The organism is Dyella acidisoli (genome assembly GCF_030160295.1).
Lineage (GTDB): Bacteria > Pseudomonadota > Gammaproteobacteria > Xanthomonadales > Rhodanobacteraceae > Dyella_B > Dyella_B acidisoli.
Genome location: NZ_BSOB01000057.1, coordinates 1 through 57,671 on the forward strand (window position 1 = coordinate 1; position 57,671 = coordinate 57,671).

Sequence of the window (57,671 nt, forward strand, 5' to 3'; positions counted from 1 at the left end):
CACACCTTGCCACCTTGGTGAGGCCTCATACATAGATGCAGCCGGCATTCGGGGATGAAAAAAGCGGTTGACGAAGGGGGCGAGTCCATACATAGGCTGGGATGGCAATCCCAGCATCCATAGAACAGGGAAAAGCTGAGATTTGTATCGAGCCAACAAAAACCTTCGACTAGCCTGCGGTTTCACGGCTTCATCACATCACGCGCCGCACTGCACAACAACAACTCGCGCGTTGTCATCTCACCGTCTCGCATTCGCAATCGCAGCACTGCACTGTCTCGCCCTTCTCACAACAACAAGGGTGGATGTATGCAACATGCACGTAGATCGATCTTATTGGGAATGCTTGGGGCAGTTTGTCTGAGCGGTGTGTGCAGCACGCCGGCATTTGCCGCCAACAGCGGCAACCTGCTGGTGAATGGCAATGGCGAAGCGGGCACCTGTACCAACGACTGGTCTGCCGTGAATACGGTGCCGGGCTGGACGGTGACGCAAGGCAATCCGTCGACCGTCTGTTATTCGATCAGCAGCTTCAGCACGCCCGGCAATGCATCGGGCGGCAATGCGTTTATCGCAGATGGCCCTTACGGTGATTCGGCGTTGCGCCAGAACGTGAATGTATCCAGCGCAGCCAGCACCATCGATGGCGGCAACGTCACATTCAACTTGTCGGGCTGGCTCGGTGGTTACACCGTGTACAACGGTCAAGCCGTGCTCACAGCCACCTTCCTCGATGGCAATGGCAATCCGCTCGGCAAACCGGCGCAACTGGCAGGCGTAAACGCATCCGCGCGCGGCGACAGCACCGGCTTCATTGCGAAATCCGCTACCGGCAACGTGCCGGCCGGCACGCGCACGATCTCGGTGCTGCTGCAATTCACCAACACCTCTGCGTCATACAACATCGGCTATGCGGACAATCTCTCGCTGACGCTGTCCACGCCGGTAACGACACCCACGCTGCAAGCGCCGGTATCGCAGGTGCCGTCGTTCGATCACGTGTTCGTGGTGATGATGGAAAACACCAACTACGACGAAGTGATCGGTGACACGACCGATGCCCCCTTCATCAACAGCCTGACCAGCCAGGGCACGCTGCTTTACAACTACAGCGGCGTGTATCACCCCAGCGACGAAAACTATCTGTCGATCGCCGGTGGCGATACGTTTGTAAAAGGCGCGATTTACTTCCCGAACATCAAGGTGACCGCGCAGCATATCGGCGATGAACTCGAAGCCGCCGGCAAATCCTGGAAGGCGTACGAGCAAGGCATGGGCACACCGTGCAACACCAGCAACAACTACGACAGCTACTATGAGCCGGACGACGCGCCGTTCATCAACTTCACCAATATCTCATCGAATCACACGCGCTGCGCGGCGCATCTGTTCGACACCACGCAACTGAATACCGACCTGCAGTCAGTCGGCACTACGCCGAACTTCGCCTGGGTCGCCGCAGACGATTATTACGACGGCGAAGCCTCCGGCGATGGTTCGTCCACCAGCCTGCAGGTGCAAAACGGTTGGTTGCAGCAGACCTTGCAACCGATCTTCAATTCACCCGCGTGGAAGCAGCAGCGTTCGCTGCTTGTGCTCACCTGGGACGAATCGGAATCGTCCGGCACCAACCACGTCGCCACCATCCTGCTTGGCTCGCCAGGTACGGTGCAGAACGGTTACGCCAGCAACGTCAGCTACAACCACTACAGTGTGGGCCGTACCATCGAAAACGCGCTCGGCATTGCACCGCTTACGCACAACGATCAGTACGCGCAGCCGATCAACGACGCCTTCGTTGCCACATCCGCGATCACTACGCCCAGCCTCGCCAGCAGCATGCCAACTGTCACGCAAGGCACTTATGTGCACTTTGATTACGCCACGCCGCTCAATCAGCTCAATAGCGAAAATTGGATCGGCATCTATGCCCAGGGCAGCAGCCCCGGCAATGGCTCGTCCACGAGCTGGCAATACACGCCGAGCGGCAGTGGCACGGCAACGTTCGATACCTCGGGTCTTGCGACGGGCACTTATAACGTTTGGTATTGCTATAACAACGGTTACACGGTGTTAGCCGGGCCGGTTACGCTGACGGTGACCAGTCCGTAATACCACCGCGAAATGCAACCCCTCTCCCGACGGGAGAGGGGTTCGCTCAGGAAATATATGGCGAACAGGATGGTCCTCGCCTCATCGCAAAATGATCTCGACACCGCTATAGCCACGCTATACATGAACGCGCTAGCGAAGGCATGCTGACACTCCACGGATCGGAACCGCCATGCCCACCATCTTCACGCACGCCGCCGTACCCGTTCTGCTCGGTGCAGCCGCAGGCAAGCAACGCATCAGCCGACGCCTGCTATGTGCAGGAGCTATCGCGGCCATGTTGCCGGACATCGATACGCTCGGCTTCAAATTCGGCATCGCCTACGCGGATGCATTCGGTCATCGCGGCGCCTTGCATTCACTGCTGTTTGCGCTCTGTACGGCAACACTCGCCGTGTTGCTGCATCGCCGCCTGCGTACCACCGCCGCACGCGCATTTGCGTTCGTTGGCCTGGCAGCCGTTTCTCATCCGCTGCTGGACATGCTGACCAACGGCGGCCTGGGCATCGCCATCGCCTGGCCACTGACCGCGCAGCGCTACTTCTTCCCCTGGCGGCCGATCCACGTGTCGCCGATCGGCATGCGTTTCTTCAGCATGCACAGCGTACCGCTGATCGCATCGGAACTGCTCTGGGTGTGGTTGCCTATGGGCCTGATATCCCTGGCCTTGTGGCGATGGCGGGTATCCCGCGACCGCCTTCAGTGATCACAGGAGGCGCGCAGGAGTCATGCCATAATGCGCAGCCTTTCAGCCAGCGCAGCCATCATGCCCCGCCGCCTACTCGTCACGCACGCCCTGCCCTATGCCAATGGTCCGCTGCACCTGGGCCATATGCTGGGCTACATCCAGACCGACATCTGGGTTCGCGCGCAGCGCATGATGGGCAACGAGGTCTACTTCGTGGCGGCAGACGATGCTCACGGCACGCCGATCATGCTGGCTGCCGAAAAGGCAGGCATGTCGCCGGAAGCGTTCATCGACGGCATCCGCGCCGGGCATGAAGCCGACTTCGCCGGCTTCCATTTCAGCTACGACAACTACTACACCACGCATTCGGAAGAGAACCGCGAGCTGGCTGAGCAGATTTACACGCGGCTGCGCGACGGCGGCTACATCGCCAAGCGCGACATCCAGCAGTTGTTCGATCCCGAGAAGCAGATGTTCCTGCCGGATCGCTACATCAAGGGCACCTGCCCCAACTGTGGCACGCCGGACCAGTACGGCGACAACTGCGAAAACTGCGGCGCCACCTATGCACCCACGGATCTGCTCAATCCGTATTCGGTGGTGTCGGGCGCCACGCCAGTGCTGCGCGATTCGGAGCACTACTTCTTCGCACTGAGCAAATTCGAATCGCTGCTGCGCAATTGGTTTGCCGGCGGCCTCACCGATGGCAAGCCGGTGGCCAATCCCGGCGTGGTCGCCAAGCTCAAGGAATGGCTGGACGGCGGCCTGAAGGATTGGGACATCTCGCGCGACGCGCCCTACTTCGGCTTTCCCATTCCCGATGCGCCGGGCAAGTTCTTCTACGTGTGGCTGGATGCGCCCGTCGGCTATCTCGCCAGCTTCAAGAATCTGTGCGATCGCACCGGTCTGAAGTTCGACGATTTCCTTAGCGCTGACAGCCACACGGAGATGCACCACTTCATCGGCAAGGACATCATCAACTTCCATGGCCTGTTCTGGCCGGCGATGCTACACGGCGCGCAGTTCCGCACGCCCACTGCGCTGCACGTCAACGGCTACCTCACGGTGAACGGCGCGAAGATGTCCAAATCGCGCGGCACCTTCATCCAGGCGCGCACGTATCTGGACGTCGGACTCAATCCGGAATTCCTGCGCTACTACTTTGCCACCATGCTCAACGATGCGCCGGTGGACGTCGACCTGGATCTGAAGGCCTTCGAGGAACGCGTCAATTCGCACCTGATCGGCAAGTGGGTGAATATCGCCAGCCGTACCGCCGGCTTCGTGCAGAAGTTCTTCAACGGCCGTCTCGCCGCCAGTTTCTCGGAAGAACAGAACGAACTGTGGCGTGCGCTGCTGTCGCACTACGACGACGTGCCCAAGCTGTACGAAAGCGGCGAATTCGCCGAAGTGATGCGCAAATTCGTGCTGATGGCGGATCTGGTCAACGGCCATATCGCCATCAAGGCGCCGTGGACGATGGCGAAGGACGAAGCGCAGCGCGAAGAGCTGCACCAAGTGTGCTCGTTCTCGCTGTCCGCGTTCCGCTTGCTCGGCGGTCTACTCAAGCCCGTGTTGCCCGCCACCGTGGAAGCGGCAGAGAAATTCCTGGCTGCGCCGATCGCCGATTTCGACGCTGCGTGCGCCACGCTGCACAATCACACCATCCACACCTTCGAGCCGTTGCTCTCGCGTATCGATCCCAAGCTGATCGAAGCGATGATCGAAGCCTCGAAGGAATCGCTCGGTTCCACGCCGGAACCCGCAAGCACCACCAAGAAGCCCGCCAAGAAAGACAGCAAACCCATGACCGAAGCCGCTCCCATCGCCACGCAAGAAGCCGCCACCATCAACATCGACGATTTCGCCAAGCTGGACCTGCGCGTCGGCAGGGTGCTGGCGTGCGAGTTTGTGGAAGGCTCGGACAAGCTGCTTCGTTTTGAACTGGATGCCGGCCCGCTCGGCAAGCGCCAGATCTTCTCCGGCATCCGCGCCGCCTATGGCGAGCCGGAGAAGCTGGTGGGGCGCAACGTGGTGTTTATCGCCAACCTTGCCCCGCGCAAGATGCGCTTTGGTTTGTCAGAAGGGATGGTTCTTTCCGCGGGTGATGGTGGTAGCGATCTGTTTTTGTTGGATGCGGATCAGGGCGCGAAGCCCGGCGCAACCGTGCGGTAGTTTTTACTCCCTCTCCCCCGGGGAGAGGGTTGGGGTGAGAGGCCAACCTCGCGACCAGTTTGAAAGATAGAGATCAGGTGTTCACTCACGCTTTGAAATTCATCGCACGCATGTCCCCTCACCCCGACCCTCTCCCCGGAGGGGAGAGGGAGGTTGGCGAATGACCACACTCGCCGACCGCATCGACGCCCTGCTGCCGCAAACGCAATGCGAACAATGCGGCTACCACGGCTGCCGTCCTTACGCGGAAGCGATTGCCAACGGTGAGGCGGAGATCAACCAATGCCCGCCCGGTGGCAGTGAAGGCATCGCCAAGCTGGCTGCCCTGCTCGGCCGCGCACCGCTGCCGTTGAATCCCGAAAATGGCGTGGAAAAACCACGCACATTGGCACGCATCGTCGAGGCCGATTGCATCGGCTGCACCAAATGCATTCAGGTGTGTCCTGTCGATGCCATCATCGGTGCGAACAAGCTGATGCACACAGTCGTTGCGGACGATTGCACCGGATGCGAACGTTGCGTACCAGCTTGTCCGGTCGACTGCATCGTGCTTGAGCCTATGCCATTGGCACAAGCCAATGATCCCGCCCACGCCAATGTGGCACGCGAACATTTTGAACGCCGTGAAGCACGCCTTTCTGCACAACAAGCACAACGCGAGGCGGAATTGATGGCACGCAAGGCACACGTGCACGACGCCAGCCAAAGCGTGCTCGACGCCCTTGCACGCGCAAAAGCCAGGAAACAGGAGCCCAAGCAGTGAAGAAAACGGATGTGGTCGAACTGTTCACTCGCCTGCGCGAACTCAATCCGCATCCCACCACAGAACTGGCCTACACCACGCCATTCGAATTGCTGGTGGCGGTGGTGCTATCTGCACAGGCCACCGACGTCGGCGTGAACAAGGCCACACGCAAGCTCTATCCCGTGGCCAATACGCCGCAGGCTATCCTCAAGCTGGGTGAGGAAAAGCTCAAGCGTTACATCAACACCATTGGCCTGTACAACGCCAAGGCGAAAAACGTCATCGCGCTCTGCCAAATCCTGGTTGATCAGTACGACAGCGAAGTGCCAGACAACCGCGAGGCACTGGAGGCGCTACCGGGCGTCGGACGCAAGACCGCCAACGTCGTGCTCAACACTGCATTTGGCCACGCCACCATCGCCGTCGACACACACATCTTCCGCGTCGCCAACCGTACCGGCCTCGCGCCTGGCAAGGACGTGCGCGCAGTCGAGGATAAGCTGGAAAAAGTAGTGCCGAAGGAGTTCAAGCAGGATGCGCATCACTGGCTGATCTTGCATGGGCGCTACGTGTGCAAAGCACGCAAGCCCGATTGCCCCCAGTGTGTAATCCGCGACTTGTGCGGGTACAAAGACAAGACGCCGACGTAGGTGGGGTGTAAACCTCAACATCGCGATGCTTGGATGGACAGCAATGCTGGGATTTCATCCCAGCCTACAGGGCCGCAAATTCAACATTCTGCCGCATGCATGGCAAGTTGGGGTTTGCACCCCAACCCACGCCGTACAACTAGCTCAGTATCGAATCACCGTTGATATGAGCAAGTCTTATGGACACCCATCCGGGGATCGCCAAAATCTGCATTGGTGCAACTGATCGATTCGCCCGCGCCGACTTCGCGATAGTGCCAGACACCGTCCGCACCGTAAGCCACCAATCCAGTTCCCTGCGAAACCCTACAAATTCCGCCCTCACTCGCACAGGTGGAAAATCCTGTCGGCACGTTGCCTTTACCCCTCGGCGCCAAAGTGCGGACGGAATCCTGCGTGAAGAGTAGCGTCCCGAAACCAACATTGTCGGCATAGGGTGTGCGCCCTTCCGGACGTATGCGCTCAGCAGCTTGCTGAGTGTGGGGTGCTGCCAGGTTCTCGCGGCGAGCATAGTGGTTGTAGACCATCTCGTAGATGGGGCGGAATTGTCCACGGTCAAAACTGGAGATGACGTAGTGCCGATATTTGCCCGTGGTATCGACCATGGGTGTGAATGGCACTTCGTTGCCAAGGTTGTACGATGCAACGTACTCAAAGCCGGCAAGCAGGCGGTTATCGTAGGCAGCGTACAGGTCGAATCCCTGAGCCCAGGCCACTTCGGCCACCTCAGCCAGATTGCCGATACCCAGCTGCGAGTGTGCCTGGTCCCGCCCGCTCTCCTGCGTTTCTCCGAACGCATTGATGACGTAGTGAATCAATGCTCCATCGGATGGGCCGTTGTAGTAGTAGTCGAGCGCGCGATTAAAGAGTTTCCAGTCGTTGGTGAAGACACCGATCGCCATGATGGTCTTCATGCAGCTGGAGTCCCAATTTCCATTGGCGTAAGGTGCGAAATCCTTAATCACCGGATAGAAGACATTGAGGAACATCGTCTCCGCCGCGGCAATGTCTCTGGATGACCAGCCAGCGTTGCTATAACGGAGAAGCTCTGCTGCGGACACGAACTTGAAGCCATTCAGTCCGGCCGCCAAGGGTGCATCGTGACCGCTGATCGATTTCAACGTACTCGACCAAGCGTTGAGAATCTCCATGGCGTTGGCGGCATAACGATGATCGCCGCTCAGCACCCACATAAGCGCCTGCTGATAAGCAGCATCGGCATCGTCGTTGAACTGACCCATGCAAACGGCGCGCGTATCGCGCACAACGTTCGGGCAACTTCCGCCCCGCGTTCTATAGGTTAGCGAAGAAAGAGGATCATTCTTCAACTTAAGGTACGCGCTTGACCACGGCTCTTCGCCTAGATGAGCTTTGATCCGCGCGAGATCGCTTGATGTATGCATCACGCCGGGGTGGACGAATTCGGCTGTGATTGTCGTGGCGGGAGTGAACTCCGAAGTCGCGGCCGAGACCTCGCTTGCGCCGCCACCGCAGGCGGCAAGCGAGACAATGAGCAGCATCCATCGCGATGAAAAGAATGTCTTCATAGGTGAGTAAGTCGTCATGCGTCAGCAGCTTGAATATGTCTGCGCATCAAACGTTTTTCGGTGCGCCAAATACAGGTCCTTAGGGGACATATGCGGGCAGCTGAGATGTGTGTCAGCAAAATCATATATTCCCCATAGCGAGAATTCTCCAATCTTGCGATCTCAGCCCTCCCCTATTTCCAGGGGAGGGCGCCACGCTTCACATTTGTGTAGAAGTGCGTTGTTACGCGGCTTGCCGAAGACCTTCCACGCGCAAGTGCAACGCGTTCCAGTGTGCGCGCAAGAGCAGGAATTTTGAGGAACATCGCCGATCCATCGAGCTGCAGCATCACCGCACCTGGTTCGTTGTGCGCTTCCAGGCCAACTTACAAGCGCGAGGATTGCAGCGCGAGCCGCACTATCGATAGACGAAACCCCATCAACACAGTGGTCAGCAGATCCGTCGCCACGATGGCCAGCGTGAGCGATTTCGCAAAAAGCAAAACGGCGGGACATGCCCGCCGTTTTTCCATCCTTGGGTGGAACTCCCTTCTGATAACTGATTAGAACGGGTAGTAGCGGATGCTCGTGAAGAACATGTTGTCCGACGCGGTCGGCGCATTGCCCTTGCTGTCGGTGAACAGCTGACGGGAGAGATGCGAGAACTGCGTACCGAACTGCACGCGGCCGAACTTACCCTGGTAGAACTTCCAGAAGAAGCCGAACGTTTGTTCCTTGACACTGCGGTTCTGGCCCGTGCAACCGGTGGCTGCACCGTAGATGCCGCAGCTGGCGTTGTTGTAGCCGAGGGCAGCAGCACCGTAACCGAGCGGCAGGCCATTCACGCCAACCGTCTGGTAGCTGTCTTGCTGCTCGCGGCCGCCTTCGACGTAGAAATCCAAGTCGTCGGAGGCATGCCACGTCAGCGTGCCGAGCGCCATGTTTTCCTTCAGCGGATGCGGAGCGCCGCTGGTCGTGTAGGTGATGTCGCTCAGACCGGATGTGCCGTAACGACCAATGCCCTTGCCGCTCATGCCCGAAACCTGGAGGTCCAGTACCTTTGGAACCAGCGGCAGCAGCATGCCGAAGCCAAAGCCGCCGCCGTGCGCGGTCTGGTTGCTGGTGCCGGCCGGACCGCCGTTGGCAGTCGTCGGCGTAACGCGGGTGGTGAACTCGCGCGAAATGCCGAACAGTTCGTAGTGGCCCCAACCCGGATCGGCCGCGAATTTCACGAGGATGTCCGGAATCTGGTTGAGCGACACCGAGTTGAGAGTGTCATACAACGAACCAGCGCCAACCGTGGCGGTCGTGGTCGCATAGCCCTTGGTGCCCGTGCCAGCCGTGGAGCCGATACCGGCCGTCTGCGGGTTTTCAACCGAGATACCCAACCACCACTTCTTGTCCCAATCCTTCACGAGGCGCAGCTGAGTCTGGCGAGCCCAGTTGAAGCCCGCGCCGTACTGTGCGTCGATGGTGGGCGGCAGCACTTCCTTGCCTGGGGTGATACCCACGCTGTCGAGGGTCATCAACGACCAGGCCTGACCGGCCAGCGCATGCAGACCGTAGTCGTTCCAATCGATGCTGGTCCACAACTGGCGGATACGCATGTTGAACGAATTGCTCTCGTTCATGTTCGCCGTCTGGGCGCCACCGAGGAAGTCCGTCTCGTAGTAGCCCGTCACGTGGGTCGAATCGTTGATGTCGCCTTCGGCCTTGATCGACAGGCGGCTCTGGCGCGCGCTGTATACGAACTGATTGTTCTTGGCGTTGGTGACCGGATAGGTGGTGGTGGCGCCGCTGCTCGTATTGATCGGCGCGGTGCTCGTACCACCCATGAACGGAATGGCGGTGAATTTGGTTGCGATGTCATCAGCGGTGTCACGCGAGCGGTACGCCGTTTCAGCCGCGAGGAAGCCGCCGAAGGTCCACTTCACGCCACCGGTGCCACCCAAGATGTCGCCCGTGTGCGTCTGTGCCGCTGCGACCTGCTTTTGCGTAGCCTGCACTTGAGCTTGCGTTGCCTGCACGGATTGCGCGGTTTCAACCTGCGCCTGCTGCGCGGCCTGCTGCTGCGATTCCAGGTCTTGAACCTTCTGCTCCAGAGCTGCGATCTCGGCCTTCATCTGCGCCAGTTCGGACGCACTGACAGACACTTTCTTGTTCGATGTCTGAGCCGACACAGTCGCTGTAACGCTGGTCAAGCCCAAACCGGCAGCGATAGCCACCGTGAGCATCTTGGAACGCATATTGTTGTCTCCGCTTTTATCTATAAGAAACCGCGTGGCACGTAAGTCCAATCCCCTGGAGCGGCCTGCGGGCTGGGCGCATGATCGAGCGGCAGCTTTACCGTTAGATGGATGTTATGTGACAAAACGAAGACAAACCGTACGGTTCGTCATTCAGGGCGGGCGAATTCTTCAGTATGAAACTTACCGTTATGGCTTCCCTACCCTGCGCATGGCTGACGAAAACGCTTTATCGAGCACCGGCATTCCTGCCAATTAAGAAGGCCTCATCCGACGAGCGGCAGTATCGGCAACTGATATGCTTCTCTGATGGAGCAACTCAATAACAGCCTGGCGGCCCGCATGGCCGACCGTTTCCGCGGCTTCCTGCCGGTGATCGTGGACGTAGAGACTGGCGGGTTCGATGCCGAGCGCGATGCTTTGCTGGAAATCGCAGCCGTCACCATCGGCATGGACCAGGAAGGCAAGCTCTACCCTCATCCGGTGGTATCCACTCATGTGGAGCCGTTTCCCGGTGCAAACATTGATCCACGCGCGCTGGAAATCACCGGCATTGATCCGGACAACCCCCTGCGCGGCGCGTTGAACGAACGCGCAGCGCTGGACCATATCTTTCATCCCGTGCGTACGGCGATGCGCACCAACGAATGTCAACGCGCGGTGCTAGTGGGTCATAACGCCGCATTCGATCTGGGTTTTCTCAACGCCGCTGTGCGCCGCGTGGGTCACAAACGCAATCCGTTCCATCCCTTCAGTTGCTTCGATACCGCCACGCTCAGCGGCCTGCTGTACGGCCAAACCGTGTTGAGCAAGGCCGTGCTGGCCGCCGGCTATTCCTTCGATGCAAGCGAAGCGCACTCGGCGGTCTATGACGCCGAGCGGACTGCGTTGTTGTTTTGCCGCATCGTGAACCGATTGCGGTCGTTGGAGTTGTTGGAGCTGGATCGGGTGGGCACCGCGTTGCCTTGACCACGCCGGCGTTGGGAGAGCCCAACCTCCTGCAAAACGCATACATATGTAATGTCATCATTCCCGCGAAAGCACACTGCTGTCCGGGAAAGTTTGCAGCGTGTACCCATCTCCCTTCGGGAGATGGGTTGGGTGAGGATACGATCAGCGCGCCATGGCAAAACTTGCGGGAGAAATCGGCATCACGCTCCGCCCGAACCCTCACCCGCCTCTCGGCACCCCCGATCGAGTCGGGGGCAGGCTCCTCTCCCGGAGGGAGAGGGACTCACTCAGTGAGTTTTTGAGTCGCCTCACATGAAAACGTATCAGTTTTGACAGTTCTTTCCTCAAGTTCTTGCGATTGTCATCAAGCTGACATGTTTGTCTCATCTCATTGCAACACCAAGCCTCTGCAATACACGGGTCGCAGGCACTACTCGCCACTTCCCTCCAAAGGAGCCACTGTGTTGACCTCATTCAAACTTCCGTCCCGCCTCGGCATGATTGCCTTTGCGGTCGCCGCATCGCTGTTCGGCACGACGGTACAGGCCACCGATATCACCGGCGCCGGCTCCAGCTTCGTCTATCCGGTCATCTCCAAATGGTCGGCTGCTTATGCAGAGAAGACGGGGAATCACATCAACTATCAGTCGATCGGTTCCGGCGGCGGCATCGCGCAGATCAAGGCCGGCACGGTGGACTTCGGCGCTTCGGACATGCCGCTCAAGGCAGAAGATCTTGCCAAGTTCGGTCTGGGCCAGTTCCCTGACGTGATCGGCGGCATCGTGCCGGCATTCAACGTGGCCGGCATTGAGCCGGGTGCGCTGGTGCTCGACGGCTCCACGCTGGCCGACATCTACCTGGGCAAGATCACCAGTTGGAACGATCCGGCCATCGCCAAGCTCAACCCCGGCGCGCACCTGCCCAGCTCCAAGATCTATGTCGTGCATCGCTCGGACGGTTCGGGCACCACGTTCAACTTCACCGACTACCTCTCGAAAGTGAGCGCGGACTGGAAGTCGAAGGTGGGTGAAGGCACGGCTGTGCAGTGGCCGACCGGCATCGGCGGCAAGGGCAACGAGGGCGTTTCCGCTTATATCAAGCAGATCCCGAACTCGATCGGCTACGTGGAATACGCATACGCGGTGCAGAACAAGCTCGGCTACGCGAAGATGAAGAACGCCGCCGGCAACGTGGTGGAACCGACCATCGCCAGCTTCCAGGCTGCTGCCAACACGGCCGACTGGAAGAGCGCCAAGGACTTCAACCTGCTGATGACCAACGCTCCGGGCAACGATGCGTGGCCGATCACCGCAACCTCATGGGTGATCATGTACAAGACGCCGAAGAACGCCTCCAACACCAAGGTCTCCTTCGACTTCTTCAAGTTCGCCTATGAACAGGGCCAGGACTCAGCCCGCTCGCTGTACTACGTGCCGCTGCCCGCTTCGCTGGTGCAGCAGATCGAGGCCTACTGGGCCAGCGAGTACAAGAAGTAAGCTGCGCGCTGTCGCCAGGACGGCTGCAGTGTGACTCTGCGACGCGCGCAACGTTTCGTTGCGCGCGTCGTGCTGATTGAAACCCATCGCAGAAAATAACGACACGTATGTCCGCGATAAGTGCCGAACCGATCCCCCGCGATACTGAACATCGTTCGCGCACCGATGCCCGCCACGATTTCATCTTTCGTCTCATCCTGCGTTTCTGCGCGCTACTTGTGCTGGCGGCGCTGCTAGGCGCGGCGCTGGCCACGCTGTGGGGTGGCCGAGATGTGCTCTTCAAGGATGGCCTGCACTTCCTGCTTAGTTCGGAATGGAATCCGGTCGAAAACCAGTTCGGTGCGCTCGCGCCGATCGCCGGTACGTTGATCACTTCACTGATCGCGCTGATGCTTGCGGTGCCGGTGAGCTTCGGCATTGCGTTGTTCCTCACAGAGATCGCTCCAAACTGGATGCGCGGCCCGGTAAGCGCTGCGATCGAATTGCTGGCCGCGATTCCTTCGATCATCTACGGCATGTGGGGCTTGTTTGTCTTCGTGCCTTTCATGTCCAGCATCGAACCAACACTCAACGACACGCTCGGCAACATTCCTGTCATCGGCGCCCTGTTCCAAGGGCCGCCGCTGGGCTTGGGCCTGCTCACCGCGGGCATCGTGCTGGCAGTCATGATCCTGCCGTTCATCTCTTCGGTGATGCGCGAAGTGTTTCAGACGGTGCCCGCGCGACTGAAAGAGTCTTCTTATGCGCTCGGTTCCACCACGTGGGAGGTGGTGTGGGACATCGTGCTTCCATACACCCGCTCGGCGGTGATCGGCGGTATCTTCCTCGGTCTGGGCCGCGCACTCGGTGAAACCATGGCGGTGACTTTTGTGCTGGGCAATTCGTACAACCTCACAGCGTCGCTGCTGATGCCGGGCACGTCGATTTCCTCCAGCATCGCCAATGAGTTCAACGAAGCAACAGAGCTGCATCGCTCCGCGCTGATTGCGCTGGGCTTCCTGCTGTTCGTGGTGACTTTCATCGTGCTGCTGATCGCGCGCTACATGCTGCGCCAGCTCGCGCGCAAGGAGGGTCGCTGATGTCCGCCGTCTATGCACGCCGCCGTGTCGTCAACGTGATTGCGCTCGGGCTCAGTGGGCTGGCCACACTGATCGGCCTGATTTTTCTGGTGTGGATTCTGGAAATAACGGTGCAGCACGGTTTCTCCGCGATGAAACCGGCGCTGTTTACCAAGATTACGGCTTATCAAGCGGACGGCGGGCTCGTCAACGCCATCGTCGGCAGCCTGGAAATGGACCTGATGGCCTTGTTGATCTGTACGCCGATCGGTGTGCTGGCAGGCACCTACTTGGCCGAATATGCCAGCTCTACTCGCCTGGGCGCTTCGATTCGCTTTCTCAACGACATTCTGTTGTCGGCACCGTCGATCGTACTGGGCCTGTTCGTGTACGTGATCGTGGTGTTGCCGATGACGGAACTCACCCATGGGCGCATCAGCTTCTCCGCTTTTGCTGGCAGCGTGGCGCTGGCGCTGATTGGCCTGCCGGTGATCGTGCGCACCACCGACGAAATGCTCCGGCTCGTGCCGGGAACGCTGCGCGAAGCGGCATTGTCGCTCGGCGTTCCGCAATGGAAGCTCACCGTTCAAGTGCTGATGCGTGCAGCCTTCTCGGGCATTCTCACCGGCGTGCTGCTGGCGCTTGCCCGCCTGGCCGGTGAAACTGCACCGCTGCTGTTCACGGCGTTCGGCAACAACTTCATGACTGTGAATCCGCTGAACAAAATGGCCAGCCTGCCGCAGACCATTTATCAATACACAGGTATTGCGGATGCCGCCCTCAATGCGATCGCCTGGGCCGGCGCGCTGTTGATCACCCTGTTCGTGCTGGCGCTGAGCCTGCTGACCCGCATCATGTTTTCGCGCAAGAAGGTGAGTTATGAATGACCTCGCCGCCGCCACCGCGGCTCCCCTGACCGGCGCCTCCCCCGCCAAACTGAAAGTGCGCGACGTGCACTTCTACTACAACGGATTCCATGCGCTGAAAGGCATCAACATGGACATCCCCGAGAAGCAGGTCACCGCGATCATCGGCCCGTCCGGCTGCGGCAAGTCCACCCTGCTGCGCATTTTCAACCGCATCTACGCCATTTATCCGAAGCTGGAAGCGAAAGGCTCGATCGAACTGGACGGCGAGAACATCCTCGATCCGAAGTTCTCGATGAACCGTCTGCGCACCAAGGTCGGCATGGTGTTCCAGAAACCGGTGCCGTTCCCGATGACGATTTTCGAGAACGTGGCCTACGGTATCCGCCACCACGAAAAGCTGTCGCGCGCGGACATGGAAATTCGCGTGGAGCAGGCGCTGCGTAGCGCTGCACTGTGGGACGAAGTGAAAGACAAGCTCAAGCAGAGCGCGCTAGGTTTGTCCGGTGGTCAGCAGCAACGTCTGTGCATTGCGCGCGGCATTGCGCTGCGTCCGGAAGTGTTGCTGCTCGACGAACCCACCTCCGCGCTGGACCCGATCGCCACCGGCCGTATTGAGCAGTTGGTGGAAGAGCTCAAGCACGAATACACCATCGTGATCGTCACCCACAACATGCAACAGGCGGCGCGCTGTTCCGACCGCACCGCGTTCATGTATATGGGCGATTTGATCGAATTCGACAATACGGAAAAGATCTTCACCAAGCCGAGCAAGAAGCAGACCGAGGATTACATCACCGGTCGTTTTGGTTGATCTTTTTTAACTCCCTCTCCTATGGGAGAGGAGTTGGGATGAGGGGCCAATCTCGCGAACACGCCCCTCTCTCACTACAAAATCGCACGAGGCCATCCCATGAGCGGCAGCAGCAAGGAACACATCATCAAGAGTTACGACGACGAACTGCTTCGTCTCACCGGCGAACTGGTTCGCATGGGCGAACTGGCCGTGAGCCAGCTGGAAGCGGCCATCGACGTGGTGGACCGCCGTGACGAGCGCGCCGCCCAGCACGTCGTGAACAACGACGAGGCCATCGACCAGCTGGAGCAGGAAATCAGCCACGACGTAGTGCGCCTGCTAGCTCTGCGCGCACCGATCGCCGGCGACCTGCGCAATGTGTTTGCCGCCCTGCGCATTGCTGCCGACATCGAACGCATCGGCGACTACGCCGCCAACGTAGCCAAGCGCTCCATTCCGCTGTCGATGGCCGCACCGCTGACACCGACCAGCGGCCTGGCACACCTGGCCGAGCTCGCCGCCGAGGAAGTGCGTGAAGTGCTGCGCGCCTACCGGGACCGCGACGCAGAGCTCGCCTATAAGGTGTGGCAGGACGACGTGCAACTGGATGAATCCTATACGGCCTACTTCCGCGAGCTGCTCACCTACATGATGGAAGACCCGCGCGTGATTACGCCGTGCACCCATCTGTTGTTCATGGCCAAGAACATCGAACGCATCGGCGACCATGCCACCAACATCGCCGAGAACGTGTGGTTCCAGGTCAAGGGCGAACCGCTGACGGCGCAGCGCGACAAGCGCGACCTCACGTCGAACCCGGAGCCGGTTAAGTTGGGTAATCGGCCGGATTGATCTCCAGCACGACACTCTATAACCCTCTCGGCCGTCATTCCCGCGAAAGCGGGAATGACGGCTTTGAGGCGTTGGCAACCTTAACTGTATACGTGCATTCTGCGCCAGGGTTCGCGTACGCTCACCGCTTACGCCATCCGCACGGAACCCTTGAGTGACGCCTGCGTCCCACGCCGCCGATCCAACGCTCGCCGAAAAATCCGGTTTCAGCTGGCCCGGCAAGCTCTATGCCCTCATCACCCTGCTCGGCTGCGTATTCGCCTTCATCGGCCTATCCACCAGCAGCCTCTGGGCCGACGAGCTGTTCACCATGCAGGTGGTGGATCATCACCAGGGGCTCGGCGAAGTTTTTCGGCGCGTGCTGGCCGATGTGCATCCACCGCTGTACGACTTCCTGCTCTACGGCTGGATCGAACTTCTCGGCACCAGCGAATCAGTAGTGCGTTTGCTCAGCGCGATCCTCGCCATCCTGAGTATCATCGTATTTGCGCTCGGCACGCGCCGCCGGCTCAGCCCTACCGCCATCGCTTTTGCTTGCGCCGTCGCGACCACATCGCTGTTCTGGTACGAGCAAGCCCAGAACGCGCGCAATTACGCGCTGTCGATCTTCATTTCGTCCGCCCTGCTCGCCGCTGCCATCGATTTTGGCCGACGCACGCGCGCTGGCGAACGTTTCCCTGCGGGAGCATGGCTATGGCTTACCGTGCTCGGTGTCGCCGGCAGCCAAGTACATCCCTACATGCTGCTCATGGTGGGCATGTTGCTGCTGTTCCTGCTGATCACCTCGCGCACGTGGCCGCAACGAATCGGCGTGAGCATTTCGGGCGTGATCGTGCTGGGGCTTTACGCTGGCCTGCTGTGGTTGATGACGCATACCACCAAGCACGATTTCCACGACACATGGTTCAGCAACAGCGCGAAGTTTTTCGGCTCGCATCTGCGTCGTGCGGTCTTCCACTTCATGAGCCGGCAGGCGCTGCTGATCGTAGTGGCCATGCTGCTGGTGCTGTGGCTGCGTCGCGCACGTGTCGTTCAAACCGATACTGACGAGCGGCGCTTAACCAACTGGACCGCTGGCTTGTGCGGCGTCGTATGCATAGGCGTGATTCTCAGCGGCATTGCCGTGTCGCTGCTGGTGGCGCCGTCATTCTCGTATCGCAATGTCCTGGTAAGCGCCCCATTCGGCTGGTTCCTGCTCGCGCGGCTTTATGATGCCGCGACCGCACGGTTGGACACACGCACGACAACAATCGGCGCAGTGGCCATCGTTGTGTTGCTCGGTTCGCAATCGATCGCCCTGATGCGTGGCCGCATGCTGCCTTCCAATGAACCGTGGCGCGCTTCGGCGGCGTATGTGCAGGGGCTGCCGGGTTGTGCCGACGCTACGCTGCCCGTGATCACCTATCCCGGCACCTACGGCACAGGCATGACGCCTGCCGTGCACGCGATGATGGAACGCCATTACTACGGCTACTACTTGCCCGCGTCGTATCACCCCTACGCGTATCTTGCCGACGCATGGCTACACCATGCCGGCGAGTTGACGCCGTCAAACGGCACCTGTCCGGTGGTGGGATGGATCTTGCACGATGTGTCGGACGAAGAACGCGCGCTTGCATTGGCCAAACAGTTCGTCAGCCAACCTGGCGCGGAGAACCATCAAATGGTGGTGCAGGAATTCGTGTCCTACGACCTGAACTGGCTGGCGTGGAAGCCGCAGCCGAGTGCGTTTGTGTTCTTGCGAGCAACGCCGGAGATGGTTAGTCAGCAGGCGTCATTACCTGCGGGAACGGAAGTGGATCGAAAGCATTCACTTGGTGATCGGGTGTTGGTGAGCTTCAACCCGTCAGCCCCGTCTGCAGAGGCTTATGAAGTTCGTCGTTTGCACACAACTACTCCGTAACGGAACCAATCTCGCCGCACCGTCATTCCGGCGAAGGCCGGAATCCAGTCTAAATACGTCGTGCGAAGCACACAAAAACGGTTTTGAGTCCTTTCGGACGCATATTTGAACTGGATTCCGGCCTTCGCCGGAATGACGACAAGGCTCAGTCCAGGACTGCGTAAACCATATAGATAACTATGCCCATGGGATACGCGCACACTCACCAAACCGAAGTCTTATGCCCCGCCTCATGCGCTTCCTTGCGCACCCGTGCACTGCGCGCAATACCGTAGATGCCAATCAGCAACCACGCTACTTCCATGAAAAACGCCGAAGCGTTGAACGAGCCGAACAGCAGCGACAGCATCACGCCGAGCGCGCCCAATACGTTCATCAGCTGATACACCAACCCATTGCCATGCAGCTTATGGGCCTGAAGCGCCAGATAAGCCAACAACATCAACGCAACACCGATGTATCCCGCCCAATCGTGCCAATAGAACGTCATCGCCCACTCCTTTGACGCAATGCTTCGAACAAGACGATACCGGTAGCCACCGATACGTTGAGGCTTTCCATGGTACCCGGCATGGGAATCTTCGCGACGAAATCGCAGGTCTCTCGCGTGAGTCGGCGAATACCTTCGCCTTCACTGCCTAACACCAGCGCCACCGGGCCTTTCAGATCGATGTCGTAGATGGATTGATCGGTATCCCCAGCCAGACCGGTGATCCACACGCCCGCATCCTTCAGGGCGCGCAGCGCACGCGCAAGATTGGTGGCCGCCACCAGGGGCACGCGATCCGCGCCGCCCGCCGAGGCGCGGCGCACGACCGGCGTGATGCCAACAGCGCGGTCCTTCGGCACAACCACTGCCGTCACCTTCGCTGCTGCTGCACTACGCAGGCATGCGCCAAGATTGTGCGGATCGGTGACGCCATCGAGTACCAGCACCAAGGCGTTGCTGCCGGCCTGCTCGATCAATTCGGGCAAATCCTGTTCGCTGGCCAACGCCGGTGCCTGGTAAAGCGCAACCACGCCTTGATGACGCGCTTCGCCCGCCACGCGATCGAGCTGCTCGCGCGGACGATGATGCACGGGAATCTTCAGTGCCTTCGCTTTTTCCGCCAGTTCATTCACGCGGGGATTGCGCTGGCCGTTTTCCACCAGCACTTCGCGCACACGCTCGGCGTCGTTGTTCAACGCGCCTTCCACCGGATTGATACCGACAATCCAATTCTCGCTCATCGTTTACCTTTCGATTTCGGCGCTTTGGTGCCCCGCTTGCTAGGTGACTTGCCGGTGCTAGCCTTGGTTTTGCGCTTACCCGCGGTCTTACTCACAGCCGCTTTCTTGCCCGGCTTGGCCGAGCCGCGTTTCTTCGCACCGGCATTATCGAAGCCCGGCAGTGGCGGTAACGAAGGAAGCGGCTTGCGCCCAGATGCCAAGGAATAACGCTCGCCGCCAGCGGCGTAATCGTAAGCACGCGGCGTGGTCGGCGGCACAAACGCCTGCGGTGCCGGCTCTGGGGCTTTCTTCTTGACCGGCTGCACCATGCGGAAGTCGATCTTGCGATCTTCCAAGCTGGCGCGCAGTACCTGGATACGCACGTGATCGCCCAAGCGGAACTGCAAACCACTGCGTTCGCCCTTCAGCAAATGACGAATGGGATCGAAGTGGTAATAGTCGTTGGACAGTTGGCTGATATGTACCAGACCGGAGACTTTCGACTCTTCCAGTTCCACGAACAGCCCAAACGACGTGACGCCAGTCACCACGCCATCAAACTCTTCGCCAATGTGCTTGGCCATCCACGCACAACGGAAGCGCTCGTCGACGTCGCGCTCGGCCTCCTCCGCACGACGCTCACGCTGCGAACAGTGCACGGCCATGGCCGCCATCGCCGCCTCGGTGTAGTGATAACCGGAAGGCTTGCCACCCTTCAACGCATAACGGATCGCGCGATGGACCAGCAAGTCTGGATAACGGCGAATCGGCGAGGTGAAGTGCGCATAGGCTTCCAACGCCAAGCCGAAGTGACCGCGATTGTCCGGCTGATAGGCCGCCAAGCTCTGCGCGCGCAACAGCACGGACTGGATCAGCTCGCGCTCGGGACGGTCTTTCACCAGACGCAGCACATCAGAAAAGTCAGCGGGCGTGACGTCCTCAACCGGCGGCATGCGCAACTTGAATTCGCGCAGAAACTGCTGCAGGTCTTCGTACTTCTCCGCTGGCGGCGTCTCATGCGCGCGATACAGCGCAGGAATCTTGCGCTTGGAGAGGAACGTCGCCGCCTGCACGTTGGCAGCGATCATGCATTCTTCGATCAGCTTGTGCGCGTCATTGCGTTCCACCGCACCCACGGCCTGTACTTCACCGGTCTGATCGAGGCGGAACTTCACTTCCGGCGTTTCGAAATCGATCGCGCCGCGCCGGCGGCGCTGCTCGACCATCGCCTTGTACAGCGCGTGCAAATTTTCCAATTGCGGCAGTACGTCGGCCACTTCGTGGCGCGCATCGGAATCGTTTAAGCCGATAACCTGCCACACCTTGTCGTAGGTGAGGCGCGCGTGCGAGCGCATCACGGCATCGTAAAACTTGGCCTTGGTGACTTCGCCTTCCGCATCCACCTGCATGTCGCACACCATGCATAGGCGTTCCACTTTCGGATTAAGCGAGCAGATGCCATTAGACAAAGTCTCCGGCAGCATCGGCACGACGAAGCCGGGGAAATACGTGGACGTGCTGCGCTCGTAAGCTTCTTTGTCCAGCGCGCTGTCGACCGGCACGTAGTGCGAGACATCGGCAATCGCCACTACCAGCCGCCACCCGCCACCGCGTCTGGGTTCGGCGTAGACGGCATCATCGAAGTCGCGGGCATCTGCACCATCGATGGTTACCAGCGGCAGCTTGCGCAAATCAACGCGGCCTTCACGCTCGGCAGCGGTGACGTCGAGTTCAACCTCTTCCGCTTCGCGTAGCACTTCCGGCGGCCATTCGTGCGGCAGGTCGTGGCTGGCGATCGCCATGTCCACCAGCAGCGATGGCTGCAGGCGTTCACCCAGCACGCTGCGGATAGTGCCCATCGGACCGCGATAAGCGGTGGGTGGATCAGTGATCTCGGCAACCACGATCTGCCCGGACTGCGCACCACGCTCCTGCCCCGGTGCGATCATCACGTCTTGGTGCAGGCGGCGATCGTCCGGCACCACCAGCGTGACGCCGTTTTCGACCATTACGCGTCCAACCAGCCGCGGCGAGCGTCGCTGCAGCACTTCCACAATGGCGCCCTGCCGCCGTCCGCGGCGATCCACACCGACCACGCTGGCCAGCACACGATCGCCGTGCAACACACTGCGCATCTGGTAAGGCGAAAGATAAAGATCGTCGCCACCCTCGTCCGGCCGCAGGAAACCGTAACCCTCAGCGTTGGCAAGCACCACGCCGCGGATCAGGTCCAATTTGCGGGCCGGCGCGTAACCGCCCCGGCGACCGAGCAATAACTGGCCGTCGCGCACCATGGCGGTAAGGCGCTTGGTGAGCGCGGCAATGCTGTATTCGTCGTAGAGCTGCAGCGCCTCGGCAATGCGCGCCTGGGTCAGCAGCTCGCCGCGTTCTTCCAGCAACGCGAGGATGGCCTCGCGGCTGGGGATGGGGCGTTCGTAGCGCTGCGCTTCGCGCTCGGCGAAGGGATCGTGCTTACTCCGGGGTGCTTCGCCCCGCCCACGACGCGAGGGCGCCGGAGCATCCTCTGGGGCTTTCCGGGCCTTCGCCGCCTTGCGCGGCACCTTTTCCTTGCTGGGTATGTTTTTCTTGGTCACACCCTAGTATCGCCTCGATGCGTGACTTCGATAAGTAGTTGGATGCACGTGGAACGATCGCAGCAACGATCATGCAGAAATAGTTGACAACACGTCCCCCTCCCCCTACTCTACGCGGCTCGCACAGCCCGAAAGGCTTACGCGACACCTGCCCAGGTGGCGGAATTGGTAGACGCACTAGTTTCAGGTACTAGCGGGTAAAACCGTGGAGGTTCGAGTCCTCTCCTGGGCACCAAATCATCGGATCCAACGCGATCCGGCTAGATTCAAAGAGAACCCCGAAAACACCGTTTTCGGGGTTCTTTGTTTTCCGCATCCCTTGATGCCCTGACGGGAAGCAATGCCCGCGATTTTTTGCGTGCATAAACGTAATGCTCGCGACGGCTTAGCGCTGCATCGTTTGCAACAAAGGCGGCGGATAAATAGCCGTCTTTAGCGCCTCTCCCACACCCAGCCACAGTCAAAGGAGTGAACGTGCACTATCGAATGCTTCGAGTTCTTGCCGTGCTCTTGTTCGTAACAAGCGCCGTGTCGATTGCCAGTCCCATTGCGTCCGCATGCGAGGTTCCTGCTCCAGTAAAGAGCATCGACCCACCCGGTTTCTACGACGACGCGGCAGGTTATGCGCGTGCAGTGCAACCAATGCGCGGCTTCATCGCGAAACTCAACAAAGCGGCGGAGACAGGGGATTGGTCTTGTGCAGTCGATCTTCTGCACGGATGGGCAAGCGCGGACGCACTGATGGGACCGATCGCCGGTTACCAGGGTTATTACGAACGCTCGTGGGCGGGTACAGATTTCGCTTTGGTGATCTTGCGGATGCCCGACTCTGTCAAAGCCGCCAACGCAAGCAAATTCGCCGTGATCAATCCATGGCTTGAACGCATCGCCATCGCCACGCGTGATGCGAACGCGATCAATCATCTGCACAACAATCTCGTTTACTGGGCTGGCTTGAATCTGGTCGCCATCGGCACCGTGACCAACCAGCCGCAACTCATCGATTCGGGATTGATACGCGCACGCGAAGGCATTCGCGATATTGGCCCGAATGGCGCCCTGGAACGGGAAGTGAAGCGCGGCGACCGCGCCCTGCACTATCACACCTTCGCGCTGCTGCCGCTAGTTTTCACGGCGGAACTGGTACAGCGGCGCAATATCGATCTTTACCAGGAAAACGATCACGCCATCGCGCGCCTGGCGAATCTGGTGATCGAAGCAGTGCGCGACCCGAGCAGCTTCGCGAAGATCACACCGATCAAGCAAGATTTGTTTCCGTGGACGTTCCAGGATGAATTGGCATGGGTGGAGCCGTATTACGCACGCACGCGAGATGCACGACTTCCTGCGCTGATCGCACCGCGTCGGCCATTTAGCGAGTGGAGGCTTGGTGGCAATGTCACGGCCGTGTGGGGCGTACCTTTGTCCAATCGTCCATAACGTTTCTACGACGAGGCACGTAGGTTGGGGTGCAAACCCCAACATTGCCATGTGGATTGACATGACGATGTTGGGGTTTGCACCCCAACCTACTTGTCGCATCAACCAAACACGGGACGGAAGAAACTCCGCTCATAACTCAGGACGCATTTGTTCTCGGCAGCAAACGCGAATGCAGCCTGACACTCCGGATCTTGCAGCGAGTCCGAACGATATTTTTCGTATGCAGCGAGGCTCGGAAAAGAAAACAACGCGAGCGCAATGTTGTTGGCGCCTTCGGAAGGTAGGAAGTAGCCATGATGCTTTCCGCCAAACTTCTCGACCAAAGGAATCCACATTTTTGCGTAGGCTTCAAACTCCGAAAGCAAGTTTGGGTCGATAACGTATCGCACGTAGCATGTGATCATAATTTTCGCGCATCGAAGAATGGCACGGCTGGCATCTTAGCTTCACAACTCACGCACGATACGAAACCCTACACGCCCGCTGCGAATACTCGCATCCGCACCTTGGCGATAAGCAGAATTCGCCTGCTCCGGCGAACTGCCCCACGAGCCGCCGCGGATCACGCGAGTACCGCAGCCAGGATTGACCCACGCACTGCCATCCACCGGTGCGCGCACGTAGTTGTCGTGCCAGCAATCTTCCGTCCACTCCGACACGTTGCCATCCATGTCGTAAAGGCCGAAGCCGTTCGGCGCAAAGCTCATCACCGACGCAGGCCCCCAATAGCCATCGCCATAACCTTCGAAGGCGTGGCTCCAGCGGCGCCCGCTGGGTGAACGATCAGCCGAGCCAGTGAGGTTTTCCACCTTGCTTTTCGGCGTGCCACTGCCCCACCAGTAGCGAGTGGTACTGCCCGCACGCAATGCGTATTCGAACTCCGCTTCGCTGGGCAGGCGGAATTTTTTACCGGTGCGCTGGCTTAGCCATTGCACGTAGGCGTGCGCATCGCTCCAGGAAATGTTCACCACCGGCAGATTGTCCGTAGCGGAATGGCCGGCGTAGTCGTCTTCCCAGGTGGCGTTCGAAACGTCGCGCATCACGCCAGTGCGTTCGTCGTAGACGCTCGCACCACCTTGCGCAACGGATTCGGGCTTGTAACCGCTTGCACGCACGAATTCGCGGAACTGCGCCACTGTGATATCCGTCTGCGACAACGCATAGCCCTTGCTCAGATCGACTTCGTGTTGAGGTGCCTGCGAATCGGTACGGCCGGGTTCGTCATCCGGCGCGCCCATCATGAATTTGCCGGTGGGCACTACGACCATAGTGGGCGACTGGCCATTCATATCCACAAAGCGATCGGTGAACACTTGCCCAGGCTTGAAGCTGGAGTACAAGCGCGCATTGGTCAGGCGTACTTCGAATTCGTCAAGGCCAGCCAGTTGCGGGCTGATCGATTGGGCTTGTCCAGCCAGTTGCTTGGCAAGATCAAGATTGCCGCCATCCAGTGCGGAACGTGCTTGCGCCAGTATGTTGGCAGCACGTTGTTGGCGGATGCCGTCGATCTGGTTGCGCACGTCGCGCAGTTGCGGCGAATCGGGTTGGATCGGCGTGGCTTCGGTCATCGACTGCTCGGCGCCGGCAAAATCATTCTGGGCTACCGCGGCTAATGCATGATCGAGTACCACGCGCTGTACTTGCAGAATGCCCTGCGCAGCTACTGCGTTTTGCGGATCGAGCTTCTGTACTTGGCGATACAGCTCAAGCGCGTTATCGCCGGCGGGCTTGTCCACCTTTTCCTGCTGCAGCAAGGTAGCCGCCTGGGCCAACATCGGCCGCACTTGCAGCAGCGTCTTCATGCTGCCTTCCAACGGTGCCACGTCGTTCGCGGTGTTGGGCAGCGCCTTGAGGTTGTCCAGCAGTGTACTCGCTGACCCTGAATCGCCCACGGCGATGTCCTGCGTGATCTGCGCGATCAGATGCGTGCGCACTTGATCCAGCCCCTGTGCCGCAGCGCGGCTATCCGGCTTGAGCTTGAGCGCCTGCTGGTAAAGATCCGCCGCGCTGTTCTTATCGCCCACCATGTGCCCGGCCTGATAAGCCTTGCCCGCACTATCCAGCAGCGCCTTCACTTCGGGCGGATCGGCACTCAGCTGCTCAGGCAGCGCTGCCGGCTTGCGTGACAAGCGTGCGGCGATGACCGCAGTGGGTGCCAGCGTCAACGGCGGGCCGGCGTAGATTTCATCCAGCTCGGAAGGCACCGCCGTGTTCGGGCGAATGGGCGCCGAAGGCGCCGTGCGGCCCACGCCGGGCGTACTTGGGTGGGCCACCTCCTCCGGGCTGACATGAAAAAGCTCGGGAAAAAAGTGATACGTCAGACCAAAGGCCAGCACGAGCACACCGAGCGCGCCGCCGAATGCGCGTTGGCGTTGTACGGTTTCCTTGCTCGGCATGGTGGGCGTTCCGTGGCTGGCCTGCTATGGTTCGCTGCTTACCATATGGCACCATCGATGACGGGGCAATCGCGAGTTGCTTGTTCCGTGATCTCAAGGAACGAACATGCCCCTGCTCTCACCGCCGCCCCAGGCAGATTGGATCGCACAACGCAGCGAACTTGAACAATGGCTGGCCGAGCTGCCGGCCGGTGCAGTGCTCGGCCTCGACACAGAGTTCATGCGTCGCAATACCTTCTATCCTCAATTGGCACTGCTGCAATTGGGCTTGAACGGGCGCTATGCACTGGTCGATCCACTTGCCTTCGACATCGGTACGGCATTGCAGCCACTGGAAAGTGCGAATGTGATCACGCTGATGCACAGCGCCAGCGAAGATCTGGAAACGCTCTCGCCCTGGCTGCCGCAAGGCCCGCGAGTACTGTTCGATACACAGATCGCGGCAGCCTTAGTGGGCATGGGGCTCGGCCTCAGCTATCGCGCGTTGGTGGCGGAACTGGTGGGCGCGGAGCTCGACAAAGGTGAAACGCGCTCGGATTGGCTGCAGCGTCCGCTCACCGCTTCGCAGCGTGATTACGCCACGCTCGACGTGGTGTATCTGGAAAGCATCCATCAACAGCTCACCACGCGCTTGGCGCAACGCGATCGCACTGCGTGGCACGCGGAAGACTGCGAACGGCTCAAGCGCAAGAGCTGCTCGCGCGAAAGCGATCCACAGCCGCAACAGGCCTATAGAGGCGCCGCCGAATGGCCGCGCGAACAACAGGCGCGGCTGCGGCGCATTCTGCTATGGCGCGACGCTACCGCACGGCTGCTGGACAAGCCGCGTCCGTGGCTACTGGAAGACGCCCTTGCCCTCAACATCGCCCAGCAACCCCCTAAGCGTCTTGACGAGCTGGAACAACGCACCGCCGGCCAGCGCGCGCTGCGCTCCCAGCAACGCGCCGAACTGTTCGAACTGCTGCAACCCGCCGTGACCAGCGAAGAGATCGCCAACACCAGCTCCATTCCCCCCATACCGCAAGGCAAGGCCAAACAGGCCCTAGCCGAAATGAAGCAATACGTAGACACCCTGGCCACCCAGCTCGACCTGCCTGCCGGCCTGCTCTGTTCGCGCCGCGTCATGGAGGAATTCGTGGTGACGGCCCAATGGCCAGATGCCCTGGAAGGCTGGCGCCGTGAGGTACTTTTCGACCGCCTCACCGCGCTGCTGCCCAGCTAACACAAGGGCTTGGCGCTACCCCCGCCCCGCTGCTAACATTTGCAGCTCGCGTGGGGCGGTAGCTCAGCTGGGAGAGCGTCGCGTTCGCAATGCGAAGGTCGGGAGTTCGATCCTCCTCCGCTCCACCAATCTCTATCAAACGACAAGGCCACCGCATGCGGTGGCCTTGTCGTTTGTAGAGGCGGCTATGCTTCTCGTGATAAATCGCGCGTGGCTTACCACTGCCCCTCCAGGCCCCAAAGCCAGAATTCGCGGGCCATCCTTGGATAACGAAATCGAAAGTGGACCACGCCCGAAGTCACTTGCTGGACTTGCGAGCTGACGCCGATTTCTTGGGCTTGGGCACCGGCATGAGCGCCGCTGTCTCGAGGATAAGTTGGCGAATCAGGTCTGAGTCGTCTAGAAGCTCGTCGGCAACCAGGTAGTCCTTAGCACCAGGGTAAGGAGGCCGCTGAGGAAGATTTGGCGCCAGCCTTGTTGCAGCCGTGGATGGCTTGACGAAGAGGCTATTGTCACAGGCGAAGGCGACGACTTTTCCGTCAACATAAAAGGCGTACTCGCCAAACATCTTCTTTTGAGTAAGGCGATCACCAAGTGCTACTTGTTCGGTCACGTAGTCGACGAAATCTTGGTTGGTAGCCATGTCTGCATTCAATCTCAAACCAGGGAGCAGAGTGTACTTCCAGTCCCGCATCGCTCAATGAAAGTGCACCCTGAACCCAGGTTCCTTGGTTCTGGTTCGAAGCGTTGCAATTCTTCCGTATATGCCTCCTGACACATTGCGCTCAAACAGTATCTATCAGTACAAATCGTGTGGATTGAAGCGCTGCATCCATACATGCGCCAAAGCCGCGCTCCACCGCCAATCACACCGTTATCCACGTCATTTGCTTTGTAAGGGAGTGCAAGGCCGTGAAGAAAATGCCTGTTGATGCCATCACTTCGATCACATCGCTCGTTAAAGCAGTCGTCGTGAGCACGCTGCTCGCTTCGGCTGTATGTCAGATAGCATCCGCGTCGGATACAGCCGTTCAATCAGCGCCCTCCAATCGGTCGCCGTTCCCGGCGCAAATCCAGCTACAGGTTCCCTTTGCGCCGACTGCGTTCCCCGCGGAAGACGGCGAACATCTTCTGTACGAACTCGATGTCACCAATTTCGAAAATACGCCGATCACGCTCGATCACGTGGATGTACTCGACGCGGCTCAAGCGGATAGGACGCCTCTGGCGAGCTTTGCCGGGTACCCGTTGAATGAGATCGTGCGGATGGCCGGCACGGACGATGTCATGGATATGAGCAACGTGGCGAAACCCGTCAACATCAATGCCGGGGGCACGGCAGTGCTGTTCCTGTCGGTGACACTGCCATCCAAGGCATCCATGCCGGAACACGTCATACAGCGCTTGGCATTTACCAACGGCGAGACTGTCGAAGGATCACTCGTAAGCACGCAAAGCACTCGGTTGAAGGTGCTCGCTGCGCCTGTCGAGGGCACCGATTGGATCGCTGACGATGGTCCAAGCAACGCGTCGGGCAACCACCATCGGCGCGGAATCTTCGTCGTCGACGGAAGGATGACGGTCTCTCGTCGCTTCGCAGTAGATTGGAAACAACTCGAACAAGGGCTGCCGTACCATGGCGACGTTCACGCCGATCGTTCGTACTACGCATACGACAAACCCGTTCTCGCCGTTGCCGGCGCCACCGTCGTGTATGTGCGAGACGGATTGCCCGATAACCCGCCCGGACACAACCGTGATTTTCATCCAGCGCGTCCGGTAACGTTCGACAATGCCGGCGGCAATACCATCGTCCTCGATCTTGGCGATGGACAGTTCGCGCACTACTACCACCTGAAGGCAGGCACTATCCAGGTGAAGAAAGGTCAGCGCGTTCGGGGCGGCGAAGTCATCGCACATATCGGTGCTTCCGGAGACGCGCGCGAACCGCACTTACACTTCGAGGTAACGACGGAGATTCCGTTGCTCGTTGGTGAAGGCATTCCCTATGTGATCGATCACTTCAAGGTTATCGGAGGCGAAGGACATACCTTAGGCCCTCGCAAGAACGAAACGCCGCTCGACGGAATGCTGGTTGATTTTGGTAATGGAAACGTGACTAACTGAGGCTGCACACCACCTTTCGCCTCAACTCGATACCGGCGACGATTCACGTTTAATTTGAACGTGATAGTCAAAACAAACTTGACTCAACATGTCAGCTTCGGGTGCGACTTCAGCCGGTCAACGCAACACATTGCTGAAATCGTTCACCCGGTGTTTCAAAGTTTAGCGTCTGCCGAGGCCGCTCATTTAATCGGCGTGCAACGGCATAGAGCTTAGCCAGCGAGTACACTTCCCGACGGCTTCCCCACCCGCGCCATTACACCCATGTCTACGCACATGTCTGATGCCCGTGCCACATCGCTTACCCCTTTGCTGCTGGCCGTCGGCGTCCTGCTTATCGCCATGGCTTCCTATCAATGCGGTGCGGCGATTGCCAAACATCTCTTCCCGGCCGTAGGTGCGCAGGGCGCAACGGCTTATCGATTGGGACTCGGCGCTTTGGTGTTGCTTGTGCTGCGGCGCCCGTGGCGAACTCGGCAGGATGGCGGCGACTGGCGCGTGCTATGGGGATACGGCCTGTCGATCGGCGTGATGAATCTTGTTTTCTACTTGGCGCTGAAGCGCATTCCTCTGGGCATTGCCGTGGCGTTGGAATTCACGGGGCCATTGGCACTTGCTCTGTTCCATTCACGTCGCTTGTTGGACGCCGTATGGGTGGCACTGGTGGCCATCGGGTTGGTATTGCTGATGCCGCCGGGAAGCACGTCGACGCGACTTGATCCTGTCGGTGTGGGGTACGCGCTTGCTGCGGGCGTGGGTTGGGCGTTGTATATCGTGCTGGGTCAGAAGGCTGGCGCGCAGTATGGGAGCAATGCTGTCGCGTGGGGCACTTCGGTTGCCGCGCTGTTCGCGATGCCCATCGGCATTGCCCACGCAGGGCAGGCATTGTTTTCGCTGCCTCTGCTGCCGCTTGCGTTGGGCTTGGCGATACTCAGCTCTGCCTTGCCTTACACCTTGGAAATGATCGCCATGACGCGTCTTCCGACCCGCACGTTCGGCACGCTACTGAGTTTGGAGCCTGCATTTGCCGCCCTCGCCGGCATGATCTTTCTTGATGAGCATCTGAGCGCGCTGCAATGGTTTGCGATCGCCGCGGTCATCATTGCTTCGGCGGGAACGGTCTTGAGTGCGCGCCAGGTCGTGGCGGAACCTTTACCGACGTGAGCGGCACATCCCTCTCCCGAACGGAGAGGGATTCATTCAAGCTGTTTCCTGACGACCTTTATGCCGTTTCTCACGCATCAACCGATGTTCGGCGCGCTTCTTCAACAGCAACGGCATGATCTCTTCAATGTACTTCTTGGCATGCCCGCGCGTAGACATGAGTAGAAAGCGCTGATGCGCGGCATTAGGTCCAACCAAGGCCTTATGCGCCTTCTTCAACACATGCAGGAAAGCCATCAGTGAAGTGCCGTCGCGCAGCGGCTGGTCGTCGCGCGGATCTGGAGAAGGTATGGCGCTCATGATCCAATCCTTTGCGGGCAATCCGTACGACAGGCGTTTGTGAGTAACGGGAGCAGGTTCTTGGCGTCTTTATCGCGATCGGTCAGCGGATTAAGGCCGAACAGACGCGCCAGCGTCGCAAGCACCGAGCTGTGATCGTAGACAGTATGGTCAACGTGACCACGCGCCACCCATGGCGACACCACGATGGCCGGCACGCGTACACCATAGACGTCGAAGCTAAATCCATTCGTGTTCAAACTGTCATCGGCACCGTCATTCGGCGGCGCTGCATTGCCGGGTTTGACGGAATCGTAGAAACCGCCGTGCTCGTCATAAAGAATCACGAATAGACTGTTTTCCCACAGCGGCGAGTTGCGGATAGCGTTGTAGATGCGTGCCGCAAGTTGATCACCGCCGCTTAAACCATCCATAGGATGCTGTGAGCTGCCGCCCTCGTACGTACTGTGCACTATGTCGCCGTAGCCTGGCTCGATAAAGGTGTAGCTCGCGGTGTAGCCTGCCTTGAGGTCGTCTTCGAAGTGCGACAGATCATCGACATCGAAGAAGCTGATGCCCTTGATGGATGCAACTTGTGGTACGCGCCCGAACGCGGAACCGAATTCATCCTGGTATAGGCGGTATTTGCCCTCGCCCAATGCATCGAAGATCGAGCCGTTCGGGTAGGCGAAACCATCAACAGCTTCCCACTCGCCCATTTCAGCTGAAGTCGGCGAATGATCCAGGCCGGCCGATGAAGCACCATGCAGAAAATACCGGTTCGGCCAGGTCGGGCCCGGCAGCGAGGAGCGCCAGCCGTCGCACAGTACGAACTCGGTCGCCAATTGATAAAGATTCGGCGCCTGCGTGCGGATATCAACGCCACTGATGATCTTGCCCACGTCGGCAGGTTGCGGTGGCGTGCCTTCGTCCTTCGTGGTGGTGTAGTTCGAGACGAAGCCGGAGTTATCGACCGCAGGATAAGCCTGGCCCTTCTGATACTGGGCTCCGGCTCCGCATAGCTGTTCCAGCACGTCGGTGAACTCGTGTCCCGGATCGGTAGGCATTTGGCCGGGTGCGCCGCCGCAGAACGTGTAAGTGGTGCCGTTGCACGCATTGCTGTTCTTGGACGTGGCCGCTGTGATGCCGGGTATGCCCGACAACGCAAACAGATGATCGAATGATCGGTTCTCCAGCATCAGCACGAATACGTGCTGGATGTTGGCTTGGCCTGACGAGGATGCGGTCGTTGCTTCTGCGCTCATGGAGCCTCCCTTCGTTCGACGAGCACTCGAATCACTCTGGCTGCGTTTTCACTGGCTATGCGAGATAAATCACTCCAACTGCGTGCTTTGCTAGGACGCTACCGGAGCAGTTTACTGCGCAGCAACGACAATGCGAGATACCGCTCCCTCCCCTGCTTGCAGGGGAGGGTTGGGGTGGGGTTGTACGAGCTTGCGATGTCTTTCGAATTCAACGCCAGATTGCTTCACCCCACCCCATCCCTCCCCTACTACACGTAGGGGAGGGGGCGCATCCTGATGAACTGAGACTCGACGCTAATCAAGCTACAGGGAGGGCGCAAAACAACCTGCCTGGCACACGCCTAAGCACATTGAAACACCACGGATCGCCTACAGATTCACTCGCACCCAAGGCCGCCAACCATCACCGGCTACCCAACACATCGAGGATCAAACCATGACGGCACAAACCGAAACCGCCATCCTGGCCGGCGGCTGCTTCTGGGGCATGCAGGACCTGCTGCGGCGGTATCCCGGCGTGCTGTCCACGCGCGTGGGCTATACGGGCGGCGACGTGCCCAATGCCACGTACCGCAACCATGGCACGCATGCGGAAGCGATCGAGATCGTGTTTGATCCCAGCCAGATCAGCTATCGCCAGATCCTGGAATTCTTCTTCCAGATCCACGACCCCACCACGAAGAATCGCCAGGGTAACGACATCGGCACCAGCTACCGCTCGGCCATCTTCTATCTCAACGAAGCGCAGGAGCAGGTCGCCGAGGACACCGTGGCCGACCTCGATGCGTCCGGCCTCTGGCCAGGCAAGGCGGTCACTGAGATCGCCCCAGCAGGTCCCTTCTGGCAAGCCGAACCGGAACACCAGGATTACCTGGAACGCTTTCCCAATGGCTACACGTGCCACTTCATTCGGCCGGGATGGAAGCTGCCCAAGCGCAGTTAATCGCAACGGCTATGGTGAGAATGCGCGTCCGCTTTTTCTGGTAACCGATTACGCAAAGAGGACGCGCGCAGTTTCGCAACGCGCATTCACAGGCCCATCACATACCCCTATGGCCTGCTGAATGACGCTTCTTTCGACACGCACTCAATCACTCTTTGAGCGCAGGATGGAAGCTAGATTGCGTTCCACCCAAATCTCACCATTTACCTAGCAAGGGGAAACATCATGCGCAAACTGACTCGTGCCACGCTCGGCATGGTTCTGGGCCTGAGCCTGTCTGGAGTGATCGCAGCCGCGGAGTCGCCGGCTACAGGCTTAGGGCAAGCCTGGCCCAACGCCGTCGACGTAAGCGCAAGCCCTAACTGGCACGTCTACGTGTTCGTCTTGAACGGCATCAAATACGTGCAAGTCAACGATCTCAACGGCAACGTAGTTGGCGCCATCGGAACGGTGGGTGGACAGTTCATTACGTTGCCGATTGGACAGTCGCAGTACGTTTCCACGCCACAGCAGCGTGCGGCGCGCACTATGTCCATCAAGGCAGCGGAACCTACGACGGTCTATCGTGATGGGTCGACGATGATTACGGCTACGCCGATGAGCAGCGGGGTGACTGCGCTTGGTGCCTCAAGGGCGAGCACATGCACAGATCCCGCCGAATGCAGCTACGTCAATTGAAAGTGTGCTAGCACTCCGTCCACTGCCCGGCGGGGCTTATCGCGACGCCGGGCACAATGGGATCGAACAGAAGAATACTGATCTGGTGCCCGGAATGGATAGATCGAGTCCGAGTACATCCCTCGAAGAGAGCCGCTCTATCCCGCACAGCCCGCAAACCTAGACCGCTGGTCGCCCGCACCATCCTTGGAAGCAATTCGTCCCAATGAATGCTTGAAAGCTGTGCCGGAAGACCGCGAAAGCGGATGACAACAAGTGCACCTCGCCGCCCTTGTCTTTCTCCAACACGCACGCGAACTTGAATTTCGCCCATATCCTTTTTCACGCAAACATCCGCAACCGCTTCCCAAATGACGCGATAAATCGTCATACGCAATGTATGCGAAAGCTTGCTCACCGGACCGCGGAAATCGCATGAGTATATCAATCCGGCTTCTCTGAGCACCTGTGCCAACGTGCCTTCGCGCAAGGCGCTAGGAAGCCCTCGTTCTCGTAACGCAAGGGGATAGAGGCTGTCGGCCAAACTACGCAACTGATTCTGTGCGACCAAAGCATGCCGCTGATATCCGCGGTCATCGACGGCAGGCTGAAGATGTCGCAGACGTCCCAGCATCATCGCGAACCCAGCCTGGACACTGTTCTTTATTTGTTCCAGCGCCTGCGACGTCATGCGCAACTGCATCTCACCCAGATAGACGTTGCGCTGCGCCAAGGCGAGTGCGGCATGAACATCAATGCGATCACGTTCAACGTGCTTATCGAGCGAAGCAATGCGCGCCCCCATAATCAACATCGTAGAAATAGCAAAGGCCACGACGGCCTCAGCCTGAATGGTCATCGGATCACGCAGTTCAGGCATCAGCAGCATTACCGCGCAACTTGCTATTGATCCTCCAATCGAGGCACCTTGCCAACCGTGCCGGAACGCCAGCCAGACAACCGGAAGAAACATTGCAACTTGCGCCATTTGTCGCGTCGGCGTGTGCGGTGCCGCACTAAAACCTATCCACAGCAAAAAGGCCATCACGGGAAAACCAAGGCAAATGCTCTCAAATAGCAAACGACTGTTTCCGGCTTTGCTTTGAAGTTCAGGCCAACTTTTGCCGACCATTTTCTGGTAAGCGAGCAATACAAGCGGCGTGACGGTGAGAATACCCAGGTAACCACCGATGAAGTAATCCAACGCCAACTTGTAGTAGTTCACTACGTAGCCAGGTGGCAGATTCTTCATTGTCGAAAATGAACCCAGATTCCGAATATCCAATGCCACCGACGCCAGTAGTGCACAAGCGAGCAGCCTTCCCATATTGATGTGGGTTGCATTTCGGGTGATCGGAGGCCAGCGCTTGCGCACCCAATAGACGAGCGGTGCCACATAGACCATACCCGGAACTACGTTAATGAGCGCCCACGCCATACCCCAGGTGGATGAACAAACATAGCTGAGACCGATGTAGTAGCCCGATTCACCAACGATCAATGCCGGCCAGTAGCGATAGGGAGCAAGCAGGAGGGCTGTTACCCTGAGCCCAGCATTGATTTCCCATTGGGCAAACGAAAACTGCCGAAATAGCGCAGCTAGGATTCCATACCCCAAGGCGACGGCCACGTGGCGAACCCACGCTCTATCCCAAAGTCCCTTCCCCATCGATCACCCCTTATGTTTTTGACCGACTCTCCAGACGCCCGCACGGACGTCTAAACGGCGCGATCATTGGGTTCATGGCGTGAAACCGTGGTGAAGCAGCGCAAGGCCTCGCTGAGCGGAGCCGCGTCATGGCGCACAATGCGCGGCTCGCCACAGCTTTTTTGCGATGCATATCACAGGGATCGGAGCAGGACCGGAAGTGCTCCCTTACGAAATCCGTCCATGCGTCGCCTGTCTCTTTCGACCCATGCGTAAGGAAGATGACAGGTCCAATTGCGGCTAAAATCGTCGGGCGCCCGAACCATCGCTATCGCAGGTTGCGCGACCGGGGTGAGGCAGTCTTCTGATTCATAACAATAAGGACGCGCAACCCACCGTGAGTGCATCCGAGCAACAGCCTCACCTCCCTCCCATCGAACCCGGCCTGATGGTGATCCACGGCAATCGCCAGGAAGACCTGCGCGATCTGCTTTCGGCGTGGCTGCAGCGCACACCGCTGCGGCCGCTGGAAAACGAAGTCATGTTGGTGCAGAGCAACGGCATTGCGCAGTGGCTGAAGCTGGCGCTTGCCCGTCCGATCGAAGCAGGCGGGCTGGGTATAAGCGCAGCGGTGGACATGCAGTTGCCTGGGCGCTTCCTGTGGACGGCCTACCGCACGGTGCTGGGCGAAGCGGCCGTACCGGCGACCTCCCCGTTCGACAAGTCACGCCTGATCTGGCGGCTGCTGCGCTTGTTGCCGCAGCATCTGGACGAGCCGGCCTTTGCCACCCTGCGCGCCTTGCTCGGCGAAGCTGGCGATTGGCGACGATTGCATCGGCTTGCCATGCAGGTAGCGGACCTGTTCGACCAATATCAAGTGTTTCGCGCCGACTGGCTGGACGACTGGGAACATCGCAACGATGTGCTGCGCGACAGCGTTCGCAATCGCGTTGTGGAACTGCCGTCGGCCCAGCGCTGGCAACCCAGGCTGTGGCGACTGCTGCTGGACGACGTGCCGCCAACACAGCGCGATAGCCATCGCGCCGGCATACATCGACGTTTCATGCAGCACATGCAGTCGCCGGATGTGCGCGTAGAAACACTGCCGCGGCGCATCCTGGTATTCGGCATCACGTCGCTGCCGCCGCAGGTGCTGGAAGCGCTTACGGCAGTCGCGCGCTACAGCCAGGTGCTGCTGCTGGTGACCAATCCGTGCCGGCACTATTGGGCTGACATCATCGAAGACCGTGAGCTGCTGCTGGCCGAGCATCGCCGCCACACGCTCAAGCCTGGACTGCCGGCGGAACCGCGCTACGAAGATCTGCATCTGCACGCGAACCCCTTGCTCGCCGCCTGGGGCAAGCAGGGACGCGACTTTATCCGCCAGCTCGACGCGTTCGACCAGCCGGAGCGTTATCGCGATCGCTTTGCCTCCATCAAGCGCAGCATCGATCTGTTTCGGGAGTTCGGCACTGATACGCTACTGCACCAGGTGCAGCAGGCCGTGCTGGAACTAGAACCGGCTCCCGCCGATCCAACGTTGCGCAAGCCATTGACGGAAACCCGCTCGCTACATTTCCATATCGCGCATAGCCCGCAGCGCGAGGTGGAGCTGCTGCACGATCAACTGCTCGCGTTGTTCGAGCAAGCGGCGCGCGAAGGCAAGCCGCTGGCGCCACGCGATGTGATGGTCATGGTGCCGGACATCAGCACATACGCCCCCCACGTGCAGGCTGTCTTTGGCCGCATCGCCGCCGACGATCCGCGCTATCTGCCCTACAGCGTGGCTGATCAGTCAGGCCGCGGCACATCGCCCTTGCTTACCGCGCTGGAACGCCTGCTCCATCTGACCGAATCGCGTTTCACCGCCAGCGACGTGCTGGACCTGCTCGATGTGCCTTCATTGCGTCGCCGCTTCGGCATTGCCGAAGACGATCTGCCGACCTTGCGCCGCTGGATTGCCGAATCCGGCATTCGCTGGGGCCTGGATGGCAAGCAGAAACAAGCGCTGGGTCTGCCACCCGACGAACAGAACAGCTGGCGCTTCGGCCTGCGCCGCATGCTGCTGGGTTACGCCACGGGCGATGGTGCCTCCCTCGACACCATCGCGCCGTATGCGGAAATCGGCGGCCTGGATGCGGCGCTGCTCGGCCCATTGAGTCAGTTGCTCGAAACGCTGGAGCGCTACTGGCAACTGTTCGCCTCAGCCGCTACGCCACTGCAATGGAGCGAGCGTCTGCGTCATCTGCTGCGGGATTACTTCGACCCGCGCGGCGACGAAGACGACGCCCTGCGTATCGATCGCCTGGAAGATGCGCTGGATGACTGGATCGATGCCTGCCAGGACGCGGGATTCACACAACCTGTCCCACTTTCCATCGTGAGCGAAGATTGGCTGCAAGCCATCGACCAGCCGCATCTTTCCCAACGCTTCATGGGCGGCGCGGTGAACTTCGGCACGCTGTTGCCGATGCGCGCCATTCCCTTCCGCGTGGTCTGCCTGCTGGGCATGAACGATGGCGATTATCCGCGCCGCATTTCGCCACCCGATTTCGATCTGATGGCACGCGCTGGCCAACATCGCCCTGGCGATCGCTCGCGTCGCGAAGACGATCGCTATATGTTTCTGGAAGCTCTGCTCTCCGCACGCGATGTGCTGCACATCAGCTGGGTAGGCCATAGTGTGCGCGACAACAGCGAGTTGCCGCCGTCGGTTTTGGTGGGCCAGCTGCGTGATTACCTCTCTGCGGGTTGGCGCGTGCCCAATAGCGCTGCGAACGACGCTGCATCTCGCGAACATTTGCTGCAAGCGATCACCACCGTGCATCCGCTACAAGCGTTCAGTGCGCGCTATTTCGAACATGACCCTGCTACGCCGCTGTTTACCTATGCGGCGGAATGGGCTCATGCGCGACGTGCCACGCCATCTGCGGAACCAACACCGTTACCGCCTTGGCAAACGCAATCCACGCTGGATATAGGCACCCTGCAGCGCTTCCTTGCTCGACCGGCCACCTGCTTCTACAGCGAGCGCTTGAAAGTACGCTTCGAAGCGATCGACACCGGCCTGGACGATGACGAGCCCTTCTCCCTCGATGGATTGGAAAACCACACCGTCACCGAAGCATTGCTGCAGCATGCACTCAACGACGACGAGCACACTGAGCAAGCATTGTTGGACGCCGCACAACGCCTGCGGCAGCAAGGTGTGGTGCCATCCGGCGGATTTGGCTCCTTGACGGTTGATGACATCGGCAGCGATGTACAGCGCATTCTTCGCCGGTGGCAAGCTTCTGTCGCACATTGGTCGGAACACGTTCCGGCGCAAGAGCTGAGGCATGCGCATGACAATCTATCCGTCGAAGGTTGGCTCGACGATGTGCGCCGCAGCGACGACGGAAGCTTGGTTCGCCTGCTTCCTATGGCCGGTCAACTCGGCCAGAGCAAAGCCCTTCGGTACGACCGGCTGCTGCAGCCATGGGTGCTGCAGCTTTTAGCCAACGCACATGGCACGGCCTTTTCCTCCCGCTTTCTTGCACCGGACGCCACCGTGGTACTGAAAGCACTCGATCGCAGCGAAGCCCGTTCACTATTGAATGCCTTGCTGGATGCCTGGCAACAAGGCATGCAAGCACCGTTACCTGCCGCACGCCGCACGGCCTATGCATGGCTGCTTGCGGAACGCGATGGAAAAGAACCGTTCGAAGCTGCGCAAAAGTGCTACGAAGGCAGCGATGCACCCGTCGCACCGCCCGGAGAAATGAGCCGTGAGCCCTGCCTGGCTCGCACCTGGCGCAGCTTTTCCGCATTGCACGCCGACGGCTTCGAGCATTGGCTGCCGCTCTATCGCCCACTGCTCGATACCGCCACATTGGAAGGTGATGCATGAGCGAGATGGCGTCACTCGATCCGCTGCAATTGCCGCTGCAAGGCGTACGGCTGATCGAAGCCAGCGCGGGCACAGGTAAAACCTGGACGCTGGCAGCGTTGTATCTGCGTCTGGTGCTTGGCCATGGTGGCCAACCGGCGCAGTGGCCGGCCCAAATTCTGGTGGTCACCTTCACGCGTGCTGCCACGGCGGAACTGCGCGAACGCATACGCGAACGTCTCGCAACCGCAGCGGCAGCCTTTCGAGGACAGCAGGAAGCCGATGAATTTCTGCAGCGCCTCGTAGCCGAATATACCAACGAGGAAGAACGTACCACCGCCGCACGCCAACTGGATCTGGCCGCGCAATGGATGGACGAGGCCGCCATCTACACCATCCATGGCTGGAGCCAGCGCATGCTGGCGCAGCACGCCTTCGAAGGCAGCGATGCGGTCGACGAAGTGGCCGATGAAAATGCGCGCCTGGCCGAAGCAGTACGCGATTACTGGCGCCGCTTCTATGCACCGCTTGATGAAGCCGAAGCTGCCTGTATTGCCAAACATTGGCGTAGTCCGCAAGCGCTACAGCGCGTGATGCGGCCACTGGTTCGCCAATCCGTGCAGCATGTGCGTATCCAAGGCCGTCCGCTGCCGCAGGTGAACGATTTGGCCGAAACGCTGCGCCAGCATCAAGCGCCTCGACGCGAGGCGGAGCAAGCCGCTCGCGCCTTGTGGCTTCCGGATGCTGATGCGCTCGAATCCCTGCTGCGCACAGCCGTGCAAACCAAGGCGCTGAAGAACAACATCTACATTCCCAAAACCCTCGAACGCGAACTACCTGCACTACGCGAGTGGGCCGAGGGCGCCGAACTCGACCAGAACACGCTTGCTCGCTATACACAGGCAAAGCTCGATAGCTCTGTGAGCAAGGGCAACACCGCGCCGACGCATCCGGCATTCAACGCTGTCCAGCAATTGCTCGATACATGGGAAGCCGAGCCGCCACTGGCACCGCTGCTGCTCGCGCATGCTATTCCGTGGATCGCCGCACACGTCGATCAGATTCGCGAACGCCAGGCCAAGCCCGGTTTCGACGACATGCTGCGCCAGCTCGACACCGCTCTGCAGGGTCCACATGGCACGCAACTGGCAGACAGCATCGCCACGCAGTATCCGGTGGCCTTGATCGACGAATTCCAGGATACCGATCCCCTGCAATGGCGCATTTTCCAGTGCATCTACGCCGAGCGTGCCGGCACTGGTCTGCTGTTGATCGGCGATCCGAAGCAGGCCATCTACGCATTTCGCGGCGCGGACATCCACACATATCTCGCCGCGCGCGAACAGGCGCAATCACCTACCTGGACCCTGACCACCAATTACCGTTCGACGTCGCCACTGGTTGATGCCGTCAACCGGGTATTCCGCCATGCCGATCGATGGCCGCTAGGCGCCTTTGCGTTCGGACATGGTGTGCGTGGATTGCCATTCCAGCCCATTGCAGCAGCCGGCGCGAAGCGCCGCCTGCAGTATGACGCCCGCCCATTGGCCGCGATGCATCTGGAGGTTTTTCCCAGCGACAAGCCGATGGGTATTGGCGCATACATGGATACGGCCGCGGCGCACGCGGCAGCGCACATCGTTGATCTGCTCGACGCCGCGCAAGCCGGGCGCTGCGTATTCGTCGACGAACAACATGCAGAAACCACACTGCGCCCGCGTGACATCGCCGTACTGGTGCGCAACCGACGCGAGGCCGCCTGCATCCGCACCGCGCTTCGGCAGCGCGGCGTCAGCAGTGTCTATCTTTCGGAAAGCGATTCGATCTACGCCACCGAGGAAGCGCCGGACATGCTGCTGTGGCTGCAAGCCTGTGCCATGCCGACTTCCGATCGCACCATGCGCACGGCATTGGCCAGCACTACCATGCAGCGCAGCCTCGCAGAGCTGGATCAACTCAACTACGACGAGGCGTATTGGGAAGCTTGCGGCGACCGTTTTCGCGAACTGCAAAGCGTGTGGCAACGACACGGTGTACTGGCAATGTTGCACAACTTGATGCATGCCTTCGATCTGCCCGCGCGCCTGCTCGCCAAACCGAATGGCGAACGGGTACTGACCAATCTCCAGCACTTGGCGGAACTGCTGCAGCATGCGGCGGCAAATCTGGATGGCGAATATGCGCTGATCCGCTATCTGTCTGCGCAGATCACGCGCGCCAGCGAGGGCGAGGCGGAAACGGCCGAAGAGCACGTGGTACGACTGGAAAGCGAAGCCGATCTGGTCAAAGTCATCACCGTTCACAAGTCGAAAGGTTTGCAGTACCCGGTAGTGATGCTGCCGTTCGTCAGTCGCTTCCAAGATGCCCCCAGAGGCAGCGTGCAACCATGGCACGATGATCAAGGCCGCGCGTGGATCGATCTGCAGCCGGATGACGACGCCAAAAGCCGCATGGCGCGCGAACGCCTGCAGGAAGACTTGCGCTTGTTCTATGTGGCGCTTACCCGTGCCGAACATGCATGCTGGTTGGGCGTGGCCTGCGTGACCGAAGGCCAGAGCCGTAATCCTGGACTGCATCGCGCCGCCTTCGGCTATGTGCTTGCCGGTGGCGACGTCATCGAGCCTAACGATCTACGGACGCGCGTTGAAGCATTGCGCGATGGTTCCAGTGATATTGATATACATATAACCACCGAACCCGCAGGCCTGCGCATGTATCACGCACAGCGCCAGCCGCGCGGTGAACGACAGGCGCGCATCTATACACTGCCGCAACCTGAATCATGGTGGATTGCGAGCTACAGCGCGCTCACTCACGGCGAAGGCGAATCGGCACGACAGGTCGCCCCGGAAACCGCCACGCAAGATGTATTGGCGGAAGTCACGCGCGAATCCACCGAATGGACCGCGCCCGCCATCGATTACGGCATGCACGCGTTTCCGCGTGGTGCAGAAGCCGGCACCTTTTTGCACGACCTGCTGGAATGGATGGCCGAAGCGGGCTTTGCTGCCGTAGCCACTGACACGACAACGCTGGAACAACAAATCGCACGCCGCTGCCAACGGCGCGGATGGCAGGCGTGGATTGCACCGCTCGAGCAATGGCTGCCGGCGTTGCTGCAGACGCCGCTGGCGCTACCTGACGGCAACACACTGGCACTTGCGCAGTTGACCGATCGCACACGCTATCAGGCCGAACTGGAGTTCTGGTTCGAAGCCCATCGCGTCGATACGCAACAGCTCGATCAGCTCGTCACTCGCCATACTCTGGGCGGCCTGCCACGCCCGCTGCTGCCGGCCAACCGCGTCAACGGCATGCTCAAGGGCTTTATCGACCTGATCGTCGAACAGCATGGCCGCTATTACGTGATCGACTACAAATCCAACTGGTTGGGCGATACGTTCGCTGCGTACACACCAGCCGCCATGCGCGATGCCTCGCTGCAGGCACGCTACGATCTGCAATACGCCATCTACACGCTGGCCTTGCATCGCCTGCTGCGTGCGCGCCTGCCGGACTACGACTATGAGCGCCATGTCGGCGGCGTACTGTACTTGTATCTACGCGGCGTGGATCAAACCGGTCACGGCGTACATGCGGAGCGTTTGCCGCTAGCCTTGATCGAAGCGATGGATCGCCTGTTCGCGCAGGAGGCGCATGCACATGTCGCGTGATGCCATGCTTGCGATGCTTGCCGAGGCTGTAGCACGGCGCGTGCTGCGTCCGCTGGATCTGGCTTTCGCGCGGTTTATCGCCGAATGTGATCCGGCTGCAGAAGCCTCCTTGCTGTTACTGGCTGCACTGACAAGCCGGCAGTTGGGCGATGGGCATCCGTGCCTGGATCTGCATGCACTGGATGCACTGGCAGAGGAGCAGACATGGCCAACTGCATGGCTGGAATTGCTTTCTACCGCGCCGGCACCAGAGTCACGACTGGTAGCTAGTGCGGATGGCCAGCCGTCACACGCTCCGCTGGTGCTAGACCGGCATCGACTGTACTTGCGCCGCTATTGGAACTACGAATGCCGTATCGCAGAGAGCATTACGGCACGACTGGATGAAACCATACTGCCTGCAGAAGCCTTGCACGACGAACTGCAGCGCTTGTTTTCCGTGCCGACTGCCGAAGCCATCAACTGGCCGCGTGTAGCGTGTGCGTTGGCGGCACGCGACGCCTTCAGCGTGATCACCGGTGGACCCGGCACCGGCAAAACCACCACCGTGGTGCGTTTACTCGGCCTCTTGCAGACGCTGCAGTTGCGCCAGCACGATGCGCCTTTGCGCATTCGCCTCGCCGCGCCCACTGGCAAAGCCGCCGCCCGTTTGAACGCTTCCATCGCACGGCAAATCGCCTTGCTCGACGTGCAGGAGCACGTGCGCGCTGCTATTCCGCTCGAAGTCGAAACCTTGCATCGCCTGCTTGGCGCGCGTCCAGATACCCGCCACTACGCGTATAACCGCCGGCGACCGTTGCACGTGGACGTGCTGGTGATCGACGAAGCGTCGATGATCGATCTGGAAATGATGGCGGCCGTTCTGGATGCGCTGCCGCCGCATGCGCGCCTGATCCTGATCGGCGACAAGGATCAGCTTGCCTCGGTGGAAGCCGGTGCCGTGCTGGGTGAATTGGGCCGTCGCGCCGAACAAGGTTGCTACAGCGCAGCCACTGCGCAATGGCTGCGCGCGGCGAGTGGCGACGACGTAGCCGCTTTCGTACGCGACGATGCACAACCGCTCGACCAGCACATTGCCATGTTGCGTAGCAGCCATCGCTTCGACGCTGCAAGCGGTATCGGCCAGCTCGCATCCGCGGTGAATGCGGGCGATGCGACGCTCATGAATGCTTTGCTTGATTCGCCATCTAACGACATTGCCTGGATGTCGTCGGGTGTGAGCGCCGCGCCGATCGCCTCGTGGGCGATCGACGGACTGGCTGACCCATTCACCACACCGCGTGGAAATGACGTACCGCAAGGTTTTCGTTTCTATCTACAACGACTACGGCAACATCGCCCCTACCTCGATGCCGATGATGCCCTGCACCGGCGTTGGGCGCATGACGTGCTGGAAGCGTTCAACCGCTTTCAGGTGTTGTGCGCAGTGCGTCAAGGCCCGGCTGGCACTGAGCGACTGAATCGCGATATCGCCGTCACCCTGCTCGCCGCAGACCTGATTGAATCCGACCGAGGCTGGTACGAAGGCCGGCCGGTCATGATGACCCGCAACGACTACAGCCTCGGCCTGATGAACGGTGACGTTGGCGTTGCCTTGCGCATGCGCGGTGCTGACGGCGAGCGTCGGCTGTATGTGGCTTTCCCGGTAACGCGCGGCGCATCGCCCATATCGTCGCAAGGCGACGATGCACCGGTGCGCTTTGTGCTGCCCTCACGACTGGGCGAGGTGGAAACCGTCTATGCGATGACGGTGCACAAGTCGCAGGGTTCTGAGTTCGAGCACACCGCCCTGGTGTTGCCGGACGATGCGCCTGCCATTCTCACGCGGGAGCTGCTCTATACCGGGATTACGCGTGCAAGGCGGTGGTTGAGCTTGATTGGCACGCAGGCAGCGATCGAGCAAGCGTTGGCGCAGCGGACGCGGCGGTATTCGGGGTTGGGTGAGAGGCTTGTCGCGATGCAGTGCCCTCCCCTGCTTGCAGGGGAGGGCTAGGGTGGGGTGACGCGAGCAACGCTCGCGTCCGGCTACGCCGGGATAGTCGTAAGGCCCTAGTTGAAACATCACCGCAAGATGGCTTCACCCCACCCCAACCCTTCCCTACTACACGTAGGGGAGGGAATACCGCGTCACCGCCACGTAGCTGGCAGCTGCGCAATTACCAACACCTACCGTTCGCGTTCGCCGCGACATCTGTCCCAGATGGCAGCTTCCGTCCGGCGTTGTCAATCGAAAGCGCTCCGCACACGTCGCTCGCTTGCCGATCAATAGGCATGGCCGTCGCGACAAATCCTTGTGCTGCATCGTCCGCTACGCTCAAAACCACGTGGTAATACCCTCGCGATGACACCGCCGGATCGGCAAAACCCAACTTGCCCAAATCCTCCGCGTAGCGGTTGTAAGTGGCATACCAACGCTCCTGCGCCTGTGCGACTGCCATCAGCATCTGATGCGCATCCGTGCGATGCGAACGAATTGTGTAGCGCGCATAAGACTGCGTCGCAATCGCCGCCAGTATGGCAACGATCGCCACCACCACGATCAGCTCCAGCAAGGTAAATCCACGCGAGTGGTCCATTACTTGTCTCCTTTCAGTAATCCGGCGTCAGTACCGACCAGGAACGACGACGCCATAGCGGGCTATCGAGGGAAAGCGGCAAGTCGAGATCACCCTTCCCTCCTTTCAACTTCATGCCCGGCAATACCAACTTGCCGCCACCCATTTGCATCGCCACCGGGAGCGTGCCAATCGCCGTCGGCGGACTTTCCACCAGCGCGCCTGCGTACGAAGTGCCGCCAAGAGCGACGATCGACCGCGCCGCACCCGTTGCTGCATCAATGGCCATGACGGCGCCATCCGGCTGGTCGCCGTTGGGTATCAGCGTGCTTATCAGCACCGTGTTGGTGTTGAACAATGCCGTGGGTGTAGCGACAACGCGTTCGCCTGCCCTGACATTCAGATCAATGCGCCACCCGCCCGCCTTTATCGATACGGGATTCGAAGTGATGTTGCGCACCGTCGCACTACTGCCCGAGGGATCGGTAACCGTGGTCTCAATCAGGGTTTGGGTTGCAAGGCTGTTCGGCGTTACGGTAGCCGGCTGCCCCGTGCTATCGGCCTCGTCACGGATGCCATAGATCGACTGGATGGTCGTATCGGCCTTGTCACCGCTCCCCACATATTTGCCAGTACCGAACACGACGATGAAACGGTTAGTGACCGGATCAGGCATAAGCCGCGGCATCACCGTGATCGGCTGGACGCTTTGCTCAGCGGGTCGATAGGCTAACGTTACTTTCCACTCCGACGGTTTCGGTGACGAGAAATCGAAGCGCCATAGATTGCCGGCTAGATCGCCGGCGAAAGCGACATCATCGATTTGATCGTTGTCGTAGTCGCCCAGAACAGGCGTAGCCAGGCCATAGCTGTGTACGCCATCGATACCTGGTGTCTTGAGTTCAGCAATCACTGCACCCGTCTGCGCATCCAGCACGAACAACGCGCTGTAATCAGGGGGCGTACCGGCTGCCTCCTCGCAACGAAGAGGTTTATCCGGCTTGCTGCAATCGGCGAAGTATCCATTAGGAACCAACACAGCCCAACGACCATTCGCCAGACGCGCAATAGCGGGCTGCCCATAGGTATAACCGAGATCCGCTGGGTTATAAGTATCCCCTGTCTGCGAGGTGCCGGGTGGCGCATCAGCGTCGAATTCCCACAGCACGGTGCGCTCGGGAAATGTCTCGCTTGTCGACGTCGGATCGGTAATGTCCAGCGCGTAAACACCTCGACCGCCGAGCCTTAATCCGCCGATAAGCAGGGTATGCCATTCGGCGCGTCCACGTTCACCGAAAAATACATCGCGCGTAACGGGTGTGGCGTCCACGGTCGGCTGGAATTGAAAACCGTGTGCACGCGTGAGGTTGCCGAGATTGCGATATACCGCACGCGGCACAAAAGCCCATGCCTCATTGCCTGCATTGGGTCCCGCGTTATAGGTCGTGCACCGACTGTCCTTATCTTCCGCATTGCATAGCGGAACAGGCGCATGGAAGGCGTGCAGCATGCCGTCGTTGGCGGCGACATAGAGAAACGGTTTGCGCTCGGCATGTTGGGCTACGAACTGCGCGTAGCTTTGCGCTCCCGCCGCCGCTTCCGGCGCGTTCTTCGGCCACGCATCGAGGTAATTTCCGCCGGGGTAGCCGACATAGACGGTCTGTGCATGAACGATGGCGCCCAGCAGGCTAGTGCGTGTACGCATGCTGCCATCCAGTTCGTGCACACGCCCCCCGCGTAGATATTCGACGCGCGCTTCCAAGGTATCGATGGACTGTTCCGGCGTCGGCGACATCAGGCCTTTTTCTTCCTCAACATCAAAGGATGTCGAGGGTTCAAAGGCGATACCGGAAACTACACCGTCGCCGCTCCTGCGTGCGCTGAGTATCGTCCGACTCGCGGGCGACGTATTTGTGAGCTGCGCGCCAGCGTCCCATATGATCCTGTTGCTCGTGCCATCGGCATTCAAGGCCACCGCTTGCAGCACACCCGACCAGTCGGCGGAATCGTAACCACCCTGGAATGCAAGCGAGCCGCTTCCAAGCACACCACTATTCAAACCAAGCACAGCTAGCGAGGGCACGGCTTGCGAGCGATCCAGCGGCACAGCACTTAGTTCCACCGTACCCGCAAGACTGGGCTGCGCAGCGCTCGCGATGCATGTGCATAGCATGGCAATACATGCCAACCATTTCTGCGCACATCGAAGTTCAAGGCATCGCCGGCGCATCGAACGTACTCTGCACAATACTCACGGTGTTGGCGTTGCCGCCGGTGGCGCGCGCCGTGATGCGATAGATATGAATATCTGCCAGCCCCTGGCCGCCATTGTTGGGACCGGTATTGCCGGACTCGTGCAGTCCGCTCACGCCAGGCGGGCGCTCGGTGCCCAGGTCTTCGATGATGTAGCGTGGGTTTTTCGCCAACTTCGCTGTGGGTTGATCTGGATGATCGGTGTAACCCCAACGCGAAGGTCCCATGTACGCCACGCCGATACCTGATATCCAGCCCGAAGCCGACTGGAATTTCGCGACATCACCCTTCAATGCGTAAGGCGCGCCGTAGGAGCGATACACCACACATCCATCATCCGGCGAAATGGCGTTTTCCGTGCAATGCAAACGCGCGCCAGGTTGCCCTGCCATCGTCCACAGCTTGTATTCCACACCCCGCAACGCTGTTTCCGCACTCATGCGCGATTGCTGTGCATTGCGCAGGCTGCCAGCCATGCGTTCCTGCAACATGGCGTGTTGCGATGCGGTAATAGCGAGCATGCTCATTAGCAGCAGAAAGATGAGTGCCATCAGGAGTGCGAAGCCGCTTTGTGCTCGCACTCCCCATCGAGTTTGCGAAGAACCCTCATACCCGTCGTCCCGGCGAAGGCCGGGACCCAGTGACGTTGCTTTGCAATGTCTTGTCTTGCTAGCAGTCCACATACCTACATCCTTGCTTTAACTTCCTACGGGTTGGCATTACGCACAGCCACCACCGCGGCAAACTCACGTCGCAACATTGGCAACGGAAAACCTTGCTGCAACGGCGTCACCTTTCGACCATCGGCCGTTGGAGCTACAGGCTCAAAGATTCCGTCCACCGCGTAGCTATAGGCCAATTCATCAGGCTTCAGCGAATGCAGCGGCAGTTGCCCATCCATCAGCAGATCCACTTCGATCAGGCTTACTGAGCGCCACAGACATCCTCGATCGTTGCTACCGTGAATCGGCAACGGCACGACAGGACAATCTGCGCGTGTGCTGTTGTCGACCTGCTCAGCGGCGTAATAGCGCACGGCACCGTCAGACTGCTGCACGCCATATCTGAAATCGAGCCGCTCCACGCCGCGCGCGATTTCCTGGGAGCCGCCGTTAACGCGCCGTACTAGAGCGCCAGTGGTGTGCCCCATGCCATCGCCGTTGTCGACCACCTTCAGGAAATAAGTCACGGTCTGCAGATCGCGGCTCACGCTAAATAGCTTAGGTGCCGCCATGTGCTGAAACACATGCGGTTGTACGAAATTGTTGCCAGTGGAAGCGAGCTCTTTGCTGCCCATGCCGGTGGCCGTGAAGACCTGTGCGCTGGAACAATCCGCCAGCATCATCAGCGATTCACTATTCTTGACGTCTTTGGCGGCCACCTCGTTCGACAGTGGATTCATATGGATGCCAACCGAACCATCCGCATGGCTCACCAGCCTGCCGCCTTTTGCACCACCGTCCTGAGCAATGCTCCAACCACCTGCAGGATTGATATAACGCACCGTCAGCACCGAAGCGCCGATCACTCGGCTGTCCACTGACTTGCCCATAACCGGAATGCCGAAACCATTGGGGTTGCGCTTGTTGCTGGGCTCCACCGGCGTGCAGGTGCTTGCCGTGCAATCGTAACCGCGCATGGCCAGGAACGATGGAAAGGAGTACGGCTCGCTCGGTGCCGGTGGATACGCACCACCCCACGGCGTGGTCACGTCGCTCAGTGCGCCCATCAATGCACCCGAATCACTGGCGTAGATAGTCGGTGCACGTAGTTCGTCCAGATAAAGCCCGGCAGCACTGGTGCGCGCCGCGCCGCCCGTGCCGGTGCAGTACTGGGCGCCGGCCATCGCCAAATCGTTCTTGATCTGCGTAATGGCAAAACGCCCCTCTTCCTGCAGGCGCGCGAGCTGTTCCTGCGCTCGACGGCTGTCGGAGGTGGATGCAAACACGGCCACGATGCCAGAACCAACCAACAGGCCCAGCACCATGGCGATCATCAGTTCCACCAGGGACACCCCCGCACAACGCTTCATGGCTGGAACTCCCAGGCGAAGCTTTGCCGTGGCGCATCGACCTCGGTCAGCCGCCGCTCCGCCCAGCTCACGACCATCGAGCAGTTGCCGCCATAGGGCGGACGCAACGGAAGCTGCTCACGCGCCGGTGGATGAGACAAGCCCTCGCTACTGCAGCGGATGCTGGCCTCGACGTGCGGCAGAAAGGTCTTGAGCTGGCTGCTCCAGCGCTGCCGATCGTGCAGCGCCAGTTGCGAGGGCGTGCAGCCGCTCGCGCAATCCTGGGCACTGGTATCCGGGTAGCGTCCGTTGTACTCCCCGTTCCAGACGCCGATGGGATTGGCCTGCATGCGCTCGGCCATGTTCTGAGCGAGAAAAGTCACCTGCGTGCGCAGGTACGCCACCTGATTGGAGCGCGCGGCCAACACCATCAGCCCCGCCGCGCCGAGCAAACCCACGCTGAAAACCAGCATGGCAACCAGCACTTCGATCAAAGTGACGCCTCGTGGACAAGGCGGAAACGGCATCGGCGACTATCTCTCGTAGAACCCGCCTGCACTGTGGCGGCACGGCGTTGCCCAGTCAGTCGGCCGGTGCCCCATCCTGCGGTCCGAATCCCGCCTGCCTGTCAGACCTTGCAGCCTGCGCAGAGCGTCCGTAAACTATGCGGCTCCGCCGGAATAGCTCAGTTGGTAGAGCGGCGCATTCGTAATGCGTAGGTCGTAGGTTCGATTCCTATTTCCGGCACCACCAATACGTTTCAAGTCGTCCCACAACGACCCACGAAACCACCAAAACCCGCAGAAATGCGGGTTTTTTTGTGCCTATGCGTCTCACGGCATCCCATTGCAGCCCGTGCGGTGCGGGGGTATGTTCGGGGGTACAAAGACCCCGTGGGGGTATCTGGCTGGAAATTCGTCATGGCAAGTGACACCGGCAAGCTGACCGTATTGGCGATTAAGGCCGCTAAACCCGGCAAGCACTTCGACGGGGGCGGCCTGTACCTGCATGTGCAGAAAGGTGGTCGCTACTGGCGCATGAAGTATCGCCACAGCGGCAAGGAGAAGCTGCTGGCGCTCGGCGTCTACCCCGAGGTAAGCCTGAGTGAGGCTCGCCAGCGCCGGGACGCTGCCCGCGCCCTACTTCGTGATGGCGATGACCCGGGGGCAATGAAACGTGTGCGCAAGGTGGCTGACAAGGTTGCTGCCTCAAACACCTTTGACGCCATTGCCGCAGAATGGCTGAAGCGACAAAAACCTCGCATGGCCGAAGCGACATTTGCGAAGGCCAAGTGGACGCTAGACGACTTGGTATCACCATGGATAGGTAATCGTCCCATCGCCGAAATCGACGCACCAGAAATGCTACGCGTACTTCGCCGGATAGAAGAACGGGGAGCGCATGAAACTGCACACCGTACCAAGCAGCGTTGCAGCCAAATCTTCCGCTACGCCATCTCCACTGGACGAGCAAAGCACGATCCTACGGGCGATCTGCGCGGGGCATTGGCGCCCGTAGTTACGAAGTCACGTGCAGCGATCACCGATCCACAAGCAGTAGGTGAGCTACTACGCGCCATTGATGGTTATGGCGGCGGGTTGGTTGCACGCTCCGCTTTGAAACTTGCACCATTGGTATTCGTGCGACCGGGTGAGCTTCGCCATGCCGAGTGGGACGAATTTGATTTAGATAGTGCAATGTGGCGTATTCCTGCCGGGAAGATGAAGATGCGCGAGGAACATATCGTCCCCCTGCCATCACAAGCCATAGCCGTGCTTCGTGAACTACACCCATTAACCGGACGTAGTCGTTACGTATTTCCTGGAGAACGTAACGCGAGTCGCCCCATGTCAGAGAACACCGTAAATGCCGCATTGCGGCGTATGGGCTTCGATAAGAACACGATGACCGGCCACGGATTCCGCGCGATGGCTTCCACCTGTTTGAACGAGATGGGATGGAAGCCGGACGTTATCGAACGCCAGCTAGCGCACGCCGAGCGCAACAAGGTTCGTGCCGCCTACAACCGCGCACAGTACCTAGATGAACGCAAGAAAATGATGCAGACATGGGCAAACTATCTGGACTCATTGCGCGATAGCGTGAACAAGGTTGTGCCCATGCGAAAGAAGGCTCAGGGCAATGGTTGAGGAAAAACCGTACGAAATCGAAGATGGAAAGTGCATACCGATGCGCGGAAAAGGCTACGTCGGCACCATCTACGACGAAGCAAGACGCGAATTTGAGCCCATATACAAAGCGCTAGTGCGAGAAGGAAAACTAGTGAGAGGCGAAAAAAAGAAGTTCGCAGACCGTGTTCTTGACAAGCATCCAGACATTAAGAAAATGCGCACCGTATACGATTGGATGAAGCTATGGGATGCCGAATTAGCGAAGGCGAAGATTGAAGAGGGTTGCGCATCCACGTCAACCTGATCGATGGCAGGAACTAGGATTTCAAGGGGTCGATTGGGTTTCATCCCCGGGTTAGTTTTATTCCCACACCCCGCCACATGGCCCCGGAGAGCCGTATGGGAACCCTAGAAATTTCTTCTGTCGTACCCGGCAATTTCATCAAGCTCCTTGAGCTTACTAAGCGCCTTGGCATTTCAAAATCTGAGGTGTTCCGCCGTATCCATGCGGTACCAGAGTTTCCGCAGCCGATTCGCCTTGGGCCTCGTTGCGTCGTCTATAGCTCCGCCGAAGTCGATGCCTACATGGCATCCTGCATCGCCAAGCGCGATCAGCAGCGCGCCGCGTAAGCGCGCTTCCCCTTCACACCATCAGCATCCTTGCGGGCGGCAAGTACTTCGACGCCGCAAGGGAAGGTTTTTACGTGCGCAATGCCACGGAGGCACCTAATGACAAGGAAAGCGGAAATTGTGAACGATCCATATGGATATCATTACGAAAGGAAGTGCTTCCGTGCGCTACTAAGTTATGCGCGAACGTTGCCGAAACTAACGCTAGGTGCGCTACACGAAGCGTTGAACGAATTGGTGGCTGCTGTTGAAAGAGAGTATTTCGACTGCCTATTCGAGTTGAAGTCTAGGGGGCTTGTTGTTTGTAACGAGCATGGTGAAGAAGACCATGTCGCAACACAGATAAGATATCCACGCCTTCGTAAACTGCTTAAGAAGCGACGTGCTGTCAGGGCCCTTCGCGCAGTTTGTGTAGCCAATAGTCGAGGCGACTATGGCACAGATTAACATGTTGCCAATAACCCATCTCAGATCAATTTCACCAACTGATCTTGAGATGTTTCTTAAGCTCGTTCTTCCTGTGGATGGCCCCTATTGGACGCTTGCCTATCAGCATCCCAGTCGCGTCGGCTCAATGTTGCATGCATCATTCACGAGCATTGAGGCTATGGTAGCCAAGTGCAAGGAGCTTGACGCTAGTGGCATGGAAGTATGGCACGCCGTTGCTTCGTATACGCAGCCGACCAAAGAGTCTCGTGGCAGAACAAAAGCCAACGTGGCTCACCTCAAATCCTTCTTTCTTGATATAGACGTTGATCCGCTCAAGCCAGTTAAGGCGTATGCCACCCGCGAGGATGCAGAGCGCGCGCTCACCGAGTTCGTGCGAGTTTTTGGCGAGCCATACCACCTTGCAGTGCATAGCGGTGGTGGGCTGCATGTGTACTGGCTTCTTGATGAAAGCATTTTGCGTGATGAATGGGAGCGCGTCGCACTCAAGTTTCAGGACGCGATTAAGTTGGCTGGACTGCTTGCCGATTCGTCACGCACTACGGATGCAGCATCCCTTTTGCGCCCCGCAGGTACAACTAACAAGAAATCAAAGTATGGTGATAAGGGGCAGCCAGTCGTTGCCTATCGCTCTCGATTTGGCGACATGGCCTTGGAGGAGTTTGAAGAGGCATGCGATCAGCTGCGAAGTAAAAAGTTGGCGATTGAGGGTGTCGAGCCGCCACGAGGAGTGGTAGAAACGGGCGTAACTGTTGCCGCAGCGTGGAAGCCATCTTGGTATGACGAACTGCCTGACGAAGTGAAAGTGCAGACGTTACGATCTATGCTCGAAGCACTTCCTATCGAGCAAACCATCAGTCGAGATGATTGGTTGGCCGTAGGCATGGCGCTAGCCTGTGAAGGCCATCTTTCACACGATATAACGTTCCCGCTATGGGCAAATTGGTCTCAGAGCACGCCCGAAGGTGCTGACAGCTGGCGGGAGGATTCTGAAGAGCAGCAGCGTCGTCGCTACGAAGGTTTCAACCGCTCGGGTGTTGGGGCACTTATTACACGTGCATATAAGGCTGGCTGGTATCCCGGCTTACTTCACAAAAACGATGAAGGGTCAATCGCGCACAATTCAGTAGTTGCGGCACACAAGTCCAGTGGCGAGCGATTCACTATTGAACAAGCAAAGGCTTACCTAAAGGACAATGTGATTTACGTAAGTACTGAAAACACATATATCCATGATGGACTTTCGCTTCCCAAAGAGTCTTTCAATACAGTATTGGGATCGCTTATGCCTCGCACGAAGCGAGGAAACATAATTGATGCCAGCACTCTTGTGAAAGAGGGGGCTGCCGTATTTGCTGACTATGCCGACTACAAGCCGGGTTTTCCTCGTATATTTGCGGACTCCGATAAGCGCGTGGTGGTGAACACATATGAGCCTCTCGATCTAGAGCCGAGCGAAGCCAGCCCCGAGGATATGAAGACGTTTGGGGAATACCTGAATCATCTATCCGGCAACAGCAAGGAGACAAAAGCTGGAATTCGTAGTGTGCTCGTTAAGTACGGCTACCTTTACATGCACCCATCGAAGCGTATTCGTCAGGCCACGGTTCTTGTCGGAAAAGTTGAAGGAAGCGGTAAAAGTACACTCATGCAGACCATACCGACTGCTTTATTTGGAGTCGGCAACGTTCACTGTGTGGAAAATCGCGAGGTAAACTCGAATTTCAATGGTTACGCACAAGGTGCCCGCATCCTAGTTTTTCCTGAGCTATGGTTAGGAAACCGCAGGGATGCCGAAGCGCGAGCTAATGAACTAAAGCCGCTCATATCTGACAACCGAATCTCAGTAACGAAGAAGTTTCGTGAGTCTAAGGGTGTAGATAACGTCACAACGATCTTTGCGAGCAGCAATTACGTTGATGCGGCCTTCTTTGGTTTGTATGACCGCCGCTATCACGTAATTTCAACTGATGCGCCGCAGATGCCACCCGATCTTGCTCGGCGTATCCATGACCTTATCGAAAATCGACCGGGGTCACTTCTTTGGATGGTGCTGAAAATTTGGGAGAAATATGGCGCAGACTTCGATCCTGATGCACCAGCGCCACAGACCAAAGCAAAAAAAGAAATGCTGGAGGCCAACCGTAGTGAATGGGCACAGTGGATGCACGATAGCTTTGAAAGCCGCGCATGGCCATTCAATGGAGACGCTGTAGCAGTTGATGACGTGAAAACTGCAATGGGTGAGCGATTTCGCCCCATGCCTTCCGATGCCGCCATCCGGAACGAACTATCCAATATCGTTACTGGTTCGACACGCATGCAAGCTATGCGCAAGATGGGTGGAAAGAAGACCGAATCGAAGCGTGTCTTCGTTTTGCGAAATATCCAAAGCTGGATTGATGCCGGACCGTCAGCACTCTACGATCACTACGTTGAAACTGTTATCAAATGTCGTTCAGCAACGCCTTAATTAAACGCATCCGTTTCCCTCCCATCGCCAACTAAAGATGCGCCCACGTGGATCAGTGAATATTGATATTTTGCAGGAAATCATCAGTTCTCCGCCCTCTGGCGTAGGCATGCCACCCGCAGTTTGCCAAGTGAAGACGGTATTTTGATTTGGCATTTTGTACACACCGGTTGGCGCGCCCCACGCCATAATCAATTCGTTGATGTCGCCCCCAACCCAACTATTTAATGTGGTCTCAAACTTTTGCCGTCGCTGCGCCATGGCAGTCCGAATTTCATCAGGCGACTTAATCTGTGAAAAGTCAGGTTGCCATGGCGCAGCTTGCGGAACCGTATATTGCTGCTGATTGGTACTTTGCGTAGTTGGTTCAGTTGCGAAAGCTGTTTGCGATGATTGGGATGCAGTTTCCGATGCAACGTTTTGTGCGTATGCCACCTCTCCATACGTGAGAGACAACATGAAAATAGCTGAAGCCAGGACAACTGATTGGCACATGGCTACTCTCCGTAGTTTTCTATAAGTCAGCTACGCCAGTTTGGCGAACGCGCCCCATATCATTGAAGCGAATATACGTTCTAGGGCTGTCTAGAGCATGAGCCGGTAATGATTGCCTTTGTTGTCTTTGCCTTCGCCTTCGCCGGTACCTGCATAAGTCACTTGGTAAACGACATCGATCACCGTACCTTTAGTGCCGACCAATATGCCTGCACCGTTCTGATAGCCGGGACGTGAAATTGAATAGCTAGAACTTGATACGTAGGTGCTGAAGGTTTCGCCGGGGTTGGATGCAACCGCACTTCCGTAGGTAGACGTCTGTACGGCGTTCTGAATCGACTGAGCTTCGCCGGTGAAGGTTTCCCCGGATGCTGTCGGTCCGGCAGTCACGATGCTTTTGCCATCCCTGTTGGTATGCGTAGTGAACGGGATAACCTCGCCAGTAGCGAGGTTGTAAATACGTCCACTGAAAACTCGGTCTGCGGGGACAGTGGAGCAACCAGCCAAAGCCAAAAGCGACGCTATAGTGAACAATGCAATGATCTTACGCATGACACCCTCCGTAGATTGCCAGTATGTACAACTCGTTACATATCAGATGCACCGGCCACGATTTCTACCGTCAGATTGATGCAGGTGCACTTATCCCCTTGCTTGTCTCTTGGTCTGCTAGCGAGACAGTGGCTAAGCCAAGTATAGCTACTAGGTGTAGATGATGTAGGCGTAACCCGAGGCAGTTTATAGCTTGTGTGCCCACTGTCTCAGATAGGTGGGCACCGTGAAACGGTTGAAACCCAAGGCACCCAGTCGAGTTGCCCAGAAGTCGCAGTACCGTGCAGAGTACCGAGCGATCTTTGAAACGCTCCGGGAAACGAGGCTTGAAGCCGGATTGACCCAGATCGACCTAGCCGAACGACTCGGGCGCAGCCAGAACTACGTGAGCCAAGCCGAACTGGGCTACAAGCGGTTGGACGGCTTGCAGCTCTGGGACTGGATGCACGCTTGCAGTAGCGACATGGAGCAGTTCGGGCGAGCCGTAGAAGCTGGGGTGAAGGTTGCGCAACAAGGGGCGACTGAGGCCAAGCCAACCAAGCCCAGCACGAAGAAGGCGAGTAAAGGAGGGGCGCGGGGGATGCCAACAGCGGCATCAAGTAAAGGCTATAGTCCTCATCCCAAAAAGCGATGAAGTGACTTGATCGAGTATGTCGTGCACTCTGCTGACTCGGTTCCGATATAAGTAACTCTACTGTAGAAAGATGATCCGGCTTGGCTCAATTGAAATTGAGTCGTGCCTGCGGGGCATAATATAAATCTTCACCTCTCGCATTAAAGGCCGACGAACATGGGTGACATGTCCAGTATGGATTTTGAAGAATATTGGTATAACGAGGTAGGCCCAAATGATCTTCCGGTTGAAGACTTTGTGCGCGTCGTCGAAATGTGGAGTGGTGAAAAGGCCAAACGAGTTGAACGCTATGCCAAACGAAAAGGAGGCAAGCCTGAGCGAGTTAGTGGACCGCATGCAGAGGTATCTCACGAAACAAAGGATACGATCATGGGAGCGATCACTCCAGATGATCTCAAAGAGGTCGGTTGTGATAATCCCGATGTCTACGTTAATGCTAGGGATGATGACCGTATCGTCCTCGTAAGATCGAGAGCGCATGCACAAAGCAATGGTCGATCGAGGAAGCATGTAACCATGCGTACGGGCCAGAGATGTACTCGGCAACGACTACAAGAACAAGATTAATATTTTGAAGCTCACCACTGCCACCGAACCAGAGGTGTTCGTTTTTATTGAGGTTGAAACAGAATCAGAAAGAGTATTTAGTTTAATTCAGCGCCACACAGATGAATGACAGGTGGCGTACCCCAACTACTCAGTACTGACAAATCGAGTCAGGAAAACCATACCTAGACAGCGCAGCAAGGTACGAGTCATCGCGCATATCATCGCCTCCATCACGGGAGTTGATGACAGCCAAACACAGACAGGGTGCGGCTTGCAGGGCTTGTCATCACTATCATCACTCTTTTTCTAATTCAGTAGAAAAATAAAAGAAAAAGAGAGGCGCGCTCCCACCTGCCGCGCCAGCACGCCGCCAACTGGTGCGCACTT

45 protein-coding genes, 3 tRNA genes and 1 pseudogene are annotated in these 57,671 nt (G+C 58.7%); 30 read left to right on the plus strand and 19 right to left on the minus strand.

Features of this window, described 5'->3' with window-relative positions:
• Positions 1 to 342 precede the first annotated feature (342 nt).
• The 5 genes from QQJ86_RS20235 (at position 343) to nth (ending at position 6,370) form a co-directional block, all read left to right on the plus strand.
• The gene (locus QQJ86_RS20235) at positions 343 to 2,112 is read left to right on the plus strand and encodes an alkaline phosphatase family protein (RefSeq protein ID WP_284322792.1); all 1,770 of its coding nucleotides are present in this window, start codon (positions 343 to 345) and stop codon (positions 2,110 to 2,112) included.
• Positions 2,113 to 2,284: 172 nt separating this feature from the next.
• Positions 2,285 to 2,818, plus strand: coding sequence for a metal-dependent hydrolase (locus tag QQJ86_RS20240; RefSeq protein ID WP_284322793.1), 534 nt, complete (start codon positions 2,285 to 2,287; stop codon positions 2,816 to 2,818).
• A 60-nt stretch (positions 2,819 to 2,878) separates the two neighbouring features.
• Positions 2,879 to 4,975, plus strand: a complete 2,097-nt coding sequence (gene metG, locus QQJ86_RS20245; RefSeq protein ID WP_284322873.1) for a methionine--tRNA ligase — start codon at positions 2,879 to 2,881, stop codon at positions 4,973 to 4,975.
• Positions 4,976 to 5,135: 160 nt separating this feature from the next.
• Complete coding sequence (locus QQJ86_RS20250; protein WP_284322794.1) at positions 5,136 to 5,738, plus strand: RnfABCDGE type electron transport complex subunit B; 603 nt, start codon at positions 5,136 to 5,138, stop codon at positions 5,736 to 5,738.
• Entirely contained in the window at positions 5,735 to 6,370 is a 636-nt protein-coding gene (gene nth / locus QQJ86_RS20255) for an endonuclease III (protein ID WP_284322795.1), read from the plus strand. The genes QQJ86_RS20250 and nth overlap by 4 nt, the downstream gene beginning before the upstream one ends.
• A gap of 155 nt (positions 6,371 to 6,525) precedes the next feature.
• Here the strand turns inward: nth and QQJ86_RS20260 are convergent, their stop codons facing one another.
• The 3 genes and pseudogenes from QQJ86_RS20260 to QQJ86_RS20270 all read right to left on the minus strand — a co-directional run bounded on the left by QQJ86_RS20260 (position 6,526) and on the right by QQJ86_RS20270 (position 10,142).
• Entirely contained in the window at positions 6,526 to 7,917 is a 1,392-nt protein-coding gene (locus QQJ86_RS20260) for an alginate lyase family protein (protein ID WP_284322796.1), read from the minus strand.
• Positions 7,918 to 8,177: 260 nt separating this feature from the next.
• Positions 8,178 to 8,378: pseudogene (locus QQJ86_RS22865) on the minus strand (SulP family inorganic anion transporter); the annotation flags it as partial.
• A gap of 81 nt (positions 8,379 to 8,459) precedes the next feature.
• Positions 8,460 to 10,142, minus strand: coding sequence for a coiled-coil domain-containing protein (locus tag QQJ86_RS20270; RefSeq protein WP_284322798.1), 1,683 nt, complete (start codon positions 10,140 to 10,142; stop codon positions 8,460 to 8,462).
• A gap of 342 nt (positions 10,143 to 10,484) precedes the next feature.
• Here QQJ86_RS20270 and rnt point away from each other — a divergent pair, with 342 nt between their 5' ends.
• The 7 genes from rnt to QQJ86_RS20305 all read left to right on the plus strand — a co-directional run bounded on the left by rnt (position 10,485) and on the right by QQJ86_RS20305 (position 18,064).
• Complete coding sequence (gene rnt, locus QQJ86_RS20275) at positions 10,485 to 11,111, plus strand: ribonuclease T (RefSeq protein WP_423372911.1); 627 nt, start codon at positions 10,485 to 10,487, stop codon at positions 11,109 to 11,111.
• Between the two features lie 479 nt (positions 11,112 to 11,590).
• Positions 11,591 to 12,589: a phosphate ABC transporter substrate-binding protein PstS gene (gene pstS / locus QQJ86_RS20280; protein ID WP_423372975.1), complete on the plus strand. Its 999-nt coding sequence runs from the start codon at positions 11,591 to 11,593 to the stop codon at positions 12,587 to 12,589.
• A 107-nt stretch (positions 12,590 to 12,696) separates the two neighbouring features.
• Positions 12,697 to 13,668: a phosphate ABC transporter permease subunit PstC gene (gene pstC / locus QQJ86_RS20285; RefSeq protein ID WP_284322801.1), complete on the plus strand. Its 972-nt coding sequence runs from the start codon at positions 12,697 to 12,699 to the stop codon at positions 13,666 to 13,668.
• Positions 13,668 to 14,534, plus strand: a complete 867-nt coding sequence (gene pstA / locus QQJ86_RS20290) for a phosphate ABC transporter permease PstA (protein WP_284322802.1) — start codon at positions 13,668 to 13,670, stop codon at positions 14,532 to 14,534. Before pstC ends, pstA begins: the two co-directional genes overlap by 1 nt.
• A complete protein-coding gene (gene pstB, locus QQJ86_RS20295; protein WP_284322803.1) occupies positions 14,527 to 15,327 on the plus strand; it encodes a phosphate ABC transporter ATP-binding protein PstB in 801 nt (266 codons plus the stop codon). Before pstA ends, pstB begins: the two co-directional genes overlap by 8 nt.
• Before the next feature lie 99 nt (positions 15,328 to 15,426).
• Complete coding sequence (gene phoU, locus QQJ86_RS20300; protein ID WP_284322804.1) at positions 15,427 to 16,161, plus strand: phosphate signaling complex protein PhoU; 735 nt, start codon at positions 15,427 to 15,429, stop codon at positions 16,159 to 16,161.
• A gap of 154 nt (positions 16,162 to 16,315) precedes the next feature.
• Entirely contained in the window at positions 16,316 to 18,064 is a 1,749-nt protein-coding gene (locus QQJ86_RS20305; protein WP_284322805.1) for a glycosyltransferase family 39 protein, read from the plus strand.
• A 202-nt stretch (positions 18,065 to 18,266) separates the two neighbouring features.
• On the opposite strand, the gene QQJ86_RS20310 is transcribed toward QQJ86_RS20305, so the two are convergent.
• Genes QQJ86_RS20310 through rnr form a run of 3 tightly spaced genes read right to left on the minus strand, consistent with a single transcriptional unit; the run spans position 18,267 to position 21,867 of the window.
• Positions 18,267 to 18,554 (minus strand): CBU_0592 family membrane protein, encoded by a 288-nt coding sequence (locus QQJ86_RS20310; protein ID WP_284322806.1) that lies wholly within the window; start codon positions 18,552 to 18,554, stop codon positions 18,267 to 18,269.
• Positions 18,551 to 19,294, minus strand: a complete 744-nt coding sequence (gene rlmB, locus QQJ86_RS20315; protein ID WP_284322807.1) for a 23S rRNA (guanosine(2251)-2'-O)-methyltransferase RlmB — start codon at positions 19,292 to 19,294, stop codon at positions 18,551 to 18,553. Before rlmB ends, QQJ86_RS20310 begins: the two co-directional genes overlap by 4 nt.
• A complete protein-coding gene (rnr, locus tag QQJ86_RS20320; RefSeq protein WP_423372910.1) occupies positions 19,291 to 21,867 on the minus strand; it encodes a ribonuclease R in 2,577 nt (858 codons plus the stop codon). Before rnr ends, rlmB begins: the two co-directional genes overlap by 4 nt.
• Before the next feature lie 150 nt (positions 21,868 to 22,017).
• Between rnr and QQJ86_RS20325 the strand changes: the two genes are divergently transcribed.
• Both QQJ86_RS20325 and QQJ86_RS20330 read left to right on the plus strand, forming a co-directional pair.
• Positions 22,018 to 22,102: transfer RNA gene (locus QQJ86_RS20325), tRNA-Leu, on the plus strand.
• A 239-nt stretch (positions 22,103 to 22,341) separates the two neighbouring features.
• On the plus strand, positions 22,342 to 23,307 hold the full coding sequence (locus QQJ86_RS20330; RefSeq protein ID WP_284322808.1) for a mannuronate-specific alginate lyase: 966 nt from the start codon (positions 22,342 to 22,344) through the stop codon (positions 23,305 to 23,307).
• 101 nt (positions 23,308 to 23,408) lie between these two features.
• Here QQJ86_RS20330 and QQJ86_RS20335 read toward each other — a convergent pair whose 3' ends face one another.
• Positions 23,409 to 23,699 (minus strand): NIPSNAP family protein, encoded by a 291-nt coding sequence (locus QQJ86_RS20335; protein WP_284322809.1) that lies wholly within the window; start codon positions 23,697 to 23,699, stop codon positions 23,409 to 23,411.
• Between the two features lie 57 nt (positions 23,700 to 23,756).
• Positions 23,757 to 25,706, minus strand: a complete 1,950-nt coding sequence (locus QQJ86_RS20340; RefSeq protein ID WP_284322810.1) for an SUMF1/EgtB/PvdO family nonheme iron enzyme — start codon at positions 25,704 to 25,706, stop codon at positions 23,757 to 23,759.
• A 106-nt stretch (positions 25,707 to 25,812) separates the two neighbouring features.
• Between QQJ86_RS20340 and QQJ86_RS20345 the strand changes: the two genes are divergently transcribed.
• Both QQJ86_RS20345 and QQJ86_RS20350 read left to right on the plus strand, forming a co-directional pair.
• The gene (locus tag QQJ86_RS20345; protein WP_284322811.1) at positions 25,813 to 26,928 is read left to right on the plus strand and encodes a ribonuclease D; all 1,116 of its coding nucleotides are present in this window, start codon (positions 25,813 to 25,815) and stop codon (positions 26,926 to 26,928) included.
• Positions 26,929 to 26,980: 52 nt separating this feature from the next.
• Positions 26,981 to 27,056 (plus strand) — tRNA-Ala (locus tag QQJ86_RS20350).
• A gap of 170 nt (positions 27,057 to 27,226) precedes the next feature.
• Here QQJ86_RS20350 and QQJ86_RS20355 read toward each other — a convergent pair.
• Positions 27,227 to 27,571 carry a TfoX/Sxy family protein gene (locus QQJ86_RS20355; RefSeq protein WP_284322812.1) on the minus strand — a complete coding sequence of 115 codons (345 nt, stop codon included), beginning with the start codon at positions 27,569 to 27,571 and terminating at the stop codon, positions 27,227 to 27,229.
• 278 nt (positions 27,572 to 27,849) lie between these two features.
• Between QQJ86_RS20355 and QQJ86_RS20360 the strand changes: the two genes are divergently transcribed.
• Positions 27,850 to 29,055 (plus strand): M23 family metallopeptidase, encoded by a 1,206-nt coding sequence (locus QQJ86_RS20360; protein WP_284322875.1) that lies wholly within the window; start codon positions 27,850 to 27,852, stop codon positions 29,053 to 29,055.
• 276 nt (positions 29,056 to 29,331) lie between these two features.
• On the plus strand, positions 29,332 to 30,219 hold the full coding sequence (locus tag QQJ86_RS20365) for an EamA family transporter (RefSeq protein ID WP_284322813.1): 888 nt from the start codon (positions 29,332 to 29,334) through the stop codon (positions 30,217 to 30,219).
• Positions 30,220 to 30,255: 36 nt separating this feature from the next.
• Here QQJ86_RS20365 and QQJ86_RS20370 read toward each other — a convergent pair whose 3' ends face one another.
• Together QQJ86_RS20370 and QQJ86_RS20375 are read right to left on the minus strand one after the other, a co-directional pair.
• Entirely contained in the window at positions 30,256 to 30,519 is a 264-nt protein-coding gene (locus QQJ86_RS20370; RefSeq protein ID WP_284322814.1) for a hypothetical protein, read from the minus strand.
• Positions 30,516 to 31,763: an alkaline phosphatase family protein gene (locus tag QQJ86_RS20375; protein ID WP_284322815.1), complete on the minus strand. Its 1,248-nt coding sequence runs from the start codon at positions 31,761 to 31,763 to the stop codon at positions 30,516 to 30,518. The genes QQJ86_RS20370 and QQJ86_RS20375 overlap by 4 nt, the downstream gene beginning before the upstream one ends.
• Positions 31,764 to 32,199: 436 nt before the next feature.
• On the opposite strand from QQJ86_RS20375, the gene msrA reads away from it, so the two are divergent.
• Both msrA and QQJ86_RS20385 read left to right on the plus strand, forming a co-directional pair.
• Entirely contained in the window at positions 32,200 to 32,706 is a 507-nt protein-coding gene (msrA, locus tag QQJ86_RS20380) for a peptide-methionine (S)-S-oxide reductase MsrA (RefSeq protein ID WP_284322816.1), read from the plus strand.
• A gap of 225 nt (positions 32,707 to 32,931) precedes the next feature.
• The gene (locus QQJ86_RS20385; RefSeq protein ID WP_284322817.1) at positions 32,932 to 33,384 is read left to right on the plus strand and encodes a hypothetical protein; all 453 of its coding nucleotides are present in this window, start codon (positions 32,932 to 32,934) and stop codon (positions 33,382 to 33,384) included.
• Positions 33,385 to 33,391: 7 nt separating this feature from the next.
• Here QQJ86_RS20385 and QQJ86_RS20390 read toward each other — a convergent pair whose 3' ends face one another.
• A complete protein-coding gene (locus QQJ86_RS20390) occupies positions 33,392 to 34,993 on the minus strand; it encodes an MASE1 domain-containing protein (protein ID WP_284322818.1) in 1,602 nt (533 codons plus the stop codon).
• A gap of 415 nt (positions 34,994 to 35,408) precedes the next feature.
• On the opposite strand from QQJ86_RS20390, the gene recC reads away from it, so the two are divergent.
• From recC to recD, 3 genes are read left to right on the plus strand one after another with little or no spacing between them, the layout of a single operon-like run.
• Positions 35,409 to 38,900, plus strand: a complete 3,492-nt coding sequence (recC, locus tag QQJ86_RS20395; RefSeq protein WP_284322819.1) for an exodeoxyribonuclease V subunit gamma — start codon at positions 35,409 to 35,411, stop codon at positions 38,898 to 38,900.
• Positions 38,897 to 42,553 (plus strand): exodeoxyribonuclease V subunit beta, encoded by a 3,657-nt coding sequence (gene recB / locus QQJ86_RS20400; RefSeq protein ID WP_284322820.1) that lies wholly within the window; start codon positions 38,897 to 38,899, stop codon positions 42,551 to 42,553. The genes recC and recB overlap by 4 nt, the downstream gene beginning before the upstream one ends.
• Complete coding sequence (gene recD, locus QQJ86_RS20405) at positions 42,537 to 44,546, plus strand: exodeoxyribonuclease V subunit alpha (protein WP_284322821.1); 2,010 nt, start codon at positions 42,537 to 42,539, stop codon at positions 44,544 to 44,546. Before recB ends, recD begins: the two co-directional genes overlap by 17 nt.
• A 163-nt stretch (positions 44,547 to 44,709) precedes the next feature.
• On the opposite strand, the gene QQJ86_RS20410 is transcribed toward recD, so the two are convergent.
• Genes QQJ86_RS20410 through pilV form a run of 5 tightly spaced genes read right to left on the minus strand, consistent with a single transcriptional unit; the run spans position 44,710 to position 49,899 of the window.
• Positions 44,710 to 45,129 carry a type IV pilin protein gene (locus QQJ86_RS20410; protein ID WP_284322822.1) on the minus strand — a complete coding sequence of 140 codons (420 nt, stop codon included), beginning with the start codon at positions 45,127 to 45,129 and terminating at the stop codon, positions 44,710 to 44,712.
• 13 nt (positions 45,130 to 45,142) lie between these two features.
• On the minus strand, positions 45,143 to 47,281 hold the full coding sequence (locus QQJ86_RS20415) for a pilus assembly protein (RefSeq protein WP_284322823.1): 2,139 nt from the start codon (positions 47,279 to 47,281) through the stop codon (positions 45,143 to 45,145).
• A gap of 37 nt (positions 47,282 to 47,318) precedes the next feature.
• Positions 47,319 to 48,044 (minus strand): pilus assembly PilX family protein, encoded by a 726-nt coding sequence (locus QQJ86_RS20420; protein WP_284322824.1) that lies wholly within the window; start codon positions 48,042 to 48,044, stop codon positions 47,319 to 47,321.
• 23 nt (positions 48,045 to 48,067) lie between these two features.
• Positions 48,068 to 49,393, minus strand: a complete 1,326-nt coding sequence (locus QQJ86_RS20425; protein WP_284322825.1) for a PilW family protein — start codon at positions 49,391 to 49,393, stop codon at positions 48,068 to 48,070.
• On the minus strand, positions 49,390 to 49,899 hold the full coding sequence (gene pilV, locus QQJ86_RS20430) for a type IV pilus modification protein PilV (RefSeq protein ID WP_284322826.1): 510 nt from the start codon (positions 49,897 to 49,899) through the stop codon (positions 49,390 to 49,392). Before pilV ends, QQJ86_RS20425 begins: the two co-directional genes overlap by 4 nt.
• A gap of 147 nt (positions 49,900 to 50,046) precedes the next feature.
• Between pilV and QQJ86_RS20435 the strand changes: the two genes are divergently transcribed.
• The 5 genes from QQJ86_RS20435 to QQJ86_RS20455 all read left to right on the plus strand — a co-directional run bounded on the left by QQJ86_RS20435 (position 50,047) and on the right by QQJ86_RS20455 (position 55,054).
• Positions 50,047 to 50,122 (plus strand) — tRNA-Thr (locus tag QQJ86_RS20435).
• 170 nt (positions 50,123 to 50,292) lie between these two features.
• Positions 50,293 to 51,522: a tyrosine-type recombinase/integrase gene (locus tag QQJ86_RS20440; RefSeq protein WP_284322827.1), complete on the plus strand. Its 1,230-nt coding sequence runs from the start codon at positions 50,293 to 50,295 to the stop codon at positions 51,520 to 51,522.
• A complete protein-coding gene (locus QQJ86_RS20445; protein ID WP_284322828.1) occupies positions 51,515 to 51,808 on the plus strand; it encodes a hypothetical protein in 294 nt (97 codons plus the stop codon). Before QQJ86_RS20440 ends, QQJ86_RS20445 begins: the two co-directional genes overlap by 8 nt.
• A gap of 95 nt (positions 51,809 to 51,903) precedes the next feature.
• Complete coding sequence (locus QQJ86_RS20450) at positions 51,904 to 52,134, plus strand: helix-turn-helix transcriptional regulator (RefSeq protein WP_284322829.1); 231 nt, start codon at positions 51,904 to 51,906, stop codon at positions 52,132 to 52,134.
• 433 nt (positions 52,135 to 52,567) lie between these two features.
• On the plus strand, positions 52,568 to 55,054 hold the full coding sequence (locus tag QQJ86_RS20455) for a DUF5906 domain-containing protein (RefSeq protein ID WP_284322830.1): 2,487 nt from the start codon (positions 52,568 to 52,570) through the stop codon (positions 55,052 to 55,054).
• Here QQJ86_RS20455 and QQJ86_RS20460 read toward each other — a convergent pair whose 3' ends face one another.
• Together QQJ86_RS20460 and QQJ86_RS20465 are read right to left on the minus strand one after the other, a co-directional pair.
• Positions 55,055 to 55,549: a hypothetical protein gene (locus QQJ86_RS20460; protein WP_284322831.1), complete on the minus strand. Its 495-nt coding sequence runs from the start codon at positions 55,547 to 55,549 to the stop codon at positions 55,055 to 55,057.
• 90 nt (positions 55,550 to 55,639) lie between these two features.
• The gene (locus tag QQJ86_RS20465) at positions 55,640 to 56,101 is read right to left on the minus strand and encodes a YgdI/YgdR family lipoprotein (RefSeq protein ID WP_284322832.1); all 462 of its coding nucleotides are present in this window, start codon (positions 56,099 to 56,101) and stop codon (positions 55,640 to 55,642) included.
• Positions 56,102 to 56,327: 226 nt separating this feature from the next.
• Here QQJ86_RS20465 and QQJ86_RS20470 point away from each other — a divergent pair, with 226 nt between their 5' ends.
• Entirely contained in the window at positions 56,328 to 56,735 is a 408-nt protein-coding gene (locus QQJ86_RS20470; protein ID WP_284322833.1) for a helix-turn-helix domain-containing protein, read from the plus strand.
• A gap of 156 nt (positions 56,736 to 56,891) precedes the next feature.
• On the plus strand, positions 56,892 to 57,302 hold the full coding sequence (locus tag QQJ86_RS20475) for a hypothetical protein (protein ID WP_284322834.1): 411 nt from the start codon (positions 56,892 to 56,894) through the stop codon (positions 57,300 to 57,302).
• The last annotated feature ends 369 nt before the right edge of the window (positions 57,303 to 57,671 follow it).

What these genes read in the sequence shown, in the direction of transcription:
- QQJ86_RS20370 (WP_284322814.1), bottom strand. Translation starts at nt 30,519, where the DNA reads ATGAGCGCCATACCTTCTCCAGATCCGCGCGACGACCAGCCGCTGCGC.
- pstS (WP_423372975.1), top strand. Translation starts at nt 11,591, where the DNA reads ATGATTGCCTTTGCGGTCGCCGCATCGCTGTTCGGCACGACGGTACAG.
- recB (WP_284322820.1), top strand. Translation starts at nt 38,897, where the DNA reads ATGAGCGAGATGGCGTCACTCGATCCGCTGCAATTGCCGCTGCAAGGC.
- QQJ86_RS20410 (WP_284322822.1), bottom strand. Translation starts at nt 45,129, where the DNA reads ATGGACCACTCGCGTGGATTTACCTTGCTGGAGCTGATCGTGGTGGTG.
- QQJ86_RS20260 (WP_284322796.1), bottom strand. Translation starts at nt 7,917, where the DNA reads ATGAAGACATTCTTTTCATCGCGATGGATGCTGCTCATTGTCTCGCTT.
- QQJ86_RS20440 (WP_284322827.1), top strand. Translation starts at nt 50,293, where the DNA reads ATGGCAAGTGACACCGGCAAGCTGACCGTATTGGCGATTAAGGCCGCT.
- pstB (WP_284322803.1), top strand. Translation starts at nt 14,527, where the DNA reads ATGAATGACCTCGCCGCCGCCACCGCGGCTCCCCTGACCGGCGCCTCC.
- QQJ86_RS20465 (WP_284322832.1), bottom strand. Translation starts at nt 56,101, where the DNA reads ATGCGTAAGATCATTGCATTGTTCACTATAGCGTCGCTTTTGGCTTTG.
- QQJ86_RS20340 (WP_284322810.1), bottom strand. Translation starts at nt 25,706, where the DNA reads ATGCCGAGCAAGGAAACCGTACAACGCCAACGCGCATTCGGCGGCGCG.
- metG (WP_284322873.1), top strand. Translation starts at nt 2,879, where the DNA reads ATGCCCCGCCGCCTACTCGTCACGCACGCCCTGCCCTATGCCAATGGT.
- QQJ86_RS20460 (WP_284322831.1), bottom strand. Translation starts at nt 55,549, where the DNA reads ATGTGCCAATCAGTTGTCCTGGCTTCAGCTATTTTCATGTTGTCTCTC.
- QQJ86_RS20235 (WP_284322792.1), top strand. Translation starts at nt 343, where the DNA reads ATGCTTGGGGCAGTTTGTCTGAGCGGTGTGTGCAGCACGCCGGCATTT.
- rlmB (WP_284322807.1), bottom strand. Translation starts at nt 19,294, where the DNA reads ATGAGCGAGAATTGGATTGTCGGTATCAATCCGGTGGAAGGCGCGTTG.
- phoU (WP_284322804.1), top strand. Translation starts at nt 15,427, where the DNA reads ATGAGCGGCAGCAGCAAGGAACACATCATCAAGAGTTACGACGACGAA.
- msrA (WP_284322816.1), top strand. Translation starts at nt 32,200, where the DNA reads ATGACGGCACAAACCGAAACCGCCATCCTGGCCGGCGGCTGCTTCTGG.
- recD (WP_284322821.1), top strand. Translation starts at nt 42,537, where the DNA reads ATGCACATGTCGCGTGATGCCATGCTTGCGATGCTTGCCGAGGCTGTA.
- QQJ86_RS20445 (WP_284322828.1), top strand. Translation starts at nt 51,515, where the DNA reads ATGGTTGAGGAAAAACCGTACGAAATCGAAGATGGAAAGTGCATACCG.
- QQJ86_RS20365 (WP_284322813.1), top strand. Translation starts at nt 29,332, where the DNA reads ATGTCTGATGCCCGTGCCACATCGCTTACCCCTTTGCTGCTGGCCGTC.
- QQJ86_RS20475 (WP_284322834.1), top strand. Translation starts at nt 56,892, where the DNA reads ATGGGTGACATGTCCAGTATGGATTTTGAAGAATATTGGTATAACGAG.
- QQJ86_RS20455 (WP_284322830.1), top strand. Translation starts at nt 52,568, where the DNA reads ATGGCACAGATTAACATGTTGCCAATAACCCATCTCAGATCAATTTCA.
- QQJ86_RS20345 (WP_284322811.1), top strand. Translation starts at nt 25,813, where the DNA reads ATGCCCCTGCTCTCACCGCCGCCCCAGGCAGATTGGATCGCACAACGC.
- QQJ86_RS20450 (WP_284322829.1), top strand. Translation starts at nt 51,904, where the DNA reads ATGGGAACCCTAGAAATTTCTTCTGTCGTACCCGGCAATTTCATCAAG.
- QQJ86_RS20425 (WP_284322825.1), bottom strand. Translation starts at nt 49,393, where the DNA reads ATGAAGCGTTGTGCGGGGGTGTCCCTGGTGGAACTGATGATCGCCATG.
- pstA (WP_284322802.1), top strand. Translation starts at nt 13,668, where the DNA reads ATGTCCGCCGTCTATGCACGCCGCCGTGTCGTCAACGTGATTGCGCTC.
- QQJ86_RS20240 (WP_284322793.1), top strand. Translation starts at nt 2,285, where the DNA reads ATGCCCACCATCTTCACGCACGCCGCCGTACCCGTTCTGCTCGGTGCA.
- QQJ86_RS20270 (WP_284322798.1), bottom strand. Translation starts at nt 10,142, where the DNA reads ATGCGTTCCAAGATGCTCACGGTGGCTATCGCTGCCGGTTTGGGCTTG.
- QQJ86_RS20385 (WP_284322817.1), top strand. Translation starts at nt 32,932, where the DNA reads ATGCGCAAACTGACTCGTGCCACGCTCGGCATGGTTCTGGGCCTGAGC.
- QQJ86_RS20310 (WP_284322806.1), bottom strand. Translation starts at nt 18,554, where the DNA reads ATGACGTTCTATTGGCACGATTGGGCGGGATACATCGGTGTTGCGTTG.
- QQJ86_RS20250 (WP_284322794.1), top strand. Translation starts at nt 5,136, where the DNA reads ATGACCACACTCGCCGACCGCATCGACGCCCTGCTGCCGCAAACGCAA.
- pilV (WP_284322826.1), bottom strand. Translation starts at nt 49,899, where the DNA reads ATGCCGTTTCCGCCTTGTCCACGAGGCGTCACTTTGATCGAAGTGCTG.
- QQJ86_RS20415 (WP_284322823.1), bottom strand. Translation starts at nt 47,281, where the DNA reads ATGCTATGCACATGCATCGCGAGCGCTGCGCAGCCCAGTCTTGCGGGT.
- QQJ86_RS20375 (WP_284322815.1), bottom strand. Translation starts at nt 31,763, where the DNA reads ATGAGCGCAGAAGCAACGACCGCATCCTCGTCAGGCCAAGCCAACATC.
- pstC (WP_284322801.1), top strand. Translation starts at nt 12,697, where the DNA reads ATGTCCGCGATAAGTGCCGAACCGATCCCCCGCGATACTGAACATCGT.
- QQJ86_RS20355 (WP_284322812.1), bottom strand. Translation starts at nt 27,571, where the DNA reads ATGGCTACCAACCAAGATTTCGTCGACTACGTGACCGAACAAGTAGCA.
- rnt (WP_423372911.1), top strand. Translation starts at nt 10,485, where the DNA reads ATGGCCGACCGTTTCCGCGGCTTCCTGCCGGTGATCGTGGACGTAGAG.
- QQJ86_RS20360 (WP_284322875.1), top strand. Translation starts at nt 27,850, where the DNA reads ATGCCTGTTGATGCCATCACTTCGATCACATCGCTCGTTAAAGCAGTC.
- QQJ86_RS20420 (WP_284322824.1), bottom strand. Translation starts at nt 48,044, where the DNA reads ATGTGGACTGCTAGCAAGACAAGACATTGCAAAGCAACGTCACTGGGT.